Genomic DNA, 51,683 nt, shown 5'->3' on the forward strand with positions numbered 1-51,683 from the left:
ACCAGCGTTAACCGTCCCTATTTAAGCCCTGTTTAACGTTAAACAATCCTTAACACCACCACGCAGTAACCACAGTAATGCTAACAACGGATACGCTCATAGCGACCCCGGGACCCACTGAAATTCCCCATAGGGTTCTGTTGGCGTTAGCGAGACGCCCAACTAATCCTGACCTTGACCCAGACTTCTTCAAGCGTTACGATGAGGTCAGGGTAATGCTCGCCAGGATGCTGGGTACCAGTAAGGGTAATGTTGTTGTTTGGGTTGGCGAAGCCATGAGTGGTCTTGAGGCTGCCGTGGCTAACCTAACCGTTAACGGGGATAAGGTTGCCGTTTTAAGCAACGGCGTATTCGGGGACGCCTTCGCAGACCTAGTGGTCTCATATGGCGGCGTGCCCATAATCCATAAGGTTGATTATGGTAAGGTACTTGACCCGGATAAGGTTAAGGCATTCTTGAGGAGTGAGGCTAGGGAAGCTGAGTTGGTCACCATGGTCCACTGTGAGACGCCCAGTGGAACGTTAAATAACCTTAAGGACATAGCTGCCGTGGTTAAGTCTGAGGGTAAGCTGCTAATCGTCGACGCAGTCTCATCAATGGGTGGCACTGAGGTTAATGCCTCTTGGGGCGTGGACGTGGTTATTGGTGGGAGCCAAAAGGTGCTTAACTTACCCTCAGGGTTGACAATACTGGCGGTTAGTGATGAGGCCTGGGAACGCATGGAGAAGGTTAGCTACAGGGGCTTTTACCTAAACATTAGGCTTTGGAGGGATGTTGTCGAGAGGATGGAGTTCCCATACACCCACAGTGAGCCACTAATCAATGGGCTCCTCGAGTCCCTTAGGATGATTGAGGAGGAGGGGTTAAGCAACGTTTACGCTAGGCATAGGGCGATATCACGTGGTGTTGTGAACGCCGTTGAGGTGATGGGACTTAGGCTAGTGCCCGAATCAGAGGAGTACTCAAGCCCAACCGTGACAGCATTCTACACGCCAGATGGCATCAGTGAGGCTAAGGTTAGGGAAGGTGCCTTTAAATACGGGGTCCTCATAGCGGGCTCCTGGGGGCCACTTAAGGGTAGGGTGCTTAGGATTGGCCACATGGGCTACACAGCGTCGCTGAACATGATGACTAATGCCGTTGTTGCCCTAGCCAAGGCCTTAAATGACGCTGGATATAGGGTTAAGGTTAGTGATGCGGTTGAGGCCTTCCTCAACGGTGTCGGTCTATGAGTCTCTTCACTAGGGAGAGCACTGGGCTTGTCAGGGAGGTTGGACCCCTTAAGGCTCTCTTAACTAGCATGGGTTACAACGGCTTCCTAGTGGTCCCCTTCGTCTATCTGACTGGGCTTTACCTCTACGGCGGTGGTGGCACCGCCATCATTGCCCTATTCGCCTCCTGGCTCATGTTCATACCGGGCGTGTTCATGTGGTACCTAATCACTAGGCAATACCCGAGGACTGGTGGGGATTACGTGTACTTCTCCAGGTTGAACCCACCCGTGGGCTTTGCGGCCTGGTTCAACTTCACCGTGGGTGAAATGCTCTATGACGCCGTCCTAGTTTACTTTGCCGTGGGGCAGTTGGGCATGGTTATGAAGGTCTTGGGTAACCCATGGGCTGGGTTAATCCTTAAACCTGAGTATGAATTCGCCGTAGCCGTGGCCCTGGTGGCAGTATTGATACTAGTCAACGTAGCGTCGGCTAGGGCTGGCCTAACAATGTTCATGGTTATATCGGCGGTAGCCCTATCAACCTTCATAGCCTCAGCGGTTTACGTAGCCGCATTGTCCCATAGTGTGGTGAAGTCTGCCTTGGGTTCAGTGTACAGTGAGGCATTAACCTACGCAGGTAAAGCAACCCCCATGGGTGGGTTATATGGTGTCCTTGGCATGTCTGCCTTCACCACCGCTGTGTGGGCTTACGTAAACTTCCCAGCCACCATAGGTGGGGAGATTAGGAGGGATAGGGTAACAGCCATCCTTGGAGTCTTAGGCATGTTCATAATGGGTGGCTTATTCTTCACAGCCTTCATAGCCTCATTCATCCACGCCTTTGGGTTCAGTTTCTACGTAGGCGCCGGTTACATGAATGCTAACGGTGTTGACAATGGTTACATCCTCATAAACCCCGGGGCTGACTTGGCTTTACTGCGCACGCCAATAGCCGTAGCCCTGGCCTACTCCTCAGTGCTCTGGTATATAGCCCCAGTCACCGGGGTGATAATCCAAGTGTCAAGGTACCTATTGGCCTTCTCCATGGATAGAGTCCTGCCCGAGTTCTTCTCCTACGTCCACCCAAGGACCCATTCACCCATCGCCGCCCACCTATTTGACCTGGCGGTTACCGTGACCCTAATGTACATCCTGGCCCTAACCCCCTTTAGCGCAGCTTTATCCTACGCCATAGACCTGGATGCGTTGATACTCCTCGTCTTCACGTTCATAGCATCCGTGCTGCTTGCCCTAGTCATGTGTATTAAGGGTGTTGTTAAGCTCAATGCCAGCAGATCACTGCTAGTAACATTGACAGCAATATACTTAGCATTACTGCTAGTATTCGCCTACTACTGGCTTACCCAGCCGCAGTACTACCTCTCAATAACAGGCAACCCGATTCAACTACTGGCTGAGTCAGCCGTTATATTCGTGGCGGGTTTGCTGGTTTTCTCACTGGCAAGCTACATTAGGGGTAGGCAGGGTATACCACTGAGCCTCGTTTACGAGGAAATACCACCCGAGTAGGTTCACGTTAAGGTAACGTTACGTAAAACCAGTATTCCTTGGTGCCCTCACTCCATGCAGATTAACCGTAACGTATTGCGAATATAACTCAAGTAGCCTAATAGTTGAATGCCCTTTGCTTAAAAATCCCAGTCACCTTACGCTATTTTGAACCGTATGTGCCTCTTCGTTGATGTTGAGGGGATTGATGGGGTTGGTAAGTCAACTGTCATTAGGCGTGTTGCCGACGTATTAAGGGGGTTAGGCTACATGGTTCTCGTCACCAGTGAACCGAGTGATGGCGCAGTTGGGAGGTTCATAAGGGGTAATGTGTTGACTGGGGAGGTTGAGGTTGAGCCAAGCGCCCTGGCACTGCTCTTCGCCGCAGATAGGATTGTCCACTTCAACACAGTTATTAAACCTGGACTGCGGGATGGGTTCATCGTCATCACTGAGCGCTACATAGAGTCCTCAGTGGCCTACCAGGGTGCTCAGGGTGTGCCCATTGACTGGATACTTAGGGTGAACTCCATGGTTCCTGAACCAGACCTAGTGATAATACTCAATGCACCCCTAGCCGTAATTAGGGAGAGGTTGACCAGTAGGGGTACGTTGGAGTACTTCGAGAGGAGTCTCAACCTACTAATGAGGGTGCAGGAGATTTACCTAAGGAGGGCTGAGGAGCGTGGTTACCCCGTCATCGATGCCTCAAGGCCTATAGGTAGCGTTGCCGGTGATGTACTTACGCTTATTGAGGATAAGGCCAGCGGCAAGTGCAAGGGCAGCCGCCACTGATGCGTAAAGCCCCAAACCACTGCTCACCCTGTTTGAATCACGCCCACTGGTGGTGCTGGGGCTAATGCTTGTTATGTTTGATAAGACCATAGATATGTACTTGGTGTTGAGTATTATCGGTAGGTTAACAATGCTGGTCTGCTCAACTATAATGTCAACCGTGGGTGTGGGTGATGCGTTAATTATGAGGTTACTGAGGTACTGGTTATACATTCCCCTAGCCACCCCGTAATACGCCTCATACCTATACAGTTCACCTAGCACGCTAGCCCTCTGGTATTGCAGGCTTTGGTTAATTGCTGTGCTAAACAGTATGTACTGCCCAGTAACGTTGAAGTAAATGTTCATGAGCCTCATTGATGCATTTTGAAGTTGACTGCTGGTTAATAGGAGGCCATTTATTATGCCTGTTAAGTTGCCGTAAAGTGACGTGGGTACTGATAAGGCCTCATTAAGCTTACCCAACGTTGAGTTGAGGGTTGTGGTGGTTGAATTAAGGACATTGCCCAGGTAGTTTAATGCGATGTAAAGTGAGTATACGCTTTGATTAGTCTTAACAAGTGTATTACTTATGTTGGTTAAGGTCACCACTATGGCAGTTCCCCTAGTGTTTAATTGATATGCCACTTCACTTAACTGCCTACTAGCCGCCACCACCCCCATCTCAGCCTCACTGACGTAACCCTCAAGCTTAAGCACGGTCTCCCTCATGGCCTCCACATCGTTAATTAACTTACTTAACTTACCCAGTACATCAGCCTTAACCTTGCCATTAATGTCGAGTGAATTAATTTCATTATACAGGTTGGTTAAATTGCCTTGAACGTAGCCAAGGTATTGGTAGAACCCGGCCAGTGTCCCATTGGCAGTGTTCAGTATCGGTATCAGTTCCATTAATGTGAGGTTGTACTGCTCAATCTCCCCATAGGCGTACACCACATCTGAAATGACCTCATACTGGAGGTTAATGATCTCGTTATTAAGTTGAGTTAGGTTACTCATTATTTGCCTAAGTGACGTCGAAACCATCGGTATCGTCGAGTTGAGCTTACCTAGGACACCGTACTCAGCCCTTAACGCGTAGTCAACTTCATAAACCTGGAGTAGAAGTAGGCTCTCAATTACCCTTGTTGAGTTAATGTAGTAGGCTGACTGCCTATACAGGGCGGCGGTCGTGTTTAGCAGGTATGATAATTGATATAGGTCATTGAGGAGTATGGTTGCGTTACCGCTTATTGGCCTTATGTAAGGTATATTGTTGAGCCTCAGCATGGTGGTGTTTAACTGATTAATCACAGTGCTGAGGTAGCTTAGGTAGTAGTATAGGTCTATCGACGATGATAGGGTTAATGTACCTAGATTAATGGCGCTCCAATTACCTGAACCAGTGGTTATGAACGTTATGTTCAACCCAATGGAACCATTCATGGGTATCTCACCGGACCAGTACACGTAATCCCCAGTACCTATACTAACTAGACCAGTTGGTGGAGGTGAGTAGTAGAAGTTGATATTGTTTTGGAGGGGTAAGTATGCGTTATACGTTAGTGGTAACCCCAGTATGTTTGATGCATTGACCAACAGAGTGAGCCTAATGCCTGAACTCCCGTTAATTACCTGGCTTAACCCAGCAGACCCGTTGATTAGGTAGTTGAAGTTGATTATGTAGCCGCTGATTAATGGATTCTGGAACTCGACGTTAAGTGTAACCGTTTCAAATGGGTTAATGCTGACGTTCCAGTACACGTCATAACCCTTCATGAAGTATCCATTTGACGCATATACTATTGTTGAGTATGGTGGCAGTTTAAAACCCACAGTCACCTTCACCGCTGATGCATTCTCATTAACCAGGTTAACACTGTAGACTACGTACGACTTAACGCTACTGCTTGTGTAGTAGTTGATGAAGTTGATTGTGTAGGTTACTGATAGGGGGCTTGAGGCATTAGCCGTATGAACAGCCACTAGCGCCACCAAGGCTACCAACACTAACCCCAGCTTCAACACCTTAACCGGTGGGCTAGCCGTTGGTAATCTCCTCAAGCCTCGATATTTCCTGCTCAATCCTATGCACATCATCTGCTAATCTACTGCTCTTCCTAGCTAATAAATCTATTTTAAGCCCCTCCACGTAAGCCTTAACCATGTCCTTAACGTTGACGCTACCTATGTTTATCCTCTCCACAACACCTGACTCGTAGATTCTACCACCCCTAATGTTAAGCACCCTACTACCCACCTGGGCGACGTCGGGGTTATGGGTGGCTATTATCATTGTTACGCCGATGGCTCTATTAAGCACGTTTATTAGGGCCAGTAACCTTGATGCGCTAACCGGGTCCAGGGCGCCTGTGGGTTCGTCCATTATTATGAAGCTTGGGTTTAGTGCTAAAGCCCTAGCTAGGGCAACCATCTGCTGTTGGCCACCCGACAGTTGATTGGGGAAGTAAGTGGCGTATGGGGTTAACCTAACCAGCTCCAATAGGTACCTAGCCTTGGCCTCGGCCATTGATCTATCGTATAAGCCGCTCATTATCATGGGCATCATAACGTTTTCAAGGGCTGTTAGGTTCTGTATCAGGTTGTATTGCTGAAACAGGAACCCAACCTTAAATAGCCTAAACTTAGCTAACTCACCCTCGCTCATATCTGTAACATCCACGCCGTCTAGGTAAACCCTACCATTGGTTGGCCTATCAAGCATCCCTATTATGTTGAGAAGTGTTGACTTACCTGAACCACTAGGGCCCATTATAATGACTACCTCACCTCTATGTATGCTTAGGTTGACGTTAATCAATGCATCAACATACACAGACTCGGATATGTAGTACCTCTTACTCACGTTAACTAACCTAACCACAAAATCATCATTACTCATTTCGATAAGCTAACTCAACCGCTTTATTAACCCTTTCTATTGTGGGAACCGGAACCTTTGCGTAAGGTAAAGGGCTAATCTTTAAATACATAAGATTAAGCGACCTAACCATGGGTTACCTGGAGCCTATGGTGCAGATACCGTTCCTGGAGCCTCTCATAAACTTCCTACTTAAGATACCTGTCATTGGGCCAATAGTGAACTTCCTACTGTGGACACCCATATTTGCCGTGTGGTTTGTCCCAGGGCTAATCGGCTTGTTCATACCGTTGATATTCGTAATATGGTGGGAGAGGAAGGCGGCCGCCAGGGTTCAGTGGAGGTATGGACCACTTGAAATATCTAAGAGACTTGGTGGTGTTATTCAACCGATAAGCGACCTAATAAGGTATACACTCCAGGAGATTATAATACACCAGGAGGCTGACACCGCCTACTTCATACACATGCCCATATTCGGGTTCATATTTGCGCTACTGCCTGTGCTGTTCATACCGGCTGGGCCCAATGTCTACGCTATAAATACAGGTTACAATATCTTAATTGCGGCTGTGCTTATATCAATATTCAACGTTGTGATTATTGTCACTGGTTGGGCGTCAACGGATAAGTGGGCCTACATAGGTACAGTTAGGGAGGCATTCATGTACGCGGCCTACGAAATACCATTCATGCTGTCGGTGGTGGCCATGATAATTCTGTTTGGTACAGCTGATCCCTTCATGATGGTTAATGAGCAGGTTACGCATTATATACCTGGGGCAATACTTAACCCAATAGCCTTCATAGTCGCTGTGGTAACCACAGCCATGGCATCATCAAGGTTCCCATTCGATATAGTTGAGAATGACACGGATATAGTGGTTGGCCCATTCACCGAGTACGGTGGGTTAATATTTGGATTAACAATGACCATGAGTTACGAGAAGACCTATGTAATGACCCTGCTGCTCTCAATACTATTCCTCGGTGGCTGGAGTGGACCATACATAGGACCCCTCGGTGACTTATCAGCACCACTATGGCTGGGGGTTAGGGTGTTCCTGGTCATGATGTTCTTCTCGTTCCTTAGGGCTGTATACCCCAACTATAGGCTCGACCAAGCCTTAAGAATGGGATGGCGTACGCTACTTATTCTGTCAGTGGTAAGTGTTATATGGAGTATAGTTATTAGGCTTGTGCTACCGGTGGTTTAATATGGCTAAGAAGGTTACTCAACCCAAGGTTAACCCAGTAACCGGGCACTTAAGCGCACTGGCTGTTGGGGTTAAGGAGTTCGTTAAGCCCACTAGGTTCACTATACAGTACCCTAGGGAGAGGAGGTGGGTTGTTGATAGGTTTAGGGGCTTCATAGTTAATGACATTGAGAAGTGCATATCATGTTTCCAATGCGCCTGGGCATGCCCAGTCAATGCAATATTCATGTACAGGGCACCTAATGGTAAATTCTACCCGGGGATAAGGTACGAGCAGTGCATACTGTGCCACTTCTGCGTTGATGCCTGTCCAGTTGGGTCACTATATGGGACAACAATAAGTGATGGTGCCTTCCCTAACCTAGAGTCTACCATATTTAAGCCAGAGGACATGGCCCAACCACCCCAGTGGGATGATGAGGCCGAGTACGTTGTAAAATACGACTTTGATGAGAACGGTAATCTTAGGATAATTAAGATGAGGAAGGGTGAAGTGAAGTAGTATGGTTAGGTGCCCAGTCTGCGGAAGGGACTACCAAAACACTCTCTCGCTACTTAAGCACGTTAGGCTTAAGAGCAAGTATGATGAGCATCACAGGAATCTTTGGATGGAGTACATCAAGTTCAAGAGCGTTAATGATGGCTACGAGGAAATATACACAGAAACAGACATATTTAGGGAGTTCTTAAAACAGAGAAAGGCACAGTTTTAAGCGGCTATCTTTAACTCTCGCCTCACTTCCTTTGATCTATCGGAACATACTGCACGTCATGGGGCCCAACGTAGCATGCCCTCGGCCTAAACAACCTGTGCTCCCCTAGGTACTCTATTGCATGGGCAACCCAGCCAACCACCCTAGACATCGCAAATATTGGTGTGTAGTACTCGTACGGTATGCCAAGTAGGTACATTGCTATGCCGCTCCAGAAGTCTATGTTGGGGTAAAGCCCCTTAGGCCCAAGTCTCTCTAGGACAACCTTCTCAACCTCCTCGGCTATCCTGTAGTAGGTCATGTTACCCTTCCTCTCACTCAACTCCCTAACAAGCTCTTTGTATATCCTAGCCCTGGGATCATACGTCTTATAGACCCTATGCCCAACACCCATGACTCTTTTACCCTCGGCCAGCAGCTTCTCAACATATGGTTTCGCATTGTCTGGGTTACCTATCTCAAGGTACTGCTTCATGGCGGCCTCATTGGCACCACCGTGAAGTGGACCCTTTAAGGCGGCTATACCAGCTACTATGGCTGAGTATAGGTCTGTCCACGTGGATATGGCCACGTGGGTTGCGAATGTTGAAGCCGGGACCTCGTGGTCAATGTGGAGGATTAGGTACAGGTCTATTGCCCTAGTTGAAATGTCGTCCGGCTCAGTGCCGAACATCATGTAGAGGAAGTTGGCGGCCTGGCTAAGATCCCTCCTCGGCTTAACTAACCCCAACCCCCTACTGAACCTGTAGTGGGCGGCTATTATCGTTGGGAACACGGCGGCCAATCTAATCGCCTGCTCGTATAAGGCATCCTTGCTTAAATCCCCAGCCTTGGGGTCGAAACCCGCTAACGCCGATATAGCTGATTCAAGGACTAGCATTGGGTGAACCCTCCTCTCAGCCAGCACCTTTATTATTGAGTAAACCTCCTCAGGTAGGTCCCTATTGGTCGCTAGCCTTTCACTAAACTCGGATAACTCACTCCTAGTGGGTAGTTTACCGTACAGTATTAGGTATGCTGTTTCCTCAAAGCTTGAGTACTTAGCTAGGTCATCAATCCTATACCCCCTATACCACAGTATACCCTTCCTACCATCTATGTCACTTATCGAGGTGACCTTGATCAACACATCCTCCAGTCCATGTATTATTGGGCCACATGGGGACTCAATCACCTTTCCGCTTGTACTTAGTTCAACCTTCCTTACAGACTCCATAGTCTACCTAGTTGAATTTATATTTAAAAAGTTGATTAACCTATAAATATAACACCTTAAGGGTAGAGATTTCGACAGTTACATTACCTATTGCCTGTGCATTTAACGCCGCAAAGATGAGTTTACTCGTCGTTAAGCCAGCACTACTGGATAGGGTGCACCTTGGTACTATAATCCTACCCTCATACCTACTCACGTATGCCTGGGTTGATTCAAAGATAATGTTATTCAGCGGTACTGCTAGACCCGTGGGGGTATTGATGTTAATCCTCATGCATTTAAATGCACCCCCACCACCAATGTATGACCCATATATGTAGCCGTTTGATGCCAGGAAGCCGGCAACAACCCTAGCCTGCCTATTATTAACCTTAATATCAACTCCCTCAACGCTCAGTCTCCCATTGCCAGATTCAAGGCTGTACTGGTCATTTAGGTCAATGGAAAGTACCCAGGGTTCCCTAAGCAGTGGTATAATGTATGTGTTATCCCTCTTCCTGGCCTTAAATAACTTGGTTAGGTCCATTGGCGTGGAGTTTATCAACTTGCTCAGTAGCTCAAGATCGCCAAGTCTAAGTGAAACAGCCACTTGTCTAATTGCATTGAGCCATTTATTAGCATTACTAGGGGACCTCTATGTTAGCGTGCATGTTTCTCAAATCCTCCTCAGTCTTATTTAACCTATGCATTAACTCCGCTATTATTGCATCGAGAAATACGGCTGTCGTGTCCTCGAATAGTGTACCTAGTGGCGCCAATGGTTCGTGGAGACCTAGGATTTGCCTGGCGAAGTAGTCATCAATCCTGGATATCTTAGTCCTGCCTGGTATTACAAGGACGAGATCCGCTATTTTGGCTAGTGGTGAGTCTGGGTAACTGGTGATCGCAACCACCTTAGCCATCATGCGCTTAGCCGCATCTGAGGCGGCGACCACGATGCTTGTCGTACCACTACCGCTTATGGCGACCACGAGGTCATTGGACCCCACGCTTGGTGTTATAGTCTCCCCTAGGACGTAGGACTTGTAGCCGAGGTGCATTAATCTCATGGCGAAGCCCCTAGCCACTAAACCAGACCTACCTGCCCCCACCACCAGCACCTTATTACCCCTATGATAAAGCCTCTCCAGTTCATTTATAAACTCATTAACCTGGTCCGGGCGTATCTTACTTACAGCCTCCTCGATGAACTTACTTATCTCCGTGTAGGCCATTAGGAAGTAGGGTGGGAACTCTATACCCATCGGTTAAGTCTTTACTTTAAAAAATTTAAATATTAACTCTTTTTAAACAGGGGGTGGGGCTTCATTCAAGGCTTCGGATCCTCTCCAGCATCCTCATTCTCGTAAAGTGACCTATCACTTATATTGACACTATACCTTTTAGCACCAAGCTTCTCAGCAATGTACTCAAAGGCGGTTAAGGGATCCGTGTGTGATCCACAGGTGTAGACATCCACGGTAGCATACTTGTGCTCAGGCCAGGTATGTATTGATATGTGCGACTCCGCTACAATAGCAACCACTGATAACCCGCCTGTTGGCGTGAACTTGTAGTAGAATAGTGAAACCACCGTCGCATTAGCCTTCTCGGCAGCCTCCTTAACTATATTAGTTAGCTTGACCTCGTCTCGTAGTACCTCCTCGTCGCAGTCATATAAATTACCGTATACATGAGTCCCATATACAGCTGCCCCAATCCCCCTCGCGTACTTGGGAACTTCTCCTCCCAATGCGAGGGGATTGGTTTGGGCTCTCATTGCTACATTCTTATGTGGTTTTTAAGTACACTATACCCCTCTTGCTTAAAAACTTTACCCCCAGATTAGGGTACTACCTCTATATTACTAATGTTAAGTTATCCGTAACCTATGATTATGCGTTATGTTGCATTACAGCAGTCAAAAACATAAAAATGCGAGTTACCATTTCAATCATAGCCCCCTAGTCTAGGCCTAGAAATGAGGTTACCAAGTGCCGTGCTTATAAGCGGTGAAAAGAATGGAAGGTTGGTAAAGCAAACGGCAAGCCTTACCATTCATGGTGGGTGGCTTCACTGTGTGGGTTTCATGGTAGTGGATTAATAACCAACACTAGGCAGGGTACTCAGTAGCCCACACTAAAGGTGGGCTCAAAGGCGAGAAAGGGATCAGTATTAATCTCCCACAACAATCACTACATCACCATTATCCCTGTTGCCTTTACCTCCGATGACTTTAACCGCTAACACAGCTAGGGATAATACTGCAACTACCAGTATTAATGCGATCAGGTAGTTTAAATTAATGTAATATGGGACAGTGACTGATATTGAGCCATCTATTACTGGGGCTGTAAAAGAACCCATGGGTGTATATAGTGTAGCGTAATTCGCACCAATTGGTGCGCATATTACCGCTGAACCATTAATGTGAAATGCCAGGTCACCAATATTAACGATGGCGTTGATTGGGGAGTTTAATAGGCCCATTACCTTAACGTTAACAGCCCTTACAGGTATGGTTACGTTTAATGTACTTGAGTTGACCTTAATCATGGTTGACCCAACCACTGACCCATTAACCACAGCATTGGCCACGATCCGAGATCCATATTTAACGTCGCCGAGGGTTACATTAAACGTATCACCATACCTACTAATGGACCGAATTGAGGAGTTTATGAGGAGTGACACATAGTTACACACTGAGGGTAGTTGGGTTAGGGTAACGTTTAGGTTAACAATGTGAAATACGGGTATCCTTATGGTGGTTAATGATTGGTTTACCGTAGCCGTGAACCTATAGTAGCCTACGTTACTCATGACTATGACTGAGTAAACACCTGGGGTTAAGCACGTGTTGTTTTTAAGTAATGTGTAGATTCCATTACCAAGGAGCAGTACTGTTGCGTTAACGGGGTAATCGTCAAGTGTGCTGACCCTTAAGGAACCACCTGTTATCACATTGTTTAAATTTATCGATGCCTCACCACCAGCTAAGCCAAGGACCACCAGGTTGGCCACTGGCTCGTTGCCTATGTAAAGGGTTACGTTAGATGGTACCTGAGTCACCACATTGTTATTGACAACTTGAGCTGGGATTAAGTAATTGGAGCACCATGGATTCACACTCAGCATTACCTGTACCTCAGCCCAATTAACCAATCCGTTCAATCTAACCAGCATCTCCCCCGGCATGAACATTGGCACCACGCCGCTCAGCGTACTCATTGAGCCTTGTAGGTGAACTACGTAGTATGAGGAGTCATTACTTAGAATCGCCAATCCGCTCCACGGCATGCCAGTGGCTGGTATTGAGTATGTTACGTTAACTGAGTAATAAACGGTTGCGTTGGCTACCTTAAATATTACGGGCGCCGTGTAGGATACGTAAACATACTTGTTTATAGCTATGGGTACGCCATTAGTGTTCACAACATACCTACTACTATTAACAAGGAACGTGAAGGGTGATGATGGGTTAACTGAACCACCAATGACCATGAGATCGATAATTGAGTATAGCGGTGTTAACCCAGGTAGAGACGTGTTGTTAATCACCAGCAACCCAGAGCCGCTGAAGCTGCCGGTTAAAGGTAGGCCATTGTACAGATATAGTACTGGCGGTATCTTCATGTAGCTAGCCACATTAACAACCAATCCATAGGTGTCTCCACAGCTGATCCACGTATTGATCAACTTAGGCGAATTTAACCCAACCACCTGCCTTACTGATCCATTATTAAGGACAAGGAACGCTGATGATACCCCTATTTGAGACCTTGGGTCAATCACCAGGGTTACATTCGCCACGTTACCTATGCACCTTAAGGGTATGACCAATGAGCCGTTTACCGGTAGTGATACTGGGGTAGATGAGCCGTTGATGTAAAGCAGCCCATAGTTAACCACATAGTTCGGGGTAGCGGCAAGTATGGGTACCGTGGCCAGCAATATGATTAAAGATGCGGTAAGCCTAATCATCACTGGATATCTTAACCAGGATCTATTTAACCTATTGTTTAATAAGATTAGGTTCACTTAGCCGTTGGTTTACCTGGCTGAGTAGCCTGTTTAACGCGCTTAGCCTTCCTAACCCAGGCCTGCTTCTGCGGATTCCTACCCATCTTAACCATGCTGACGAAGCACTTTCTACTGCAGAATCGCAGGACAACCCCATCAACCCTCACGTACATTAATCCATAACCTGGCGGTATTGGCCTCCCGCAGTATGAGCAATTGTAAATCCTCACAACGCCTTCATGCCCTAGCCCCCTTTTAAACATGACGCCCAATGCCTAAAGATTAAGGTACAGGTTGTTTAAAAAGACTGCTACGCCACATTAATGTGACTGAGCTGGGCGCCTTCATAACTGGGCCACCTGGTGTGGGTAAAACAACCCTGGTGGTTAAGGTTGTGGAAAGGCTTAGGGCAATGGGGGTTGGGGTCACTGGATTCTATACCATTGAGGCAAGGGAGCAGGGCACCAGGGTTGGTTTTAGGCTAGTTAATGTTAATAGCGGTGAGTGGAGGTGGCTGGCCCACGTTAGTGCTGTTGAGGGTCCAATGGTTGGGAGGTACCACGTCAATGTTGACGCTGTGGAGTGGGGGTTGACGCTGCTTAATGAACCTGGAGATTTATACGTAATAGATGAGGTGGGTCCCATGGAGATGAAGCACCCATTGTTCCTAACAAGGGTTGAGGATGTGGTTAAGTCAAGGCACTTCATAGTAACAGTCCACGTCAGGATGACTGATTGGTTACGTTCACGTTCAAGCCTTGGTAGGGTGTTTAGGCTAAGCTACGTGAATAGGGATGCCGTGGCTAGCGATGTGTTGAACTACTTAAGAGACCTAATTACGCGCGTTGGTTAGTTAGCCCTAGCCGAGATGGTTAAGGTACCCTTACTGGGGGAGCTGAACTCAGGCAGCTTAAGGTAAGCCACGGCCGCCCCAGCCCTGGCTGCGGCATCAATGACTAGTAGGTACCTAACCGCATCAGTGACTCCGACAAGCGGCTCAGCTATTGTTAACGCAGTGCTACCCAGCAGTGACCCAACCAAGGTTCCTGTACCATAGATAGCGTTATAGACTGTTATCGCCCCCTTCTTATCCCTCGAGTTATCGAAGAGGTACGCCATGTAAGCCGTACTCGACACCGAGTTGGTGAAACCGGACACCACGTTGAAGATAAACAACTGGTACACGTTCGTGCAGAACACGTACATCAATGGGAATGTTATTAGTAGGAACCTGCCCAGGAACATCATTAACCTCCTATGCCTATCCACCAATGAACCCACTGGTCTCTGAAGCATTAGTGTTGATGCACCACCCACTATGCTCAGTATGGCAACCTGCTCAGTGGTCATGTTGAATACGTAGTATTGGGCCACTGGGAATATCGGCCAGGCGAAGGACCACACCATGGCGAATAGGAATGTTGCCGTTAGAAACCTCTCAATACCTCTAATACTTTGCCTAATGCTACCCAAGCCCCCATCATACCTAATACTGCTTAACTGCGTTAAAATGAATGCATTGCTCATTATTAACATTGCGGCTGTCAAGAACACGTACCTGGCTAACCCGTAATCCCCCTTCACCACTAAACCAGCCGTTAAGGTGGCTAATAGGCTACCCACGGCGCCGAAGAAGCCATACTCAGCAAGTACCCTACCCCTAGAGCCCCTACTTGCCCTCTCCATCAGCAACGCCCACGCGTAGGATGAAACACCACCAACTGCCGCTATCGATAGGTAGGTGGCTACATATAGCGTAGGGTTACCGTAGGATACAAAGGCCATGGTTAGCCACAGCACAGCCAATACTAACGTTGAAACCTTAAGAAGCTTAACAGGTTCGTTGAGGCCCCTTAGGGGTAATTGAACTAAACCAGCGAAGAAGCCGTTTGCGGATGAAACAAGGCCAAGGCCTATGTTGGAGACCCCGTTGGCCACGGCTAGGAATCCCATGAACGGTTGCGTTAAGCCATTAGCAAGGTTTTGTATTAATACATACAGTTTAAGTTTATCCACAAAACTGGAAGGTTCATTAGATATTTAAACCTATCCCCTTAGCATGCACATTACTTAACCACTACGACCACAGATACAGCATAGACATTAAGCAAAAGACTGAGTTAAGGTGTTAGGTGAGTTAACAGCAATGACATTTCTTTTCCGTTGCGTAATGTTGCTCCACAGGGTAGCTGTGGCTGAGGATAAAATGTATTTTGCAGGTTTCTTTGCACATACTCAAAGGAGGTTCAGTAAGGTGCGTTGTTTATCTGCGTAAGGGTTCTTATGACCCCCTCCCCGCCTTGTTGGGTGGGGTTTGACTGTGGGGGTCTTGGTTGTTACCTTGCCTATTGCGGGGTTATTAAACACCCCAGCAGTAAAGCAGGGGTTAATAACCCGACGCATAAGACCCCACACAATGGGACAACCCCACCCCTAAAAGGGGCGAGACTTGACCATTTTGTCATGGATAATGCTTTTAAAACTTCAAGGCTGTTCAGATATGAGGGTGGTTAATGTGCAGTATTACCTAGGTGTGGACGTGGGTGCGAGTTTCATTAGGATAGGGGTTATAGATGGAGGCGGTAGGGTTATTGAGAAGATTAAGGTTCCCATGCCACCGGAGGGCAATGAGGATACTGTGGCTAACATAATTATTAAGGGCGCTAAGGAAGACCTAGCCAAGTACCTACCCTCAATATCAGCGGTGGGTATAGGTTCAATAGGGCCCCTTGACCTTAAAACAGGTAACGTGATAATAGCCCCCAACCTAAGGTGGAGGGTCAAGAGGTTCAGGCTTTACGCACCATTAAGAATCGGCCTCAAGCTACCCATAATCATCGGTAACGATGCAATGGCATCTGTCTGGGGGGAATACCTGTTCGGTCAAGGTGTTGGCAAGAATAACGTGGTTTACATAACGCTGTCCACGGGCATTGGGATGGGTGTAATAGTTGATGGGCACCTCTTAGTTGGTAAGGATGGGAATGCGCATGAAATGGGCCACGCGGTGGTTGACATAGAATCCGACTTGCAGTGCGGCTGCGGTGGCTATGGGCACCTGGAGGCCATAGCAGGTGGTGGAAACATACCTAAAAGTGCCCGTTGGTACCTTGAGAAGCGGTATAGGGGTCAAATGAGTGAGGTGGCGTTGATGGTTAAGGAGGGTAAGGCAACAACCCCGGACATATTCAATGGATATAAGAGGGGGGATTCATTCGCCGTGGAGTTCATCGACTACGTGCTTAAGGCTATAGCAGCCGGCGTCGCTAATGTGATAAATGCCTATGACCCCGAAATCGTAATACTTGGCGGTAGTGTCTTCCTCAACAACACTGACGTAATCATGGATGGGTTAAGCAGATACGTAAAGAGGTACGTGGCCAATAGAATGCCTGAAATAACGGGCACACGCTTCGGCGACGATATAGGTATAATTGGGGCTGCGGCCTTAGCCATAAGGGTCCCGGACTCCCTTAGACCATTCATAGAATCCCAGGAAAGAGAGATTACAACATCAAAGGGCTAGTTAATAGGCATCACCCTTTTCGCTGCTGAAACATTCCATCACCCATCCTTAATGAGTACTGGTTAAGCTTACCTCATAACCCTACCTAATCATCAAGGCACAGTTAGGCTGCAGATTGTTGGAATTTCTAAAAACTTTAAAAGCAATTACGGAGTGGCGTTAAACACATGGAAAGGGAGGACGCTGTTGAAGATTTAAGTAGAATAATGACCGAGAGGGGGTTTACCCTAAGTAGGCTTAATGATGAATCCTTCATAGCTAGGTTAGGTTCCCTAAACCTATTAATATGGCTGCCCAGCGAGGATTACCTATTGATAAGTGACCCGCTTGAATTTGTCGATAAGATGGGGTTAAGTAAGGTGGATGGCATTGTAGTAGTCTCTTATAGGGCGTTTTACATGGCTGATGAGGTTAGTAAGCTGGTTGACATGGTTAGGGTTTGGAATGGCATGCACCTGAACATTAAGGTTTACGCAGTTGACATATATAGGCTTGAGGAGCGGCTTGAGGAGACTATTAACCTGGCGTTAACCACGTTTTCATCTAAGGTATCCAACATTAATGAACCTGATGGGCCATGCCCCAAATGCGGCGCACAAATGATAGTGAAGTATAGGCATAAGCATAAGTCCTACATATACGGCGAATCGGTCACTGAGGATGTGATAGTGTGCGACAGATGCTTGATAAAGATACACAGGATTAAGGGTTCGGGTCTGGTTGGTGGTTAATTAATTGGGTTACTTGTAGGTGGCTTTTTCTTTCTTCATTCCTTCATTTCTCTTTCTCCCCCTTCCTCTGGTTTCATTGTTCATTGGGGGGTACACTCGATGTGTTCCTTGGATCCACAATTATTACGGGCACTCCGTATTCAATCATCTTTGCCACTATTGCATGTTGAAGCCTCCTGTGTGCGAACATTGTGAACTTTCAACCTCCTAATTGCAGACTTACTACCACTGCCTTTCCCTAGTCACTTTAACCAACGCCAATGCGTAATCATAAATGTTCCTAGCAACGTGAGCCCTAAAGCCATTAATTCCTCAAAATGCCGTAAAATAATTGATGTAATATTGAGACTTATTCGGAACCTCGTCTAAATCCCACAATGCATCAACAACCCACTGCATAGCATGCCTATGAAGCACCAAATCCCAAAGCAAATCACTCAGATTACCATCAACAACCTCAACCCCAGCCCTCAAAGCCTTATGACACACACCCTCAGGAATCCACCAAAAAGACAGGCGGACCCCCCCCCCTCACAGGGTAAACACCACCAAGACTTTACACCCATGGATTTATAAACCTTGCATCGGAAGCACACAGACCGCACAATTACACCTATCCGCAAATAATTACAGTTAATGTAGACACAGCTACGGTTAGTGAATCCGAATTAAGCACAACCTAGGGTAATTGTTTAATAACCCAGGTTTTTCACTGGTTTATGGGGTTAACGGCTGTTATATTGGCTGGTGGTTTTGGTAAAAGGCTTAGGCCGCTCACGGATGATAGACCCAAGCCGCTGGTGGAGGTTGCGGGTAGGCCAATACTAGCCTGGCAGATAGACTGGTTAAGGGAACAGGGTGTAACTGACATAGTACTTGCCGTCGGTTACCTGGGTGGGAAGATATTCGAATACGTTGGCGATGGCTCCCAGTTCGGCGTTAAGGTATACTACAGCGTGGAGCGTGAACCCCTGGGTACTGGTGGCGCTATTAAGAATGCATTGAAGTACATTAACGATGAATACTTCATAGTAGTCAATGGTGACATAATAACTAACCTTGGTGTAGGTAGGCTACTAAATGCGCTCAGCAATGACGCAATCGGCGCCATTGCATTGACACCCCTCAGGAGTCCATACGGCATAGTTCAGGTTGATGAGAGGGGGTTCATAGTTAACTTCCAGGAGAAGCCGCAGTTGCCCTACCTCATAAACGCCGGCGTGTATGCCCTAAGGAAGTTGATTAAGGATTACCTACCTGAGAAGGGGGACATTGAGGTTCACACGTTCCCCAGGCTGGCTAGGGATAAGAAGCTTCTTGGGGTATCGTACAGTGACGTTTACTGGAAGTCGATAGACACGCTTAAGGATTTGGAGGAGGCTGATAAGGCCATCAACGAACAAGGTGTTTTCAATAAAATGGTTAACAGCAGCGTTAGACATTAACATATAGAAATGGTAACGGCAACTGTTTCTCAGTAGATGGCGGGGAATGATGAACCGCCATCTACCTCTCAATGGTCTCCCTGGGCCCCCTCACCGCAGTGGCTCCCCACCCGTCGCCATGGGCTTCCTAGCTCTGCGGGTCTCGGAAACCCAGGGGCACAATTAGGGGTATTTGGGCTGGATTTATAGATGCGATGCCTTAGGCATCAATGAAAATAAGCGCCACGAATAGCTATGAAAACTGAAACTGCCCCTTAATAGTTTAATATCCTTTTAATATGCACCTTAACATCAATCATCATAGTGGTAGTAGCTGTGCCACGTCGAACACGGAGTACTTGCCGGGTATTGAATTACTACAGTAAACCTTATCAACGGCCCTACTTAACTTGGCCTCGGCCTCACCTATCATTATGCAGTGGGTGGCCACCACAGTGATGCTTGACGCACCCATCCCCCTGAGTACATTAGCAGCGCCGATTATAGTTCCCCCCGTGGATATTATGTCATCAATTATGACTATGTCCTTGCCCTTAACATTTATGCTCCTCAATGTGAATGAAACCTCACCCGTATACCTATCCCTATGCTTCTCCAAGTAGTCGTACTCAACCCCAAGTTCATTGGCTAACTCTTGCGCCCTCCAAAGGGAGCCCAAGTCAGGGCTTACAACGACGGGGTTCCCTAAACCCCTCAGGGCTTCGGCGTATAGTTTAAACGGTTTAAGGTTTATGAAGCCATTAAACCCGTTAAGGCTCTGGGGTTTGTGAAGATCAACCACGTACAGGTAATCCACCCCAAGGTTCTTAAGGGTGTTCAACAGCACGTTTATGCTCACTGGTTCACCCTCAAGGAACCTCCTATCCTGCCTGGCGTAGGGCATGTAGGGTATGAATAACCCTATCCTGGACGCTCCAAGCCCCTTAACGGCATCCACAAGCAGCATGACCCTGATTAACCCCTGGTCCTGGTTAGGGTACAGCCTGGTCACGTAAAGAACATCATCACCATTAAGCTTGGTAGTGACCCTAACGTACTGCTCACCATCAGGGAAGTATTTGTGAGTCACCTCACTGGCATTGGCATTTATCCTAGCCGCCACGTTAGGCCCCAAATCCCTTGAATGCTCATCGAATAAAACCACCCTACCCATATGGTGAAGATGTAAATTAACGGTGTTTTTAAACTATTGGCTTAACTGTTTTCCAACGCCCTCAAGGAACCCCACGATGAATAATAAACCCCTCTTAACGTTTGGATCAGTCATCAGCTTCCTGAGCAGTGCCACCACTGATACGGATTCACCAGCCTTGACCGACTCGACAGCTGCCTTGACCGCCTCGCTGAGTTTAACCTTTGATAATAGGGGTAGCGAGTCACCTATTGACGCAACCAAGTCCTGCATAGCCTTTATGGCATCGCCATTACTCAACAGGGCGCCCATTGAATCAACTAATCCACTATCACTAAGCATGCCTAGTAATGTTAACAGTTTAGTTAGTTGCTCAACCATTTTCCTATCGCTTAACTTTGCCAGTAGCTTGACTAGGTTCTCCATGTTAGCCAGGAGGACTACGTTATCTGTGGTTAGTAGCTGGTTGAACACCTCCCTCAGGAACTCTTCATCACTCAGCAGATCGTTGACTAGGTCGAGTAGGCCTAGTTCATTGAGCCTTTTAGCTATTGACACCAGTTTACTTACGGCATCAAGGTTCTCCATGCTTATTAAACTAGCCAACTTATCCTCACTTGATTCACTCGTCATAATAGGCACGTTGACCTGGGCTTTTAAACTACTCATAGTTATTACCCGTAAATGTTCTTTAGCTTTTCAGGTGCAGTTGCGTTGAAGTAAGCCTCCATTAATGGATCCCACAATTCAGGGTACTTAAGCATACTCCAGTATGATGAGGCGAAGGCCATCTTAAACAGGTGATTAACCCTATTAGGTGGGTACTTAACGGTGCCATGGGTACCATCGCTTATGACGAATGTGCCTAAGCCGTAGCCCATGTCGAAGGGGCAGTGGGTCCTACCCGTGTTACGTGCATAGCCACCTGTGAGTATCTTAGCCACCACTGTAGCCTGCAGGTGCGCCGTTACCCCGGTTTTGGCTACTGGTAGTGCGGATGCATCGCCTATAACGAAGGCGTCGTCGAATCCCTTAATCCTGTTGGTATCCTTATCAGCTAGGACGAAGCCATCTGGGTCAAGTACATTATCAGGGTTGTACTTAATGTTAACCCCAATGTGAGGTGGTATGACTATTGCGGCGTTGAATTTAAGCTCCTCACCCTCTACAGAGTAAGCCACGCCCTTATCGGCATCAATACTGTCAAGGGTGAAGAAGGTGGTAACCTCAATGCCACGCTCCTTTAATATAGGCTCAACAACCTCATTCATGGGTTCAGCTGGGTAGGGCCTTGGGTATGATGTGGCGTAGACAACCTTAACCTTATCTCTAACGCCCATCTCCCTAAGGTACTCATCGGCTAGTAAAACACCCTCCAGTGGGCTTGGGGGGCATCTGTAGCGTTCGTAGGCAAGTATGAACGCTAAGGTACCCTCCTTAATACTATTAATCGTCCTCCACACCTTCCAGGCGTTCTCCTCATTACTGTGGTAATTGCCGTATAGGTCAATTACCTTACTTAAACCTGGGATCTTGGAGTAGTCAACAGTGGCCCCAGTGGCCACCACTAGGTAATCGTAGCCTAGCCTTTTACCGTTCTCCAGTTCAACGTACCTATCATTCAGGTTAATTAACCTGGCGCCGGACTGTATGAAGTTAACCCAAGGCTTAATCAAGGTTGTTATCTCCCTTTTTATGGGCTTCCTAGAGCCCTTGAAGGCTATGTAGAGTAGCCACGGTAGGAAGTAGTTGTAGGGCTGCTTATCCACCACCATTACCTCGAATTCGTCCTTAGGCAGCCTATTAGCTAAAACTAAGCCTCCAGTACCTCCGCCAACGATGACTACCCTCTTTTTAACGCTACCCATGATTCATCACCTCTTGGCCGTGACCTTAATCACCGCTATTATTTTGTCCTGCTCCTTCCTAAGCTCCACCAGTTGATTGCCAGTCCTACTTATCCAAGCCTTGACATCAGGCTCGAAGCCTGGGTCAGTTGCCCAAACCTCTATTACATCGCCGTTCTTGGCGTTCCTGTAGGCCTTAATCAACTCGGTTATTGGACCTGGGCAAGCAATCCCCCTTGCATCCACCGTTATCCTGTTACCCTGGCTCATGCCCACCACCTATATGAAGAGTACCTGCCCACCCTTGGCCATCTCCAGGAACGTGGTTACGCCAACTACGTCGTCGACGATGCTTGGGTCGAAGTCCTCCTTCTTAAGACCCATGGCCTCAGCCATCATTGAGCAGGCATAGACCTTAACCTTACCCAGCTCCTTACCCTGCTTAACCATCTCAACCCAACTTGGAGCCTTGATCCTAGCCATACCCTGCTGTAGGGCTGGTACCATTTGCTCAAACTCCTTGGGCCAAACAGGCTGGGCAGGCTTCCTAAGTACCTTGGTTAACGCCCAGCCCGTTATGAATATGTTAACCTCGTAACCCAGAGCCGCAGCCGCCTGCGTTATTACACCGACTGGTATTAGTCTATCATCCGTACCCGAGAAGACAATCATACTTATCTTTTCACTACCCATACCGGTCAAATGTGAAATAGAACATATGTATGTAAACTTTTCCATCGTAAAGGCAATCATCGGCACTACGATGGAAAAGTTTATTAAGGGTAGCTTTGTGAAACATAATTTAGCTATTTAAAATGTTTCAGATCTGCTGGCCTAGATCATTAATTCACTCGGTGGTTCAGTTCATCACAATTCACCTAGGTAGGTATTATCTAAGGTTAAGTTGATTTCCCATAACTTCACTGTGCTGGGAGGTTAAAAGCCACCGGCGCATTAATGGGGAACCGGATGAGTGCTTCACAGTGCCAGGTAACCTAAGTCTTACGGTAATGTGTAAAAGTACTGACCATTGCCAATAGGGAAGCGCTTAAAAAGGGAGGGGAATTTAAGCTAGGTGGCGGGCCGGTAGTCTAGCCTGGAAGGATGCCCGCTCGGCGGTGCCCCTGGGCACTGGATCGCGGGAGATCCCGGGTTCAAGTCCCGGCCGGTCCACCAAGTGCCATTACCTTATCAAAACCTTCTTAGCCCTGAATTTACTGGGTAAGCCTTACTAGGAGTACCATTCGAATCAATGATACTACAAACGGCAAACCTCGCCATTTATGGCGGGGTCGCCTCACTACGTGGGGATATTCAGTAGCCCCGATAAAGCGGGGTAACCTCCAAGACCCCAAGAAACCCCCACCCTCAAGGGCGGGGAAGGGGTCAGTATAGGGCTAGTTCGTAAACTATAAACCTGCCGAAGTACTCCTCAAAGTCACCATACTCGGTGGTTAGCATTTCCATCCTTATCGGTGTCGTGGGTTGTCCGACGGAGAAGCCTCTATCAAATCCTAACCCTTTCTCGCCAATGTAAACATCCCTCGTTACCGATAAGACGTAGTTAACGTCAGCCCTCGTGCAAACCCAATGATCAACGGCGCTGCAGAAGTATCCCCCAGTTTTATTCAGCGCCCCATCAATTAACTTCCTCATCCTTTCGCGATCCGTCTCACGGTGCACTGGGGATTCCTTCACAACTCCTCCATGTACATTGAGTATGGGTTTAAAGCCTAGTTTACGGGCTAACCCATGGCTTGCATTATTCCACTCGGCGATCATCAGCATTGCGTATCTGGCACCCTTCACCCTAGCTAGGTTAAGGACGTAGTTGGTTAATGCAGTGCCCACACCACGCCTCCTATAGGTTGCTTTGACTCTAATACCCTCAAGCCAGGCAACGCCAGTCGGTAATAGCACTAGGTTCACTACACCAATAACCTCCTCATTAATTAAGGCGACGTAAGCTGTACCATCCTTAACCCACTTATTAATTACCCTCGGCACGTAATCGCCCCAGGTAAAGGTGTCCCTTGTGAAACCAACTACCTGAGGAATATCGGATTCGGTGGCCCTCCTGACGACCACATCCACCCTGGCTTCACCTTGATCTCACGTTTTGTTTGTAGGGTAATAAAGCTTTATGATCCAACTCTCGTAAATCTGGGTCTCAATGGCGGTAACTGCAGCGTGGAGTGGATAGTTATCCCAGTCTTAAGGTTTTTAAAGCCCAATTACATGTGGCTAGTTGCTGTATGGAGGGGTTGATCGCGTGTACTAGGGATTGCTACGATACGTGCATATTCAATAATAAGTATGAGCCATTGAGGATGTTCCCCATTAATGGCTTTACCTGTGCCAGGGGTAGGGCTGACTTAACCAGGAATGGGAGGAATAGGGTCTCCTCAGCCTACATCGATGGTAAGGAGGTTAGCGTCGATGAGGCTATTAAGTATGTGGCTAAGTTGCTGAGGGAGGCGCTGAAGAGGAACCCGGCTAGAATACTACGTACAGACTACGATGGGAATCAAGGGTTGTTAACCTGGTATTACCCAGACAGGTTGTTTAACGTGCTTGGTGCGTCACAGACGGATAGGTCAATCTGCTCCTCGGAGGGGCATGAGGCAATAAGGGTGCATTACGGCACAAGCATGGGTGCACTCCCCGAGGACCTCCAGGGGTTTAAGGCCGCGGTCCTCTGGGCCTTCCCAGCAAGCACCTCGGCCCCGCACATATGGGCGCTGCTGGTTAAGGCTGGGATGGTGAAGGTGGCTGTGGATGTTAGGCTCAGTGACACGGCTAGGAAGTCAGATATTGCTATTATTGTTAAGCCAGGCACTGACGTGTTCCTGGCCCTCGGGGTGGTTAAGGTTATCATAGAGGAGGGGCTTGTGGAGGGTAAGGTGAGGCACCTTGAGGATTTAGCCAGTTACGTCAAGCAATACACATTAAGCTACCTGTCTGACGTGAGTGGTGTTAAGGTGGATGAAATTAAGTGGCTTGCCGAGTTTTACCACGACCATAAACCCGTAACCCTGATAGGCTTTGCCCTCGGCAGGTCTCTAAACGGTGGGGATGCCATAGGCCTCATATCACTGATACCGGCCCTAGTGGGCTTGAGGAGGGGGTACTATTACTCAAACTCCATGGGCTGGGGGATTGACTTCAATTACCTGAGGGGTTTACACATGGCTAGGTCACTTAGAGTGGTTCCAATGGCTGAGTTTGGGGAGTTCATTGAACGTGGTGAGTTTGACGTTATTTACGCCTGGAATGAAAACCCAGTACTAACACTACCCGGCGGTGACAGGCTTATTGAGGCTGTTAGGGAGGGTAGGGTTACATTGATAGTTCACGATCCGTACTGGTCTGACACAGCCAAGATAGCCGACGTGGTCATACCAGCCCCAACTTTCCTTGAGAAGTACGACGTCGTGTATAGCTACTGGCACAACTACCTGGTTTACAATGAACCCATTAGGGCCCCAATGGGCATTACAGAGGTTGACCTAGTTAGGGCCATAGCAAGGGAAATGGGCATCACTCACCCACTCCTTGAGGAGGATCCCTGGGATGCAGTGGATAGGGCGATAAGGGGCGCTGGGGTTACGTTGAGCGAGCTTAGGGAGAGGAAGATTGTTAAAATGACGCCTAGGTACCTGCCCAGTGATGAACCAGACGCATTGCCGCTACCCAGCCCAATTGAGCCTGAGCCACTGAAGGATGGTGAAGCATACCTCGTGTTCTCATCACACCCACTATACACCAATACGCAATTCCGTGAGGTGTACGGTAGCCTGGAGCCCATTGCCTACATCCACGATTACGAGGGTGTGGTGATTCTTGAAAGCAGGTACGGTAGCGTTAAGGTTAAGGCCGTTAAGGACCCCAACATACCCAAGGGCATTGTGCTTATCTACAAAAGTAGCCTAATAGACCTCGAGGGTAAACCAATCAACAGTATAATTGAACCCATTAAAGGTAAGTACGCCAACACACCCAGGTTGAATGGAATTAAAGTTAAGCTACGTGCAGCTAAAGGTTGAGGCTAACGGCCATTATAGGCAAGGGTAATTATACTATATAGGCAACTTAAGGCTCATTCAGGCGCATTAAGCTGAATAGTATCCTTAAGGCATAATGCTTTTAAATAGCGTATATTTGTATCAGAGATAACTATGTCCTCAGTTCCTCAAACTGGGGTTGTTAAGGTTGGTTTCGTGGGCTGTGGAGGTATTGTACAAGGTGCCCATGCACCAAACCTAGTCCAGCTGCCTAATGTTAAACTCGTGGCCTGCGCCGATGTGGATAGGGCTAGGGTTTCTGAGTTCCTAGAGAAGTATAAGTTAAACTTCTACAGTGATTACAGGGAGATGCTTTCTAAGGAAAACCCCGATGCAGTTATCATAGCAACTCCAAATGCCTTACATGCCCCAGTGGCCATTGATGCCCTTGAGAATGGTGCCCACGTGCTCACTGAGAAGCCGATGGCAATAAGTCTCGAGGATGCCGTCAAGATGGTTGAGACGGCTAGGAGGAGGCAGAGGATACTTATGGTTGGGCACCATATGAGGTTCCAGAGGAACATACAGGTGGGTAGGAAGTTTGTGACAAATGGTAGGCTTGGTAGGATCTACCACATTAGGGCGCTTCACCTGAGGAGGAGGGGTATACCCTCAACGGTAACGTTCCTACAGAGGAAGTACTCCGGTGGTGGGCCAATGTGGGATATTGGTGTTCACACTATAGATGCAACAATGTTTATGGTTAACTTCCCAAGGCCAGTCTCAGTTATCGGTAAGGTTTACTCAGCCTTTTCCGACAAAACCTACATGAGGATGGATTACCCGGTCCCAATTACATCGCAGTTCGCATACACGGCTCCAATGGATGTTGAGGACTTCGCCATGGGCCTTGTTAGGTTTGAAGATGGTTTAACAATGTATATTGAGGCCACCTGGGCCACCTACATTAATGAGGATAGGCATGAGGTAGCCATAATTGGCACTGAGGGTGGGTTGCACTATAGTGGTAATTCAATAAGCTACATACATAGTGTTGATGAGGAGTACGTAACATCAACGCCTATGATTGGCCAGCAGCAGTCAGCCTACGCCCTTGAGGATAAGGCGTTCATAGACGCCATAGTTAAGGGTGGGGCTAAGGCGCCATACCCAGCCTGCACGGGTGAACAGGGGTTACTGACAACGGCCATAATTGAGGCCATTTACAAGTCCGCTGAGGCTGGTAGGGAGGTGAGTGTTAATATTCCGCAGTGGGTTTATGAGTCGATGGGGTGGTGAGTAGTGGCCAAGTTGAAGGTTGGTTTGCAGTTGTACTCGCTCAGAGATGATATGCCCAAGGACCCCTTCGGGACTGTGAGGGAGGTTGCGGAGGCTGGGTTTGATGGGGTTGAGTTCGCGGGCTTCTACGGTAAGTCGGCGTTGGAGTGGAGGGAGTTCCTAGATAAGGTTGGCCTAGAGGTGGCTGGGGCCCACATAGGCGTTAACGGCTTCATTGGGGAGGAGTTGAATAAGACCATTGAGTACAATAGGCTGCTTTGGAATAGGAACCTGATAATACCGGGTGTACCTGAGGAGTGGAGGAGGGGGAGGGCTGGTTGGTTGAGGTTTGCGGGTATGCTTAATGACTGGTCGAGGATACTGGGCGGTTTCGGCATGAGGATAGGCTACCACAACCACTGGCTTGAATTCCAACCAGTGGAGGGTGAGTTACCATTCCACCTAGTCTTCAGCAATACTAACAGCGGTGTCATAGCCCAAATAGACCTGGGCCATGCCTATAGGGCTGGCTTAAGTAACAGCGACATTGTCGACTTGATTAAGAGGTACAGCGGCAGGGCGCTTACTGTTCACGTTAAGGATTACTCAAGGAGCAAGGGCTATAATGTGGCCGTTGGTGAGGGTGAGTTGAACTGGGTTGAGATACTGGGCGCCCTGAGGAAGTACGGTGGAACTGAGTGGCTAATCATTGAGAATGAGGAGTACCCATACAAGCCGCCCATCGAAACCGTTAAGGTTAGCCTAAAGAACCTAAGGAACATGCTAAGCACAGTAGCCTAATCACCCTTAAAATTCAATACGGCTAAAACCCATGAGTTACCGGCTTAAAGGAAAACAATGATACCTTTCTAACAGGGTCTGCGTAGATAGGTGTATGCGGCTCCTTTGCCATGTTCATGTATGTTAAGACATCATGTTTAAGCGATTCATGTCGGAATTGCTTTCACACTTGGTGTGGTTATTGTTTCACCATTAAAATGTATACCCTTTCTCTTTAATGAATTCAACTACCTCATTGTAGGATTTAGGCCCCTCCATAGGCCCCACCTTCCCAACTTTAATGGCTCCTGCAGCGTTTGCGAAGAGGAGGATTTTATCCAGTTTCCAATTCTTTAAGACTCCGTAGATAAATGCGGCGTTGAAAACGTCTCCAGCACCCGTGGGGTCAACTTCCCTAACAGGGAACGCTGGCACTTCAACAGCTTCACCATGGCTCGTGACCGCTAATGAGCCTCTCCTACCCCTCTTAACAACAACCATCTCCATGTCCAAACCCCACTCAAATGCCCTACGTATCGCTAAGCTAATATCATTGACCCCTGTAATCATTAAAAGCTCATCCTCACCCACAAGGAGTATATTGACATGCCTAATTACCTCCCTCATCACTTCCCTAATTCTCTCCAGGGACTCTAACTCCAACCTGATATTGGGGTCCAGGGTGATGATAGTATTACTGCCCTTAACCACCTCTACAGCCCTCATGCAGGCTTCACGAGAGGACTTGCTTATGTACATTGTGGACCCGGAAATGTGGAGGACCCTAGCCTTAGCCACATACTCTGGGTCCACATCAACCAGTGAGAGCCTTGCTGATGCCGAGGACTTCAGTGTAAATACGAACCTCCTGCTGCCATCAGACCTATAGGCAACAAAAGCCATAGCCGTAGCTGACCCCTCATCAACCCTAATCCTAGAGGTGTCGACGCCGTCGGATTTAAGTTTCAATGCAAGCATTTCACCAAAATCATCAGCACCAACAACACCTATGAAACCAGACCTCAAGCCAAGCCTGGCACAGCTATCAATAGTTATAGCGGGTGCACCACTAGGGAAAGGGCCCACATAATCCCCCGGCACAGTATGCATAACATCCCTCTCCCTCCTAACAAACTCCACAAGCAACTCACCAAGAGACACAACATCCAATGACATGCATCAACACCTTTAAGGTTAAACGCAACATCTTAATTAATACTCCCCTCAACGCAAAAATTAAGCAATCAAGTCCCCGCCACTTCATCCTGCCCATACTAAAATTGACATAAACCTTTTAGTAAGAGCAGGTATGCATAATCGCACTCTTCATGACCCCCTTGTTAACGCACATCACTCTTAAACCCGCTACATGGTTGATTACGCAAGTTGCAATTAAACAACCTCAACTCCCCGCTACCCAGCGTTAGGCAAAAACCAGTAAACCTAGGGAGGTTTCACAATGGGTAATGCAGTAGAACTCAACATCACCCAAACAAACCAGTAAGACACCCATGAGCCAGCCAGTGAAGCCAATGAACCAGTAGCCACTTGCACAGTGGCAGGGTGCTTACTGTTCACGTTAAGGATTACTCAAGGTCCAGGGTGTTAAGCACAGTAACCTATCACCTCTTAAAATTCAACACCCTATCAGCCACGTTAAGTCTCCTAAGGGCATCAACAATACCGTTAAACGATTCCCTAGTACCCCTCTCCTTATCACCGTTAGGCGCATAATGGGTCTCCAACGAAACCACGCCATTATACCCATCATCAATGAGGGCCTTGAATTGGCCTAGGTAATCGATCATACCCTTACCCACTGGTTTCCATGAGTAGTGTCCATTCTCCACCACGGCGTCCTTGATGTGGACGTGCATCACCAGGCCCTTAACCATACTGTAGCCACCTGGGTAGGGTGTCTCCCTGGCGAAGAAGGCGTTTCCAGGGTCCCAAAGAACCCTAACATACCTGCTACCCAGCCTATCCACAAATTCCCTAGCCTCCCTACCCGTACCCACTATGCAGCTGTACTCATTCTCAACGACAAGGTACACACCCTCCCTCTCCGCCAGCTCCACTGCTGGTTGAAACTTCTCAACTAACCTAGTTAAGTATTGGTTTAACTCACCCTGCCACCAGAACGTGAAAATCCTTGTGTAGCCTAGGTCAAGCTTCTTGGACAACTCCATGACCTTCTTAAGTGCGTCTATATGCTGCCTGATGGATTCCTCATCATTAATGTAGGTTTTAAATATGAATGAGTCCAGGTTAGACACCTCAAGACCATACTTATTAACGAGACTTTTAACTTCATTAAGCTCTGAATCGCTTAGCTGGTAAACATTCTTCCCCCAAAGATCCCTAATCTCCACGTGGGTAGCCCCCAGTTCCGAGATAACCCTTAGTGCATGTTCAAAGTCTTGGGAAACCTCATCTGAAATGACCCCCACCTTAAACATACCTATCGATAAGTACTGCGATAGCCCCCTATATAAAGTAGTGCGCTTACAGTGTGCATGCTGTACATTTAACATAAGAATGATTACCATCCCTGGGTTTAATTTTCCAGTTTATTATACTTAGGCAATGCTTAAAAGCTCAAGTAGTCATTAGTGCCATGCTTAGTAAAATAGGTGTAGGTGTGGTGGGGCTGGGGGCTATTGGCATTGTCCATGCGAGGGCTATTAAGGAGCTTGAGCAGGAAACCGGCTGGGTCAGGTTAACGGCGGTTGTTGACCAGGTTAGGGCTAGGGCTGATGATGTTGCCAGGCAGCTTGGCGCTAAGGCGTACTACACCATTGATGAACTGGTTAAGGATCCTGAGGTTGATGTTGTGACCATAGCGACACCATCATACCTGCACGCCCCCCAGGCTATATATGCAATGGAGTATCATAAGCACGTCATAGTGGAGAAGCCCATGGCAACCACGCTGGCCGGCGCCAGGGAGATGGTGATGAAGGCTGAGAGGAATGGCGTCAAGCTGGGTGTGGTGTTTCAGGAGAGGTACGCCCCAGACATAGTTAAGGCCAGGTCCATTGTTAGCAGTGGTGGCTTAGGCAAGGTGTTCCTAATTGAGGCAAGGATGATGTGGTGGAGGGATGAGAAGACGTATTACAATAGGGATGAGTTGGCCAGGAGTTGGAGGGGTATGTGGGATACTGAGGGCGGCGGCGCCCTAACTAACCAGGGCATACACACAGTGGACCTGATGTACTGGTTTGGCGGTGAGGTTAGTGACGTGGCCGGCTTCTACACCAACGCCTCACACCCATCAATAACCGTTGAGGATAACGCAGTGGCTGTATTTAGATACAGGAATGGGGCCTTGGGTTCGTTAACGGTCTCGGTCTCGACACAGCCTAGTAACGTTCAATTTAGGGTGATTAGGATCTATGGAACAGAGGGGCAGTTGGAGATAACCGACAGGTCGATTACGCTACTAGCCACGAATCAGGGGGGTGTTCAGAGGGCTGGCCAAGAGTTAAAGAGGGATACCGTAACACAGACTGAGAACCTACATAAGTTACTTTTCAGTAGCTTCCTTAACGCGCTACGTGAGGGTAGGGAATTCCCGGTGAATGGGTATGAGGGTATGAAGAGCCTTGAGATAATTAAAGCAATATACTTGTCATCAAACACCAACCAGGTTATTAAACTGCCCCTAAACCAGGTGTACGTGATATGAGGATAGCCTTCACCAGCCTAGCCTACCCAGAGTTAACCTTAGGCGAGGTGCTTGAGAGGGTTAGGAGGTTTGGCTATGATGGCTTAGAGCTGAGGGTTGCTGATGATGGGCAGCACCTAAGGCCAATCTACCCCGTACCCAAGCCTGAACTAGAGTTAATCAAGTCCTCAGGAGTTAAGTTAAGTGACCTAGCCGGCTACGCATCATTCTCAATGCCTGATGATAAGGAGAGAGCCAGGAATGAGGAAGTATTGAGGACCCTAATACTAATTGTCCGTGAACTAGGCGCCCCAGGGGTTAGGGTTTACGGTGGCAGGGTCATTGATGATGTTGATAAGGCGGCTAGAAGAATAGTTGACTCACTCAATAGGCTGGTTAAATTCGCCAATGATAACGGGGTCTTGATACTAATGGAAACCCACGATGATTGGGTTAGGGTGGTTAACTTAGGTAAGTTGATGAAGGACCTCGACGAAGACGTGGGCATACTACTCGACTTCGCAAATGTAGTCGCAGCTGGGGAGAACCTTGACGCTGTCCTTGAACTTGTGAAGGGTAGGATTCGGCATGTTCACGTTAAGAACTTCAAGAGGATAGGTGGTAAGATACGCTACACGAGACCCGATGACCCGGAGGGCCTGGTTCCGATTAAGAAGGTCGTGGACTACCTGAGGAACATAGGTTACAATGGCTACCTCTCCGTGGAGTGGGAGAAGAAGTGGCACCCTGAGCTTGAACCCGGCGATGAAATACTGCCACTATACCTAAGGTACCTAAGGGGCCTATTAGCCTAATGGCGCAAAACCAAGTGCTACTCACCCAGTTTAAATTCCCTCACCAAGTAAGGCCAAGTTACTTATCATAACCCCCAACTTAACTGTAAGCTAAATTAAGTAACCATGCACGCATCGCTGAGTGGGCATTGAGAATATAGTTAAAGAGGCTAGGGCCATAGCCAGGAGGAGACTAAGCGGCCACTTACTACTTGTAGCCCTCCAATGCCTTAATGACGCCGATATTGTTTCCATGGCTGAGAGGAGGTTAACTGAGGATCCACTCGGCAGGGTTGAGGCCCTCAGGGTACTGGTGATGCTATGCGTTGAGCCACAAATGGCTAAGAGTGGTGAAGATAAACTGGAGTGATACCATACGTATGTGTTTTTAAGGTCTTAGTTGGATAATCTTGGTCAGCATATATGGCCTAATCGCTACGTTTAGTGTCGCGCCCTCTTCAGCTGGGGTGGCCATTATTGTTAACTCGTTTTCACCTGTTAGGTATGGTTCAGGTAGGTAGAACCTTGACTGTGAGCCTCTTGGGTAATACCTACCTATTAACCTACCGTTTAGGTATATTAACGCATGCACCCTCCCACTTAACTCGGCGTAGAGCGGTGAATTGACGTCGCTTGGCTTATTCACGGTGAACCTAAGCTTAACGGTAGCTGGTTCACTTATACTCAATGGTAATTGAGCCTGCCCACTGGCCTCACCAAGCTCCATAATGCCTAGGCTGTAGTTAGCTAGCGCATTGTTCCACAGGTCAACCTCAACCTTCCCGGGACTTGGGTCAATACTCTTAATATTATACCTAAGCACGGCAATCACCACCTCAACGTCACCCTCCCTCAAGCCGCCATACACGGTGGTTTCAAATGGCCTATCACCATGGCCCCTGTAAACCTCCTCACCATTGATGAAAACTATGATTATGCCTGGATGCCCACTGATCCTGAGCACAACGTGTCTCTTACCGTCAATGTGAATCCTCGACCTGTAGTAAACCACGGCATTATTCGGCTTACCTAATTCGCTAACGTCCTTAACCCACTTAACATTGGGTAGGTACTCCCTAATCTCCCTATTAATCACGGCTGTGTGACTGTAGTTTGTTGCAATACCGGGCTTAAGTCTCCCTGATAAGTCGAGTAAACCGTATTCCCACGAACCAACCGTGACACTGCCACCGTAACCAAGCAGTACAGGTGACTGCAACCCGGTGAAGAATGGTAATGCGCCATCGTTTGGGTGGCCTGTGGATTCTGCAATAATCCTCAAGCTACCTGGGTTCACATTAGCCTTAACGTAAATGAACACATCGGTAACAACCTTACCATTGTTAACCACCACGGCGTAGTCGTGAACAACAAGACCTATTAAGCCGCTTGACTCAACCCTAGTATCATACGTGTACACGCCGTGTTTAAATATCCCCAACTCCTCAAGGGGCTTAATGCCGTTTAACTCCATGATGTGCTTAACGTTAACTGTACCCCTGCTAATGCCTGTGATTGATACCTTAGGCTCCTCAATGTTGACTTTAAGTTCAACCCTGGTCATGTCCAATTCAGGCATGTATCTGCCTAAACTCGACTTGAAGGGTAGGTAGGCTACGTTAACACCCTCCTTGGCCTCAATTGTAAGGTTACTGTAGTCCCCATCCCTAATTAGGTAGATGTTTGATGGTACGTAGTACCCGTTTAGGAACCAGGTCCTTGAGGCAAATAGTTCACTTAGCACCAAAACCCTAACAACACCCTTACCCTCAATTAAGCAGCCACCTAGTTCACTGGGCACCCTACCACTCAACACAACGGTGTCACCCTCTGGGCGGTGCTCGACGTTAGTGCATGACTTAACCACACCATTCCTTAGCCTAATGCTGAAACCCTCACCCTCATCCCCGTAAAGCAACACATCGCCATCACTCACGGTTAGTAAGCTTAGGTTTGTTTCAGTGATGGTGACACCCTTAACGTTTAGGTTACGTGGAACAACCTTAACACCCCTAGACCTAACCCTAACGTTACCGTCAACCCACTCAGACTCAGTATTGTTAATGTAGAACATTAGCCTCAAGTCACCCCTCCTCCTAACCACGAGTAACCTACCATTATCGAAATGTTCACTCTCAGTTTCACTACCATCGATGAACTCGGCCAGTGGCGTAACCAACTTAACCTTATAGTACCTATCACTCAACTCACCCCACTCCCTAATTGAGGCCTCATAATCATAGGTGGTCGTTATCCACCTTCCAGTCCAATACCCGAAGTTTGTGCCTCCGTGGAACATGTAGAAGCTCACAACGTCGGAACCATAAGCCAACGCAGTGGCTAATAGCATCCTAGTCCAGTCAGGTGGGAAGCTACCCCTACTGGTGGGTAGTGGCCTATCTATTGTTGAGAACCAGCCACCCTCATACTCAAGTATCTTAGGCCTACCCCCCTGCGTCTCCACCAAGTCCTTAATCCCCCCTACCACCTGGTTTAGGTCCCATGGGTCTGGGTAGAGGTCGAGGGCATCCGTGTAAATCGTGTTCCTAACGAACCTATTCACGTTGACGTATAGCTTAGCCGTTACGCCAAGTTGCCTAGCCAACTCGGCAAGCTTCATATGGTATGGTGCGTCACCCCAGAAGTACTCATTCTCCAGTTGAACAATCTCAATGCCACCACTAGGCCCCTGGTGCTTGACGATAATGGGGAGTATTGCCCTAAGCCACCTCTCGGCGTACGGGTAGTATGATGGGTCTAGGCTCCTCGGCACTAGGCCCCTACTTATGAGCCAATCTGGGTGGCCACCATTATCCCACTCTGAGCATATGTAAGGCCCAACCCTGGCTATTATCCTGAGCCCGAGGGATTCGGCCATGCTTAGGTAAAGGTCCACATCCTTCTCGCCCGAAAAGTCAAACACATCAGGTTCAGGTTCATGGAGGTTCCAGGCGAAGTACGTGTTGAGGCAGTTTAAGCCAGCCATCTTAAGCTTAAGCAGCCTGTCCATCCAAAGCCCCCTAGGAATCCTGAAGTAGTGCATTTCACCGCATAGAAGCATGCTTAAGGCACCTGAAACGACTTTTAAAGCATTAACCAGCGGTGATGATGAAGACGAAATTCACAGTTCGAGGTGAAGAAGGGGTAAGTCCGTGTGATGGGTTACCATAAACAATGTTAGGTTAAGGCGAGGCACATTGGACTGGGGTTAGGTTAAAGCTTACCCTTAGCCTTAAGGACCTTCACTACGTAGCTACCGACTATGTCCAGCGTATCGTTTATGTTTATTAACGTTGTATCAACGACCAGGTCGAATATTGATAGGTCGTTGGTGTCTATTGAGTAAATCGCCATGTACCTCCTCCTGTTGGACTCCTCCCTAACCTTAATTTCATTAACGGCATCGTTAATGCTAATACCCTCCCTACGCGCCAACCTGTCTGCCCTGGCTTTTAAATCAGCCTTAAGGTACACCTTAACATCAGCGTAGTCCTTAATGATCCATGCGGCTAGGTGACCTTCAACCACAACCCTACCCCTCTTAGCCTCATCAATCGACACTTGGTCGACGTAGCGGTCAATGCTGTAGTCCCTCTCCGCCAGTTCATGAAGCTGAATTAGGCTTACCCCCCTCTCCGCCGCTATCTTCCTGAAAACCTCACCCACTGAAATGAACCTGTAGCCAAGCTTATCCGCCAGGAGCCTGGCCACGGTGGTTTTGCCGCTGGCCACCTGTCCACTTATGGCTATAACCCCCATCTTAAGCACCCATTAACCTAGCCGCTATCTTCAAACCAGCCATTAGGCACCTATGGCATACGTAACCCCCATAAGGCCTACTAACCCCTCCTTTAACCACAGTCCCGCATACCGCGCACTTGACAGTGCCACCCCTCCTAGCCATACCTAACCCGAGACCATGTGTACTCAGTTTTTAAGCTTTAAATTATTGAAAGGCGAAGTATGTTTAAGGTTAATTAACCACCGTTAGTGCTGCGGCGCGTCCCTAACAGGCCCATTGATCACTGGGTGTGGTTATAGGGTTATGGCACCCTCCATACGGTACCTGCGCCTAGCCAGTGCGAACAGATTCCTCCATAGGAATATACTGACCAGTATAACGTTCACAGCCAATATGAGGCTCATTGCCTCTAACCCCACTACATTGCCCACAGCCGTGTAGTAATCCATGAGTGCCGTGTAGCCGTGAACCATGTACACCTTACCGTTAATACTCTGGAAATACTCGGCAATCTCAAGGCCACCCCAGGTTGAGCCAACGGTACTTGCTAACCCAGTTATCGTGGCCGGCATCGCTCCCGGTATGGCTAGTTTAGTTAACTTATGCCAGGTGGATAGGTTTAGATTGTTTGCAACATCCCATAGACTCCTTGGTATGGTCTTCATGCCCACGTACATGTTGTATATCACGTACCAAGCCGTGCTCAGGAAGGCCACTATGAGGACCAGTAGCTCAAGTGACGCAGTTAACCCAAGCCTAATGGCCATGATTGTTACGAAGGGCACTGCCACTAGGGGTAGGTAGGCGGATACAGGTATTGATGCCAAGTCTTCAAGCACAGGTAGTAGTATGGCTTCAACCCTAGGCCTAGTAACCATAAGGTAATTAACCGGCACAGCCACCGCTATTGAGGCTATGGTGACTATAGTAACCCTAAGCCAGTCAAGGCCCAGGTAGTAGAGGTAGGTTACCCAATTATTATATATGTTGATGAGTATGGGTAGCCAGGTGGTTTCCCAGGAGGAGTATATGCCATAGGCCACCAGGGCCAGGATCAATAAACCCACGCCAATGGCCACATACCTCTCCATTTTCGTTAAAATGCCCACTGGCCTCGGCCTAATGGCCAACCTGTGGTATATTGAGTAGCCGGTCGCCCTAACGAAAACCGGTAAGGTAGCCCGTTCAACGGCCATAACCCTCCTAACGTATCTAATATTCCTACTGAGCGATGCCCTCAATCTGCTTGTGGTTTGCCTCCTAGCCCCAACCCTAGTAACCTCAACATACGGGTCATAACTATACTTAACCGCCCAGTTCACGAAGGGCCTAAGCACCAGGAAGACGACCACGGTGACTAATATTATCAATACTATTAATGCCGTTATGGCATTGACCCATTCCCCCTCACTGGTCCAACCTGCTATTAAAGCCCCTATCCCGAAAACACCGTAACTCCTGGTCCCTAGGGTTACGACTTCACTAACCACTATGTAGAATAATGCATCAGCGAAGCTCACAAGTATGTTGCCGGCCACCCTCGGTATCGTTACTGGTATGTACAGTTTAGTGAACTTGGAGATGAATGATAACCTATACATGTTGACTACATCCTCGAGGGATTGGGCCACGGTCTTTATCGACTCGTATTCACCAATCCAAATGTTCCAAACCACCGCCGTGAAAACTAGGAAGTCGACGGCTAATTCAACGCCGAGGTAGCCCCCTATCCTGCTTATGAAGAACACTAGGACTATGGGGAAGAAGGTGATGACTGGTACTGACTCTAGGGTTTGCGTTACGGATAGAAACACTCTCTCAACCATCCCACTCTTAGCCGCTGCGTAGCCGAGGAACCAACCTGTGACTACGGAAATCATTAAGGTTGCCGCAACCCTGGCCATGGTTGCTAACGACGCTAACAGTGATATAACGACAATACTGAGGGTTACCATTAAGATCCCCTGGCCCTTAAGTCTTAGCTATGCCAGCGAGTTCCATGGACTTTGAGATTTCTCCGTAAAGCAGGTCTAGGTAGTCCTGGAACTCCTTATCCCTAGGTGACCTGGGTCTAGGTAAATCTATACTCACGTCGGATATCACGGTGGCTGGCCTACCACCGAGTATGATTACCCTATCGCTGAGTTCAATAACCTCCTCCAGGTTATGACTAACCATCACTATAGCCTTAACGGTGGACTCCTCGTTAAAAACCATGTTGTATATCTCGCTCTTAAGACCCTCTGCGGTTATGGCATCCAAATTGGCAAACGGCTCATCCATCAGAAGGAGCACTGGTTGAGCTGCTAACGCCCTAGCTATGGCGACCCTCTGCTTCATCCCACCACTCAACTCCCTTGGGTAGTAGTTCTCAAAGGCCCCTAAACCAACCAGTTCAAGGTACCTCCTAGCTAGCTTAATCCTCTCATCCTTACTGAGCCTCTTGTGAAGTAACGCTACTTCAACATTTTCCAGGGCTGTTAGCCAGGGGAAGAGGGCGAAGTCCTGAAATATCATGGATATTTTAGGTGTTGGACCCCTAACCTCCTCACCCATTAAAAGCACCTTACCACTATCAGGCTTCCTCAACCCAGCTATTATCCTTAACAACGTGGTTTTGCCGGTGCCAGTAGGCGCCACTATTGATACGTACTGCTTCTCATAAACGGTGAACGAGACATTCCTAAGAACGTGTAGAGGCCCCCTCTCTGTCCTGTAGCTGAAGGAAATGTCCACTACTTCCAGGACAGGGGGTAGTGGGATGATCCCACCAGGCCACGATAATTATAAGGGTTTATAAGTGTTTCCCAGCTGGTGCCATTACCCCATCTTAAGGAATAATACAGCACTACCACTTATTGGCGGCTTCGAGTTGTGAGATGCGCCATACTCTACTAAAGGTTTGATCAAGTTATGGATATGACTCTTCCCCACCCCTTCTAAGGGTGGAGTTGCCCCACTACTATTAAACCCAACCCTAAAGGGCGAGGCTCGCTATTCTCATTGGCTTGTTGTGTTTTACGATTGACAATGCGTAAGGGGATTATGTGTTATTTTTAGGCTTTAGCTCTGTAGGGTTAAGTTACCTTTAATATTAGCCTACATGCATTGGGTATTAATAATGTGGAGGTGGGTGACCGCCATGAGGTTAAGGGACGTGGTTAATTTAATGCTACTAGTGCTTATGTCACCACTGGTTGGTAGTGATGAGGCCGTTAGGCTCATTGGCGATAACGTCGAATTGACTAAGGCTGGTAAACTCCTACTAACCATGGCTAGGCATTATGAGCAGAGTGGCATAAGCTACGACGCTTACTTCGAATTCCTGGTCCAGAGGTTCAGCAATATTGTCGAGGATTGGAGAAGGATGAGTAGCGAGGTTAATTTAAGCATACTGGTCCTCGTAATGGCTTTGATCATGGTTGAGGCGTTGATGGTAATGTTAATAGGCATCGGCATTGCCGGGCTGCTCCTACTGTTAATGCCACTGCTCCTAATCCCCATTATCCACCTTAATCAGCCTAAGATTTACGAGTACGATTACCTTAAGCCCACGGTAATTGGCCTTGCGTCAGCATTAGTAGTGTATGTGATTACTCATAATGCCCCATATTCATTAATAGCCTTCTCGCTGGGTTTCTCCACGCTATACTTACCCCAGTTTCTAGGCTTCCTAAGGCTTATGATTAACCTGGAGGGTAGGATAACGGAGCCTATACTTGAGTTAACCTGGAACCCTAACCCAAGGGTGATAGTGGGTTCATCTACAATTGAGCGGGAGTTCTCCAGGGTAAGGGACCTAGCCTATAGTGTCGGTGCACCTTACTTCGTGACCAGGGCGGCTAGGATAGTCGACTCCGTTGTATTTCAACTAAAGGCCATGTTCAGGGATGACGTAATTTACGGAGTCCTAATACCAATCAGTTACATTGCCCTAGTGGAATTCGTGGAGTTCGTCAATGGTGTGCTCTCAGGTTCCCTAAGTGCCGTCACGGTCAGGGCACCGTTTAGCTACCACGTACCAACACTGGCCTTATTAATATCGGCCGTATCCACATCGATATTGAGTGGTAAGGTTATTCATAGCATTGGCCTAGGCTTATCAATAATGTTCATGTTCATAATACCGACACTACCCATTATACTGCATTAACGTTATCTTGTCATCTTCTCTCTCCTTCCCTAGTTGTTGGCCTTGGGATTATTGGGTATGGCAAGTATTCGATGCCTGGCCTGTTTGCGCGTGCCTGTGGGTAAAGAATCATTAGTTCGTAAACCTCTGGCGGTATATTTGTGGATACGCTTAATCCCATTTCCCTAAGCTGCTCCACGGTGATTGGGTAATCGTGGGTGTAGTACCCACCCACGAGTTTATCCGCAATTCGCCTAGCCTTATCCTCCCCCACCTTATCCCTAATTAACTCAATCACCAATTCCTTAATCTGGTTCAACGCTTTCTCGGCCATGTCAGCGAGTATTAACGTTTGGTCATCAACCTAACCCTGATCGGCCTTACTCCTGTTGAGATCAACCAGGAAACAATACATTTATATTTAACCCAGATAAACCGAATAATTAATGAACCTAGTCAGCCTAATTCTAATAATAGTAGCAGTGGTTGCCGTAGTGGTGATTATTCTACTGGTGGCTAGAGGGGGCAGGAGGGGTGGGGTGAAGCCAACCAAGGGTGGTTCCGTTAATTTAAGCAATATAAACATACAGCAGGGCACCGGGAGTGGTGGTATGGCGGCTAACCCACAGGTGAATAAGTCAACCATAGATTCACTTAGGGAGGAATTAATCAGTAGGATTGAGAATCTAACCATAATAGTTAGTGAGATTAATAAAAGGATAAGTGAATCAGTTGTCCCACAGGCAGTTGTTCAGGAGACTCCGGTTATGATGATTAGCTACGCCCCATCAAGTTTAACCGAGGTTAGGGATATGATTAACGTGAATGCGGTAGCCCTAATCGATGCCTCAAGTATGAACGTTACTGAGGGTAGTGGTGAATACGACTTCGAGTCCCTAAGGGATTACATATCCATGGTTATTAGGGATAGCTTAGGCCTGTTGAGTATTGTTAAGGGTAATGATAACGTATACGTAATGCCCATTAACAAGGGTACCTTATGCGCGTTGGTGTCCAGTAGGCCATTATCAATGGTTGAGGTTAATGTGGCTAGAAGCCTCATCAACAACTACCTTTCCTCAAAATGACACCTGTTCAACTCCTCAAGTAGGTTGCGCTCATAAATCTCGCCCCTTGGCCTCCTCTCCCTGAAAACCTGCGCCTCATAAACATAAACCCTGGTACCCTCCTCAGCCCAACACTCCGGGCTTAGGTAAGCCTTCTCACAGGCCTCATCCAGATACATTACCGTGTCCCAGCAGTACTCAACAGGCACTTGGGGTAGGAGTAAGCCACTGTACATCCCCCTCTCTACGACCAGGCCGTGAACGCCGACCTTAACCATGTTAACCAGCTCCCTGGGTGAGCTAAACCTAGCCTCCTCAAGTGGGCTAAGCACACTAACCTCAAACAACACCGAGTCGAGCTCGCTAGGGTCAAGCGGCGCAAACCTGGGGTCATCGAAGGCTGCGGCCAGGGCGCTGTTTATGGTGGCCCTAGCCGTGTTTACGTTACCCCTCGGGAAGCCTATGCAACCCCTCAGCTCGGTGGTTCCATTCTCCTTAACAGTCTCTATGGTTGTGAAGACGCCGTAGTTATCCTTAAGCAGTCTGCTGGGTGTATCCTCAGGGGGCTTTAGTACGCGCCTACTCTTTATGAACTCCTCAACAGCCCTCCTAGCCAGCTTAACCAGGTAAGCCCCCTCCTCAAGGTTATAGGGTTTAAACATCACTTAACGCTCTAACACCCTTAAATATCCCTTACGCTAGGCTGCACGGTGGCATAGCCACACAGCTTTTACGCCCAGTGTACCTAAGGGCCTCAGTGTGATGAATATGGAACCACGCTGATTTATGAGGAGGGAGACCGCGACTGACAGCGAAACCTTTATAAATCAATTATTGGTAACCAATAAAATATGAATAGTAGAAGTGCAGGTGAGGGGTTAAGGCACGTGCACTACCTAATCTTCCTAAGCTTCGCCCTAGGCTTCCTAATATGGGGTTTCGTCTCAACTAGTGGTATAATGACCATAAATTACTTTAAGGACTACATACCTCCATGGCTACTCCCCCTATCAGTGGTAATAGGCTACGTATTCGTGGTACTTGGCGACTTCACGATGGGTGTGCTCACTGATAGGTTAGGTAGGAAGGGGATATTCGTGTACACCATGAGCATGTACACCGTTGGGCTGCTGGGCATGGCGGCTTCACTCTATGTTAAGCAGCTGGTTAACCCCATGGTTGCCTTCACCGTATTCATGGTTTCATACGCACTGGCGGAGTTCGGTGTTGGGGGTGAGGAGCCACCTGCATTGGCAGCCATAACTGAGCTTATGCCGAGTGGCGGTAGGGGTATGATGCTTGTGCTAACACCCAACTTCGATAATGTGGGTGCAGCATTAGCGGCAGCCATACTATACGTGTCACTGCTGCTCACAGGCCAGGCCAGTGTACCATCAATATATGTCATGATTGGTTCAGCACTCGTGGTGGTTTTCATAGCACTCATCGTTAGGCTCAGCATACCTGAATCGGTTAAATGGCTTGAAGCCAGGGGTAAGGTTAATGAGGCCATTGAGGTGGCTAGGCGTGAGGGACTTGAGTACGTGTTAAGCAAGGGTGGCTCAAACATCCAATTAAAGGCCCCACCGGCCTGGTTCAGGGCTCTCTTCCTATCCATAATAGGTTTAGTTCAAATCACCACGTATGGGTTGATGGCATATACCATAATCTACCTGCCATCATTACCCTTCAGCGGTAACCCTGGGCTTCAGTCGCTGGTTGTGTTATTGGCAAACCTGGGCGCATCAATAGCCGGTTTAATAGGCTTTTGGGTTGATGCCGTAGGCAGGAGACCCCTCACATTACTGTCATACGTGGGTGGATTATTAACCATGGTACCGATTTTCCTAATATACGCAGCCATAAACACACCATTGCGGTCATCACTACCGGTATTCTACGTCCTACTCTTCCTAAACATGGCCTTCAGCGAGTTTGGTTGGGCAGTTAGGACGCTGCTTGAGCCTGAGTTATTCCCGACAAGGACTAGGGGGACGTGGATAGGGATGATTAGGTTAATAGCCTGGGGCGTCTACATAGTACTGACGTACTACCTCCTCAGCGCATTAAACACCTACCAGTACCTACTGGTCAACCTGATACTGTACGCAATCGGCGCCTTAGCGTCCATAGCCTGGTACATATGGGGTGTTGAGACTAGGGGTGTACCGGTGAGCATCTTGGATGAGGCCATGGGTTGATCTTAGCATTCACGGCTATTTAGATGCCTTTAAGGAATTGGTTCATTACTTTCAACCGTGATTAACATTAGCATTGCATGGTGTGAACATAGTTTGACCGGAAAGTATTTTTAAGTGCTAAGACGTGGGTTGATGAGTCATGACGATGCTCATTAAGGTGGATCCCATTAAGCCCGATGAGTCTGAGATTAAGAAGGCAGCTGAGGTTATATTGAGAGGTGGCTTAGTCGCCTTCCCCACTGAGACTGTTTATGGCCTTGGCGCATCGACGTATAATGATGACGCCATTAGGAGGATCTACGTGGTTAAGAATAGGCCCATGGATAACCCAAGCATAGTTCACGTATCAACCTTCGACCAGCTTCACGAGGTGGCCCAGGAGGTTCCTGATGATCTTGAGGAGAGGCTTAGGGTGGCTTGGCCCGGCCCATTAACAGTGATACTCAGGAAGAGTGCGAGGATTAGCCCAGTAGCCTCCTGCGGGTTGGATACGATTGCCGTTAGGATGCCGGCCCACCCAGTGGCCTTAATGCTGATAAGGCTGAGCACCCCCATATCAGCGCCGAGCGCCAACCTATCCGGTAAGCCAAGCCCAACCAGGGCTGAGCACGTTATTAGGGACCTTTGGGGTAAGGTTGACGTTATCATTGATGGAGGTGAAACCTTCTTCGGCGTTGAGTCAACTATAATAGATTACACCAAGAGACCACCAGTGCTTTATAGACCAGGCCCCTTCACACTGGAGGAGTTGAGGAGGCTGTTCGGCGATATTAGGATCCCCGAGCAGGCCCTTGGGCTTGGCGAGTTTAAGGAGGCCCTAGCCCCTGGAATGAAGTATAGGCACTACGCCCCGAATAAACCATTGACTGTGGTTGAGTGCGGTGACTTGGATAACCTAGTTAAGTTAACAATGGATCTAGCCATGGATGAGGTTAAGAGGGGTAGGAGAGTTGTGGTGTTGTGCAGTAGTGAAACCTGCGGCAAATACAGGAGCTTAGGTCTCAGGGTCATTGAGGTTGGGTCGAGGGTTAACCTGTACACGGTGGCTAAGAACCTATTCCATTCATTAAGGTTGATTGACGAAATCGATGCAGACGTGGCCATTGCCGAGGGTTACCCTGAGGTTGGGATTGGCCTAGCCGTAATGAATAGGTTGAGGAAGGCCTCAGGCCACAACATAGTTAGGTGCGTTGATTAGTCATTTGGCTAAAGCATTTAAACACCAAACCTAAGCGGTGTCTAATGAACACGGACGCATTGATAACGTACGTGGCCATAGCTATCATAGTTGCAGCTGCGGTATTCTCAATATTTGTACACGCCTTTAAGCCAAGTAAGGGTGTGGAGTTTACACCAACCTATGTAGTGCTCAATCATCATATAGGGGACATGGTAACTATGGCGTCTACACTGGGTCTACAGTATGGTAACTCAACAGCCCCAATCTGGGTCATCTACTTCATTAACCCCTATGATGATGCTAACTACACGTTAAGCAACGTATTTAACTCAACAATAATGGGCATGATTAATGGGGGTGAGGTTAACCTAGTCATGATACCCAACATGGTTACTTATAATAGTGCCAGTGGTGCTGTTACCCAGAGGTTCCTACCCCTGTACATATGCGCCTACAGCATTAACAAGACCGCTTCCCTCGAATTCCTCAGGTGGTTCAGCATGAAGGTTCATGAGAACGCCACGCTAGCCCTAAACATTAGCCTAAGTGACATGCTTAGCGAGTTATCGAGCCTAGGAGTCGGTGACGTTAACTACACGGCCTGCGCCGTTAAGTTCAACTCAACCCTAGGCAACTACTACTCATTCATGGTCAGCGTGCTTTCGTGGGCTTACGGCCTACAGTCCCCAAGCGGCTACATACTACCCAACGACCTGGTTATAGTTGGGATTAACAGGGCTAGTGGAATAGCCGTGGTTGACGAGAACATAGCTGGCTACACACCATCGTTAGGCTTAATGATAAGTAATTTAATTACACAGAGGCCCTTCTACGGCTGATGGTTAATGAACACTGAGGAGCTATTCAACTTAACGGCGACGTACCTCTCAGTCCTGAGGGTTGAGCACGTTATTATGGTTAAGTTAATCATGGAGGTGGCTGGGGGTAGAATTAACTGTAGCAGGCTAATTAGGGTGTTAGGTAGCCACATTGAGAAGGAGAATGATGTATTAACGAAACACGGCCTAACATTAAGCTCAATAAAGCAGTTAAGGAGCCTGTACGAGGAGTGCTATGAGGCATGTATCGAGGGTAAGTTAACCAACAGGGAGTTAAGCAGCCTTTTAACAACTATCAAGAGCCATGATGATGAGTTAAGGTCCCTTATGGATGAGTTAGTTAACAGGTACTTTAGTGAAGTGGCCAATGAGATTTTAACTGAGGCTTAAAATAAAGGGAAACAGATTAATACTAATGCCCAGCGACCTTGACTGTTGAGGTATGGTTAATCTGCGTGACAGGGTTAAGGAATTAATGAGTAGGCTTGAGGCTGATTACAGGTCTAGGACCCGTAAATCCCTTGAATTCTTCAATAGGGCAGCTGCGCTACTCCCAGGTGGCACCACGTATCAGATAAGGTTCTTCAAGCCATACCCAATATACGTGACTAGGGCTAAGGGGGTTAACGTATGGGATGTTGATGGTAATCAGTATGTGGATTACTGGATGGGCCATGGGGCACACATAATGGGGCACTCACCCGACTTCGTGGTTAAGGCTGTTAACGAGGCAGCTCTCAACGGCACGCACTTAGGCTACCCAAACACCCTTGAGGTTGAGTACGCCGAGTTATTAACCAAAGTGATACCAAACGCTGAGATGGTTAGGTTCTCCAACAGCGGCACCGAGGCTAACATGTACGCTGTTAGGCTGGCTAGGGCCTACACAGGGCGCAAGTACATAGTTAAGGTTGAGGGTGGCTGGCATGGGGGTTATGACGCGCTTCACGTGGGCGTCAACCCACCCTTCGAGGGTCCCGAGAGCCTTGGCCTACCTGAGGAGTACATTAAATACACGCTGGTTGTGCCCTACAACGACCTAAACGCCCTGGAGAGGGCATTAAGCAGCCACGATGTTGCGGCAGTGATAATTGAGCCCGTCCCGGGTTCAGGGGGCTGTATCGAACCCCAACCCAACTACCTAAGGGGGGTTAGGGAATTGACCATGAGGTATGGTTCCCTCCTAATATTCGACGAGGTTATTACGGGGTTCAGGCTAGCCCTTGGTGGTGGGCAGGAGTACTTCAACGTTAAGGCCGACATAGTGACCCTAGGCAAGATAATCGGCGGCGGATACCCAGGGGCGGGGGCTATTGCATCCACCTCGGAGATCATGGAGTTGCTTAACCAGGTTAAGAGGCCTAACGCAAGAGCTAGGAGTTTCCACGGTGGTACATTCACAGGTAACGTGATTACATTAACGGCCGGCTACACGATGATAAATTACCTGAGGCGGAACAGGAGCATCTATGACCAGTTCAACGAGCTTTGGGATTGGACCCGCAGGAGGATTAATGAGGTTTGCGAGGGCCACGATAGGTTATGCTGGGCCACCGGGGTAGGCAGCATGATTGGGATCCACTTCACCACGAGTAAGCCCATCAATGTTAGGGAGGCCTACCAGTTGAGGATTGATGAGTCGCTCTATGACCTAATGCACCTCTACATGAGGGTCAACGGCATACTGTACATGACTGAACACATGCCGCACCTACTACCATCAATAATACACGGTAGGGAGCACGCCCAAGCCCTAGTGGATGCATTAGACAACATGCTCAGCATGATAACTCATGGTTAATGTAAATCACTAAGCTATAGCAGTTTTTCAATTTAATTTACGCAGCTAGAAACAAATAAAAACCCTAGAATTGAATTAGGTATAATGAAGAGTTGGCCATTGATAGCACTAGTGCTCGCGGTTGGACTTACCGGCACGGTGGTTGCTATGGATAATGCACGGGGTCTTAGTGTGCATAAGCTACCACCTAGTATTACCGTTTCTCAGTAGGTGGCGGTTTACGTTCACCGCCATCTACCTCTCAACGGTCTCCCTGGGCCCCCTCACCGTAGCGGCTCCCCAACGGTCGCCCGCGGTTCCCAGCCTCTGCGGGTCTCGGAAACTCAGGGTAACCAATTAAAGGTATTAGGGCTATTTATAAATCTAACTGGGATTTAGCCATCAACGAAAAATAAACACCACAAACAACCATGAAAACCGAAACAGCCCCACCCCCAAGTTGCGTGGCAATACCGGTATACGTTAACCTAGGCAACCTAACCCCAGGTATGGCTGGCAGCATCAGCGCTACCGCTCATCTTTACGTCAACTCCACGGGCTACTTCAATGTAAAGCTGCACGATGACGGCCTTGATGATGTCTTCAGCAATCTAACAGTGGTCCTTGATATAGGGGGTCGGTCAGTGACCTTGAACCTTAAGAGGGATGAGGCAACGGTTAACCTAGCTCCAGGTAACTACACGGTGACGGTAACAATCTACTACGTGGTTAATGACAATCCGCATGGGCCACCATATGTAGTTAACAAACCATTAATAACGGTAACACCCATTAAAGAGAGTGAGGGGTCACCCAGTAACCAAACGGAAACGGAAAGTGAATGAGCTTAAGTGGATAGCTGGTTTAATCTTAAAGCTAAACCAACACCGTTACAGCCTTAAAAAGTCGTATACTCTATTTTTGCCTACTTTAAGCTCTATAAGTAGGTTAAAAGCGTCGAGTGTTAGTGAGGCGTGTGGCTAGGGTGGAGGATGTTGTTGAGGAGGCGCTTAGGCTAGTTAAGCCGAGTCAAGAGGAAGTTAATGCCGTCAATGAGGTTGCTAAGGCAATTACCGAGATGCTTAGTGGTGAGGTTAGGTCCCTTGGACTTGAGGGTGAGGTTACCCTACAGGGTTCAGTTGCCCATAACACATGGCTACCTGGGGATAGGGACATAGACGTCTTCATAATACTTCCACGTAATGAAAGGTACATTGGCATGGTTAAGTCAGGTGAGTTGATCAGAGAGCTGGCTAATGCACTCTCTAGGAGGGGGATTAACTGGGTTATGAACTACGCCCAGCACCCATATTTAACATTGGCGTATAATGGGTTTAACGTTGATGTGGTGCCGTGCATAAGGATGAGCATGGGTGAGAAGCCCATCACGGCTGCTGATAGATCGCCGCTCCATACGCTTTACCTTAGGGATAGGTTAAGGGGGCTTGAGGATGATGTTAGGCTACTTAAGCTCATGATGAAGAGGATAGGTGTATACGGGGCTGAGGTTAAGGTACAAGGCTTCAGCGGCTACTTGGCGGAGTTACTTACAATAGCCTACGGGGGCTTCCTGAACGTGGTTAAGGCCGCCTCAGGTTGGGTACCATTCAGGGTTAGGATTAGCTTAACGGCGCATGGTGGCGTTAGGTTTAACGCACCGTTGGTGGTCATTGACCCAATCGACCCCAATAGAAACGTTGCCGCGGCTGTTTCACTGGACTCAATGGCCACCTTCATAGCCGCGTCAAGGCGGCTACTCAAGTACCCAAGCATGGTGTTCTTCAGAGATGTAGCTCCAGTACCTAGGCCAAGTGTCACAGCACCAACGCTAGTCATTTATGGGGATTACCCTAGGGGTTACGTTGAAGATATTGTGTGGGGTCAATTGAGGAGCATTGCATCGTCAATTTGGAACATTGTTAAAAGGGATGGGTTCAAGCCGGTGGACATAGGCCTATACACACCCCAGGACAGGTACGTAGTGATCATGATTACGGTTGAGGAAGCTGAGTTACCACCCCTAGAGGAGCACGTGGGCCCACCCGTCTGGACTGAGGAATCAGATGTGTTCATCAGCAAGTACATTGATTCAGGTGACGTAATAGGCCCCTTCATTAGGGGTGGGAGGTGGGTTGTCATTAGGGCTAGGAGGGTTAGGTCCATTAAGGACTCGGTGCTCAGGGGGCTTAAGGCTGTTGGGAGTGGCGTGGTAAGGGATTCGCTATTGAGGGGTGAGGTTAAGTTGATAAGCAGTGTAGCCCAAGTAAGTGAACTACCCCCGGAGATTAGGGATTCGGCGTTGGTATTCATGAGTAAGAGACCCAGCTGGTTAACAAAACCTGAACCTGGCTAGCGGGTTAACTTAATTAAAGTTTAAACCGAGACCCACACGGATGGCTAAGGTTTACCTAGGGCCAGCTGGGGTACCACTGGGGCTTAAGGGTAAGAGGGGTGCTGGCACGCTGGATGGGATAAGGTATGTTAAGGACGTTGGTTTAAACGCGATGGAGGTTGAGTTCGTGCAGGGGGTTAGGATGAGTAGGGATGCCGCTAAGGAGGCTGGTGAACTGGCTAGGGAGCTTGGGGTTAGGTTATCCATACATGCACCGTACTTCATAAACCTATGCAGCGAGGAGTCCGAGAAGGTTGAGGCCAGTTTAAGGAGACTTCAGGAGTCGTTAGATAGGGGTGAGGCCATGGGGGCTACTGTGGTGGTCTTTCACCCAGCATACTACGGTAAGATGGGGCCTGAGGGCTGCTATAACTCGGTTAAGGACAATGTGCTCAAGTTAATTGACTGGATGAGGGAGAATGGGGTTAGTCACGTGAAGCTCGGGTTAGAGGTTATGGCTAGGAGGAGTCAGTTCGGGAGTCTTGAGGAAACGTTTAGGCTGGTTAAGGAGGTTAACAACCCGCAGGTCGTGGCTGTAGTGGACTGGGGCCACGTCTACGCTAGGAATGGTGGATCAATAAACTACAGGGAGGTTTTGGACATGTGGAGGAGCTACTTCGGAAATCAAGCCATGCACACCCACTTCACCTGCGTGAGGTATAGAAATGGCGAGTGGGTTGATGAACACGAGCCCATAGACACCAATAACCCACCCTTCGAGCCACTCGCCAAGGAATTAGCCGATGAGGACATTGAGATAACCATAATCAACGAGTCACCGCTCCTCGAACAGGACGCATTAAAGATGAGGGAGATCCTACTTAGGTACGGCAATGTACTTGCCTAGGTAACCTTAACTAAGTTAATTAACCTACGGTTGAGTTTAAACAGGAATGTATATACGATAGCCGATGCGGCCGCCGGCAGTGACAAAACGAACGGCAAGCTTCGCCTTTTATGGTGTGGTTTATTGGTGGTTGGGTTTGTTTAAAGTTTTAGCCTATTGGCCAGTATGTTTGTTTCTGGTTACCTTTTAATTCCCCCTTTGCTGTGTTTTCTCGGTGCCTAGGGTGGTGCCTCCGGGAGGGGGTTTCCTCGCCTTGGATGAGCCGGTGGGTCGATCACCCACTGTTTCCACCAACCCAGGCACTCTTTCCTCCTCCACTCCTAAATCGAAGGGTGGGAGTGGGAAATCAAGGAATGGGAATGAGGAAATACGCACTGTTAGGCTTAGGCTATTGCCCAATGGTTCTCAGGAGAGAAGGCTAAGAAGAATCGCCGATGCTACTGCCAAATTATGGAATGAGCTTAATTATGCTAGGCTTACGCAGTTTAGGGCAAGTGGCAAGGTGGATTTTAAGGGCACTGGGCATGAGTTCTACTGCAAGTACAATGTGGTGCTTGGTGTTAATGCCGGTCAAGTGGTTAACTTAAACAACCAAGCGTGGAATTCCTTCTTTAAGTTGTCTAGGCTTTACAAGCAAGGCAAACTACCTAAATTCATGGGTAAGCCTTCACCACCTGGCTTCTGGAAGGATAGGTTACTAGGCAGGAGGGAGCTAAGGATCCTGGTGAGGAACGATAGGTACTACCTAGAGCCCACCAACGGTGGAGAGGG

Annotated in this window: 51 protein-coding genes, 1 tRNA gene and 1 pseudogene; 28 read left to right on the top strand and 25 right to left on the bottom strand. The window is 48.1% G+C overall.

What is annotated here, in order from left to right:
* Window positions 1–77 precede the first annotated feature (77 nt).
* The 3 genes from AAX04_RS00305 (at window position 78) to tmk (ending at window position 3,517) form a co-directional block, all read left to right on the top strand.
* Window positions 78–1,232: an alanine--glyoxylate aminotransferase family protein gene (locus tag AAX04_RS00305; RefSeq protein WP_066792617.1), complete on the top strand. Its 1,155-nt coding sequence runs from the start codon at window positions 78–80 to the stop codon at window positions 1,230–1,232.
* Window positions 1,229–2,743 (top strand): amino acid permease, encoded by a 1,515-nt coding sequence (locus AAX04_RS00310; protein WP_066792620.1) that lies wholly within the window; start codon window positions 1,229–1,231, stop codon window positions 2,741–2,743. The genes AAX04_RS00305 and AAX04_RS00310 overlap by 4 nt, the downstream gene beginning before the upstream one ends.
* A gap of 156 nt (window positions 2,744–2,899) precedes the next feature.
* Window positions 2,900–3,517 (top strand): dTMP kinase, encoded by a 618-nt coding sequence (gene tmk / locus AAX04_RS11565; protein ID WP_084761110.1) that lies wholly within the window; start codon window positions 2,900–2,902, stop codon window positions 3,515–3,517.
* On the opposite strand, the gene AAX04_RS00315 is transcribed toward tmk, so the two are convergent.
* Together AAX04_RS00315 and AAX04_RS00320 are read right to left on the bottom strand one after the other, a co-directional pair.
* A complete protein-coding gene (locus AAX04_RS00315) occupies window positions 3,431–5,599 on the bottom strand; it encodes a hypothetical protein (RefSeq protein ID WP_156519613.1) in 2,169 nt (722 codons plus the stop codon). The genes tmk and AAX04_RS00315 overlap by 87 nt on opposite strands.
* Window positions 5,541–6,401 (bottom strand): ABC transporter ATP-binding protein, encoded by an 861-nt coding sequence (locus AAX04_RS00320; protein ID WP_066792624.1) that lies wholly within the window; start codon window positions 6,399–6,401, stop codon window positions 5,541–5,543. The genes AAX04_RS00315 and AAX04_RS00320 overlap by 59 nt, the downstream gene beginning before the upstream one ends.
* A gap of 110 nt (window positions 6,402–6,511) precedes the next feature.
* On the opposite strand from AAX04_RS00320, the gene nuoH reads away from it, so the two are divergent.
* From nuoH to AAX04_RS00335, 3 genes are read left to right on the top strand one after another with little or no spacing between them, the layout of a single operon-like run.
* Entirely contained in the window at window positions 6,512–7,597 is a 1,086-nt protein-coding gene (nuoH, locus tag AAX04_RS00325; RefSeq protein ID WP_066792625.1) for an NADH-quinone oxidoreductase subunit NuoH, read from the top strand.
* 1 nt (window position 7,598) lies between these two features.
* Window positions 7,599–8,099 carry an NADH-quinone oxidoreductase subunit I gene (locus tag AAX04_RS00330; protein WP_066792628.1) on the top strand — a complete coding sequence of 167 codons (501 nt, stop codon included), beginning with the start codon at window positions 7,599–7,601 and terminating at the stop codon, window positions 8,097–8,099.
* 1 nt (window position 8,100) lies between these two features.
* Window positions 8,101–8,310 (top strand): hypothetical protein, encoded by a 210-nt coding sequence (locus AAX04_RS00335; RefSeq protein ID WP_066792630.1) that lies wholly within the window; start codon window positions 8,101–8,103, stop codon window positions 8,308–8,310.
* 22 nt (window positions 8,311–8,332) lie between these two features.
* Here AAX04_RS00335 and AAX04_RS00340 read toward each other — a convergent pair whose 3' ends face one another.
* From AAX04_RS00340 to AAX04_RS00365, 6 genes are all read right to left on the bottom strand, one after another.
* Window positions 8,333–9,526, bottom strand: a complete 1,194-nt coding sequence (locus AAX04_RS00340; protein WP_066792631.1) for a citrate synthase/methylcitrate synthase — start codon at window positions 9,524–9,526, stop codon at window positions 8,333–8,335.
* 40 nt (window positions 9,527–9,566) lie between these two features.
* A complete protein-coding gene (locus AAX04_RS00345) occupies window positions 9,567–10,115 on the bottom strand; it encodes a hypothetical protein (RefSeq protein WP_066792632.1) in 549 nt (182 codons plus the stop codon).
* Between the two features lie 34 nt (window positions 10,116–10,149).
* The gene (gene hxlB, locus AAX04_RS00350; protein WP_066792633.1) at window positions 10,150–10,770 is read right to left on the bottom strand and encodes a 6-phospho-3-hexuloisomerase; all 621 of its coding nucleotides are present in this window, start codon (window positions 10,768–10,770) and stop codon (window positions 10,150–10,152) included.
* A 65-nt stretch (window positions 10,771–10,835) separates the two neighbouring features.
* Window positions 10,836–11,285, bottom strand: a complete 450-nt coding sequence (gene speD, locus AAX04_RS00355) for an adenosylmethionine decarboxylase (RefSeq protein WP_066792635.1) — start codon at window positions 11,283–11,285, stop codon at window positions 10,836–10,838.
* Window positions 11,286–11,680: 395 nt separating this feature from the next.
* Entirely contained in the window at window positions 11,681–13,489 is a 1,809-nt protein-coding gene (locus AAX04_RS00360; protein ID WP_066792636.1) for a hypothetical protein, read from the bottom strand.
* 53 nt (window positions 13,490–13,542) lie between these two features.
* On the bottom strand, window positions 13,543–13,758 hold the full coding sequence (locus tag AAX04_RS00365; protein WP_066792708.1) for a 50S ribosomal protein L24e: 216 nt from the start codon (window positions 13,756–13,758) through the stop codon (window positions 13,543–13,545).
* Window positions 13,759–13,853: 95 nt separating this feature from the next.
* Here AAX04_RS00365 and AAX04_RS00370 point away from each other — a divergent pair, with 95 nt between their 5' ends.
* Complete coding sequence (locus AAX04_RS00370) at window positions 13,854–14,381, top strand: nucleoside-triphosphatase (protein ID WP_162270095.1); 528 nt, start codon at window positions 13,854–13,856, stop codon at window positions 14,379–14,381.
* Here AAX04_RS00370 and AAX04_RS00375 read toward each other — a convergent pair.
* Complete coding sequence (locus AAX04_RS00375) at window positions 14,378–15,544, bottom strand: MFS transporter (protein ID WP_066792638.1); 1,167 nt, start codon at window positions 15,542–15,544, stop codon at window positions 14,378–14,380. The genes AAX04_RS00370 and AAX04_RS00375 overlap by 4 nt on opposite strands.
* Before the next feature lie 484 nt (window positions 15,545–16,028).
* Between AAX04_RS00375 and AAX04_RS00380 the strand changes: the two genes are divergently transcribed.
* Window positions 16,029–17,054: an ROK family protein gene (locus AAX04_RS00380; protein ID WP_066792640.1), complete on the top strand. Its 1,026-nt coding sequence runs from the start codon at window positions 16,029–16,031 to the stop codon at window positions 17,052–17,054.
* A gap of 167 nt (window positions 17,055–17,221) precedes the next feature.
* Entirely contained in the window at window positions 17,222–17,785 is a 564-nt protein-coding gene (locus AAX04_RS00385; protein WP_066792642.1) for a hypothetical protein, read from the top strand.
* A 312-nt stretch (window positions 17,786–18,097) separates the two neighbouring features.
* Here AAX04_RS00385 and AAX04_RS11730 read toward each other — a convergent pair whose 3' ends face one another.
* Window positions 18,098–18,274 (bottom strand): hypothetical protein, encoded by a 177-nt coding sequence (locus tag AAX04_RS11730; RefSeq protein WP_156519614.1) that lies wholly within the window; start codon window positions 18,272–18,274, stop codon window positions 18,098–18,100.
* A gap of 230 nt (window positions 18,275–18,504) precedes the next feature.
* On the opposite strand from AAX04_RS11730, the gene AAX04_RS00390 reads away from it, so the two are divergent.
* Complete coding sequence (locus tag AAX04_RS00390; protein WP_066792644.1) at window positions 18,505–19,230, top strand: nucleotidyltransferase family protein; 726 nt, start codon at window positions 18,505–18,507, stop codon at window positions 19,228–19,230.
* 298 nt (window positions 19,231–19,528) lie between these two features.
* Here AAX04_RS00390 and prs read toward each other — a convergent pair whose 3' ends face one another.
* Genes prs through AAX04_RS00415 form a run of 5 tightly spaced genes read right to left on the bottom strand, consistent with a single transcriptional unit; the run spans window position 19,529 to window position 22,902 of the window.
* Complete coding sequence (prs, locus tag AAX04_RS00395) at window positions 19,529–20,383, bottom strand: ribose-phosphate diphosphokinase (RefSeq protein ID WP_066792647.1); 855 nt, start codon at window positions 20,381–20,383, stop codon at window positions 19,529–19,531.
* 33 nt (window positions 20,384–20,416) lie between these two features.
* A complete protein-coding gene (locus AAX04_RS00400; RefSeq protein ID WP_084761106.1) occupies window positions 20,417–21,031 on the bottom strand; it encodes a DUF1641 domain-containing protein in 615 nt (204 codons plus the stop codon).
* A 5-nt stretch (window positions 21,032–21,036) separates the two neighbouring features.
* A complete protein-coding gene (locus AAX04_RS00405; protein WP_066792651.1) occupies window positions 21,037–22,230 on the bottom strand; it encodes an NAD(P)/FAD-dependent oxidoreductase in 1,194 nt (397 codons plus the stop codon).
* A gap of 6 nt (window positions 22,231–22,236) precedes the next feature.
* The gene (locus AAX04_RS00410; RefSeq protein ID WP_202904393.1) at window positions 22,237–22,479 is read right to left on the bottom strand and encodes a sulfurtransferase TusA family protein; all 243 of its coding nucleotides are present in this window, start codon (window positions 22,477–22,479) and stop codon (window positions 22,237–22,239) included.
* 9 nt (window positions 22,480–22,488) lie between these two features.
* Window positions 22,489–22,902, bottom strand: coding sequence for a DsrE/DsrF/DrsH-like family protein (locus tag AAX04_RS00415; RefSeq protein WP_066792652.1), 414 nt, complete (start codon window positions 22,900–22,902; stop codon window positions 22,489–22,491).
* A 387-nt stretch (window positions 22,903–23,289) separates the two neighbouring features.
* Here AAX04_RS00415 and AAX04_RS00420 point away from each other — a divergent pair.
* Window positions 23,290–23,385, top strand: a tRNA-Ala gene (locus AAX04_RS00420).
* A gap of 210 nt (window positions 23,386–23,595) precedes the next feature.
* Here the strand turns inward: AAX04_RS00420 and AAX04_RS00425 are convergent.
* Window positions 23,596–24,303, bottom strand: coding sequence for a GNAT family N-acetyltransferase (locus AAX04_RS00425; protein ID WP_238377737.1), 708 nt, complete (start codon window positions 24,301–24,303; stop codon window positions 23,596–23,598).
* Between the two features lie 161 nt (window positions 24,304–24,464).
* Between AAX04_RS00425 and AAX04_RS00430 the strand changes: the two genes are divergently transcribed.
* The 3 genes from AAX04_RS00430 to AAX04_RS00440 all read left to right on the top strand — a co-directional run bounded on the left by AAX04_RS00430 (window position 24,465) and on the right by AAX04_RS00440 (window position 28,292).
* Window positions 24,465–26,255, top strand: coding sequence for a molybdopterin-dependent oxidoreductase (locus tag AAX04_RS00430; protein WP_066792653.1), 1,791 nt, complete (start codon window positions 24,465–24,467; stop codon window positions 26,253–26,255).
* A gap of 132 nt (window positions 26,256–26,387) precedes the next feature.
* Window positions 26,388–27,512 carry a Gfo/Idh/MocA family protein gene (locus AAX04_RS00435; protein WP_066792655.1) on the top strand — a complete coding sequence of 375 codons (1,125 nt, stop codon included), beginning with the start codon at window positions 26,388–26,390 and terminating at the stop codon, window positions 27,510–27,512.
* A 3-nt stretch (window positions 27,513–27,515) separates the two neighbouring features.
* A complete protein-coding gene (locus tag AAX04_RS00440; protein ID WP_066792659.1) occupies window positions 27,516–28,292 on the top strand; it encodes a sugar phosphate isomerase/epimerase in 777 nt (258 codons plus the stop codon).
* A gap of 192 nt (window positions 28,293–28,484) precedes the next feature.
* Here AAX04_RS00440 and AAX04_RS00445 read toward each other — a convergent pair whose 3' ends face one another.
* Both AAX04_RS00445 and AAX04_RS00450 read right to left on the bottom strand, forming a co-directional pair.
* Window positions 28,485–29,447: a sugar kinase gene (locus AAX04_RS00445; protein ID WP_066792661.1), complete on the bottom strand. Its 963-nt coding sequence runs from the start codon at window positions 29,445–29,447 to the stop codon at window positions 28,485–28,487.
* 446 nt (window positions 29,448–29,893) lie between these two features.
* Window positions 29,894–30,730, bottom strand: a complete 837-nt coding sequence (locus AAX04_RS00450; protein ID WP_066792663.1) for a sugar phosphate isomerase/epimerase — start codon at window positions 30,728–30,730, stop codon at window positions 29,894–29,896.
* A gap of 158 nt (window positions 30,731–30,888) precedes the next feature.
* Between AAX04_RS00450 and AAX04_RS00455 the strand changes: the two genes are divergently transcribed.
* The 3 genes from AAX04_RS00455 to AAX04_RS00465 all read left to right on the top strand — a co-directional run bounded on the left by AAX04_RS00455 (window position 30,889) and on the right by AAX04_RS00465 (window position 33,102).
* The gene (locus AAX04_RS00455) at window positions 30,889–31,959 is read left to right on the top strand and encodes a Gfo/Idh/MocA family protein (protein WP_066792665.1); all 1,071 of its coding nucleotides are present in this window, start codon (window positions 30,889–30,891) and stop codon (window positions 31,957–31,959) included.
* Window positions 31,956–32,753 (top strand): sugar phosphate isomerase/epimerase, encoded by a 798-nt coding sequence (locus AAX04_RS00460; RefSeq protein WP_066792667.1) that lies wholly within the window; start codon window positions 31,956–31,958, stop codon window positions 32,751–32,753. Before AAX04_RS00455 ends, AAX04_RS00460 begins: the two co-directional genes overlap by 4 nt.
* A 121-nt stretch (window positions 32,754–32,874) precedes the next feature.
* Window positions 32,875–33,102: a hypothetical protein gene (locus AAX04_RS00465; protein WP_066792669.1), complete on the top strand. Its 228-nt coding sequence runs from the start codon at window positions 32,875–32,877 to the stop codon at window positions 33,100–33,102.
* Window positions 33,103–33,120: 18 nt separating this feature from the next.
* Here the strand turns inward: AAX04_RS00465 and AAX04_RS00470 are convergent, their stop codons facing one another.
* From AAX04_RS00470 to AAX04_RS00485, 5 genes are all read right to left on the bottom strand, one after another.
* The gene (locus tag AAX04_RS00470; RefSeq protein ID WP_369818394.1) at window positions 33,121–35,853 is read right to left on the bottom strand and encodes a beta-galactosidase; all 2,733 of its coding nucleotides are present in this window, start codon (window positions 35,851–35,853) and stop codon (window positions 33,121–33,123) included.
* Between the two features lie 92 nt (window positions 35,854–35,945).
* On the bottom strand, window positions 35,946–36,491 hold the full coding sequence (gene cmk, locus AAX04_RS00475) for a (d)CMP kinase (RefSeq protein WP_066792716.1): 546 nt from the start codon (window positions 36,489–36,491) through the stop codon (window positions 35,946–35,948).
* A 1-nt stretch (window position 36,492) separates the two neighbouring features.
* Window positions 36,493–36,636 (bottom strand): hypothetical protein, encoded by a 144-nt coding sequence (locus AAX04_RS11735; protein ID WP_156519615.1) that lies wholly within the window; start codon window positions 36,634–36,636, stop codon window positions 36,493–36,495.
* A 131-nt stretch (window positions 36,637–36,767) separates the two neighbouring features.
* Window positions 36,768–38,429, bottom strand: coding sequence for an ABC transporter permease subunit (locus AAX04_RS00480; RefSeq protein WP_066792673.1), 1,662 nt, complete (start codon window positions 38,427–38,429; stop codon window positions 36,768–36,770).
* A 16-nt stretch (window positions 38,430–38,445) separates the two neighbouring features.
* Window positions 38,446–39,210 carry an ABC transporter ATP-binding protein gene (locus tag AAX04_RS00485; RefSeq protein WP_084761107.1) on the bottom strand — a complete coding sequence of 255 codons (765 nt, stop codon included), beginning with the start codon at window positions 39,208–39,210 and terminating at the stop codon, window positions 38,446–38,448.
* A 406-nt stretch (window positions 39,211–39,616) separates the two neighbouring features.
* Between AAX04_RS00485 and AAX04_RS00490 the strand changes: the two genes are divergently transcribed.
* Window positions 39,617–40,627, top strand: coding sequence for a hypothetical protein (locus AAX04_RS00490; protein ID WP_156519616.1), 1,011 nt, complete (start codon window positions 39,617–39,619; stop codon window positions 40,625–40,627).
* A 10-nt stretch (window positions 40,628–40,637) separates the two neighbouring features.
* Here the strand turns inward: AAX04_RS00490 and AAX04_RS00495 are convergent.
* Window positions 40,638–40,958, bottom strand: a pseudogene (locus AAX04_RS00495) (hypothetical protein); the annotation flags it as partial.
* Window positions 40,959–41,052: 94 nt separating this feature from the next.
* On the opposite strand from AAX04_RS00495, the gene AAX04_RS00500 reads away from it, so the two are divergent.
* The gene (locus AAX04_RS00500; protein WP_066792677.1) at window positions 41,053–41,694 is read left to right on the top strand and encodes a hypothetical protein; all 642 of its coding nucleotides are present in this window, start codon (window positions 41,053–41,055) and stop codon (window positions 41,692–41,694) included.
* Here the strand turns inward: AAX04_RS00500 and AAX04_RS00505 are convergent.
* Window positions 41,676–42,335: a TIGR00296 family protein gene (locus AAX04_RS00505; RefSeq protein WP_066792678.1), complete on the bottom strand. Its 660-nt coding sequence runs from the start codon at window positions 42,333–42,335 to the stop codon at window positions 41,676–41,678. The two genes, AAX04_RS00500 and AAX04_RS00505, sit on opposite strands and share 19 nt — an antisense overlap.
* Window positions 42,336–42,524: 189 nt before the next feature.
* Between AAX04_RS00505 and AAX04_RS00510 the strand changes: the two genes are divergently transcribed.
* From AAX04_RS00510 to AAX04_RS00550, 9 genes are all read left to right on the top strand, one after another.
* Window positions 42,525–43,874, top strand: a complete 1,350-nt coding sequence (locus AAX04_RS00510) for an MFS transporter (protein WP_066792680.1) — start codon at window positions 42,525–42,527, stop codon at window positions 43,872–43,874.
* 139 nt (window positions 43,875–44,013) lie between these two features.
* Window positions 44,014–45,072, top strand: a complete 1,059-nt coding sequence (locus AAX04_RS00515; RefSeq protein ID WP_066792682.1) for an L-threonylcarbamoyladenylate synthase — start codon at window positions 44,014–44,016, stop codon at window positions 45,070–45,072.
* A 44-nt stretch (window positions 45,073–45,116) separates the two neighbouring features.
* A complete protein-coding gene (locus AAX04_RS00520) occupies window positions 45,117–45,893 on the top strand; it encodes a hypothetical protein (RefSeq protein ID WP_066792683.1) in 777 nt (258 codons plus the stop codon).
* A 6-nt stretch (window positions 45,894–45,899) separates the two neighbouring features.
* Window positions 45,900–46,283 carry a hypothetical protein gene (locus tag AAX04_RS00525; protein ID WP_066792684.1) on the top strand — a complete coding sequence of 128 codons (384 nt, stop codon included), beginning with the start codon at window positions 45,900–45,902 and terminating at the stop codon, window positions 46,281–46,283.
* A 52-nt stretch (window positions 46,284–46,335) separates the two neighbouring features.
* Complete coding sequence (locus AAX04_RS00530; RefSeq protein ID WP_066792685.1) at window positions 46,336–47,694, top strand: aspartate aminotransferase family protein; 1,359 nt, start codon at window positions 46,336–46,338, stop codon at window positions 47,692–47,694.
* 443 nt (window positions 47,695–48,137) lie between these two features.
* Window positions 48,138–48,518, top strand: a complete 381-nt coding sequence (locus tag AAX04_RS00535) for a hypothetical protein (protein WP_066792686.1) — start codon at window positions 48,138–48,140, stop codon at window positions 48,516–48,518.
* A 131-nt stretch (window positions 48,519–48,649) separates the two neighbouring features.
* Window positions 48,650–50,026, top strand: coding sequence for a CCA tRNA nucleotidyltransferase (gene cca, locus AAX04_RS00540; RefSeq protein ID WP_066792688.1), 1,377 nt, complete (start codon window positions 48,650–48,652; stop codon window positions 50,024–50,026).
* Between the two features lie 40 nt (window positions 50,027–50,066).
* Window positions 50,067–50,912 carry a TIM barrel protein gene (locus tag AAX04_RS00545; RefSeq protein ID WP_066792690.1) on the top strand — a complete coding sequence of 282 codons (846 nt, stop codon included), beginning with the start codon at window positions 50,067–50,069 and terminating at the stop codon, window positions 50,910–50,912.
* Between the two features lie 214 nt (window positions 50,913–51,126).
* The coding region (locus AAX04_RS00550; RefSeq protein WP_202904394.1) for a transposase at window positions 51,127–51,683 on the top strand (557 nt) is incomplete at its 3' end.

It is taken from the genome of Caldivirga sp. MU80 (genome assembly GCF_001663375.1).
Taxonomy (GTDB): Archaea; Thermoproteota; Thermoprotei; order Thermoproteales; family Thermocladiaceae; genus Caldivirga.

Coding starts and splice junctions, on each gene's coding strand:
- AAX04_RS00305 (WP_066792617.1), top strand. CDS start 78: ATGCTAACAACGGATACGCTCATAGCGACCCCGGGACCCACTGAAATT.
- AAX04_RS00310 (WP_066792620.1), top strand. CDS start 1,229: ATGAGTCTCTTCACTAGGGAGAGCACTGGGCTTGTCAGGGAGGTTGGA.
- tmk (WP_084761110.1), top strand. CDS start 2,900: ATGTGCCTCTTCGTTGATGTTGAGGGGATTGATGGGGTTGGTAAGTCA.
- AAX04_RS00315 (WP_156519613.1), bottom strand. CDS start 5,599: ATGATGTGCATAGGATTGAGCAGGAAATATCGAGGCTTGAGGAGATTA.
- AAX04_RS00320 (WP_066792624.1), bottom strand. CDS start 6,401: ATGAGTAATGATGATTTTGTGGTTAGGTTAGTTAACGTGAGTAAGAGG.
- nuoH (WP_066792625.1), top strand. CDS start 6,512: ATGGGTTACCTGGAGCCTATGGTGCAGATACCGTTCCTGGAGCCTCTC.
- AAX04_RS00330 (WP_066792628.1), top strand. CDS start 7,599: ATGGCTAAGAAGGTTACTCAACCCAAGGTTAACCCAGTAACCGGGCAC.
- AAX04_RS00335 (WP_066792630.1), top strand. CDS start 8,101: ATGGTTAGGTGCCCAGTCTGCGGAAGGGACTACCAAAACACTCTCTCG.
- AAX04_RS00340 (WP_066792631.1), bottom strand. CDS start 9,526: ATGGAGTCTGTAAGGAAGGTTGAACTAAGTACAAGCGGAAAGGTGATT.
- hxlB (WP_066792633.1), bottom strand. CDS start 10,770: ATGGGTATAGAGTTCCCACCCTACTTCCTAATGGCCTACACGGAGATA.
- speD (WP_066792635.1), bottom strand. CDS start 11,285: ATGAGAGCCCAAACCAATCCCCTCGCATTGGGAGGAGAAGTTCCCAAG.
- AAX04_RS00360 (WP_066792636.1), bottom strand. CDS start 13,489: ATGATTAGGCTTACCGCATCTTTAATCATATTGCTGGCCACGGTACCC.
- AAX04_RS00380 (WP_066792640.1), top strand. CDS start 16,029: ATGAGGGTGGTTAATGTGCAGTATTACCTAGGTGTGGACGTGGGTGCG.
- AAX04_RS00385 (WP_066792642.1), top strand. CDS start 17,222: ATGGAAAGGGAGGACGCTGTTGAAGATTTAAGTAGAATAATGACCGAG.
- AAX04_RS00390 (WP_066792644.1), top strand. CDS start 18,505: ATGGGGTTAACGGCTGTTATATTGGCTGGTGGTTTTGGTAAAAGGCTT.
- prs (WP_066792647.1), bottom strand. CDS start 20,383: ATGGGTAGGGTGGTTTTATTCGATGAGCATTCAAGGGATTTGGGGCCT.
- AAX04_RS00400 (WP_084761106.1), bottom strand. CDS start 21,031: ATGAGTAGTTTAAAAGCCCAGGTCAACGTGCCTATTATGACGAGTGAA.
- AAX04_RS00405 (WP_066792651.1), bottom strand. CDS start 22,230: ATGGGTAGCGTTAAAAAGAGGGTAGTCATCGTTGGCGGAGGTACTGGA.
- AAX04_RS00410 (WP_202904393.1), bottom strand. CDS start 22,479: ATGAGCCAGGGTAACAGGATAACGGTGGATGCAAGGGGGATTGCTTGC.
- AAX04_RS00415 (WP_066792652.1), bottom strand. CDS start 22,902: ATGGGTAGTGAAAAGATAAGTATGATTGTCTTCTCGGGTACGGATGAT.
- AAX04_RS00430 (WP_066792653.1), top strand. CDS start 24,465: ATGGAGGGGTTGATCGCGTGTACTAGGGATTGCTACGATACGTGCATA.
- AAX04_RS00435 (WP_066792655.1), top strand. CDS start 26,388: ATGTCCTCAGTTCCTCAAACTGGGGTTGTTAAGGTTGGTTTCGTGGGC.
- AAX04_RS00445 (WP_066792661.1), bottom strand. CDS start 29,447: ATGTCATTGGATGTTGTGTCTCTTGGTGAGTTGCTTGTGGAGTTTGTT.
- AAX04_RS00450 (WP_066792663.1), bottom strand. CDS start 30,730: ATGTTTAAGGTGGGGGTCATTTCAGATGAGGTTTCCCAAGACTTTGAA.
- AAX04_RS00455 (WP_066792665.1), top strand. CDS start 30,889: ATGCTTAGTAAAATAGGTGTAGGTGTGGTGGGGCTGGGGGCTATTGGC.
- AAX04_RS00460 (WP_066792667.1), top strand. CDS start 31,956: ATGAGGATAGCCTTCACCAGCCTAGCCTACCCAGAGTTAACCTTAGGC.
- cmk (WP_066792716.1), bottom strand. CDS start 36,491: ATGGGGGTTATAGCCATAAGTGGACAGGTGGCCAGCGGCAAAACCACC.
- AAX04_RS11735 (WP_156519615.1), bottom strand. CDS start 36,636: ATGGCTAGGAGGGGTGGCACTGTCAAGTGCGCGGTATGCGGGACTGTG.
- AAX04_RS00480 (WP_066792673.1), bottom strand. CDS start 38,429: ATGGTAACCCTCAGTATTGTCGTTATATCACTGTTAGCGTCGTTAGCA.
- AAX04_RS00490 (WP_156519616.1), top strand. CDS start 39,617: ATGAGGTTAAGGGACGTGGTTAATTTAATGCTACTAGTGCTTATGTCA.
- AAX04_RS00500 (WP_066792677.1), top strand. CDS start 41,053: ATGAACCTAGTCAGCCTAATTCTAATAATAGTAGCAGTGGTTGCCGTA.
- AAX04_RS00505 (WP_066792678.1), bottom strand. CDS start 42,335: ATGTTTAAACCCTATAACCTTGAGGAGGGGGCTTACCTGGTTAAGCTG.
- AAX04_RS00510 (WP_066792680.1), top strand. CDS start 42,525: ATGAATAGTAGAAGTGCAGGTGAGGGGTTAAGGCACGTGCACTACCTA.
- AAX04_RS00515 (WP_066792682.1), top strand. CDS start 44,014: ATGACGATGCTCATTAAGGTGGATCCCATTAAGCCCGATGAGTCTGAG.
- AAX04_RS00520 (WP_066792683.1), top strand. CDS start 45,117: ATGAACACGGACGCATTGATAACGTACGTGGCCATAGCTATCATAGTT.
- AAX04_RS00525 (WP_066792684.1), top strand. CDS start 45,900: ATGAACACTGAGGAGCTATTCAACTTAACGGCGACGTACCTCTCAGTC.
- AAX04_RS00530 (WP_066792685.1), top strand. CDS start 46,336: ATGGTTAATCTGCGTGACAGGGTTAAGGAATTAATGAGTAGGCTTGAG.
- AAX04_RS00545 (WP_066792690.1), top strand. CDS start 50,067: ATGGCTAAGGTTTACCTAGGGCCAGCTGGGGTACCACTGGGGCTTAAG.